55 protein-coding genes (1 of these 55 only partly in view) are annotated in these 55707 nt (G+C 74.5%); 29 read left to right on the forward strand and 26 right to left on the reverse strand.

What is annotated here, in order from left to right; all coding sequences use genetic code 11:
• Positions 1-139: 139 nt before the first annotated feature.
• The 4 genes from MJ876_RS13645 to MJ876_RS13660 are packed head-to-tail and all read right to left on the reverse strand — an operon-like array spanning position 140 to position 1468.
• A complete protein-coding gene (locus MJ876_RS13645) occupies positions 140-436 on the reverse strand; it encodes a hypothetical protein (protein ID WP_240236939.1) in 297 nt (98 codons plus the stop codon).
• A gap of 11 nt (positions 437-447) precedes the next feature.
• Positions 448-735 (reverse strand): hypothetical protein, encoded by a 288-nt coding sequence (locus MJ876_RS13650; RefSeq protein WP_240236941.1) that lies wholly within the window; start codon positions 733-735, stop codon positions 448-450.
• Positions 732-1229 carry an NUDIX domain-containing protein gene (locus MJ876_RS13655; protein WP_240236943.1) on the reverse strand — a complete coding sequence of 166 codons (498 nt, stop codon included), beginning with the start codon at positions 1227-1229 and terminating at the stop codon, positions 732-734. The genes MJ876_RS13650 and MJ876_RS13655 overlap by 4 nt, the downstream gene beginning before the upstream one ends.
• Positions 1226-1468 (reverse strand): antitoxin, encoded by a 243-nt coding sequence (locus tag MJ876_RS13660; RefSeq protein WP_240236945.1) that lies wholly within the window; start codon positions 1466-1468, stop codon positions 1226-1228. Before MJ876_RS13660 ends, MJ876_RS13655 begins: the two co-directional genes overlap by 4 nt.
• Positions 1469-1487: 19 nt before the next feature.
• Between MJ876_RS13660 and miaA the strand changes: the two genes are divergently transcribed.
• The 7 genes from miaA to MJ876_RS13695 all read left to right on the forward strand — a co-directional run bounded on the left by miaA (position 1488) and on the right by MJ876_RS13695 (position 7822).
• Complete coding sequence (gene miaA, locus MJ876_RS13665; RefSeq protein WP_240236947.1) at positions 1488-2447, forward strand: tRNA (adenosine(37)-N6)-dimethylallyltransferase MiaA; 960 nt, start codon at positions 1488-1490, stop codon at positions 2445-2447.
• Between the two features lie 90 nt (positions 2448-2537).
• Positions 2538-3104 carry a dihydrofolate reductase family protein gene (locus MJ876_RS13670; RefSeq protein ID WP_240236949.1) on the forward strand — a complete coding sequence of 189 codons (567 nt, stop codon included), beginning with the start codon at positions 2538-2540 and terminating at the stop codon, positions 3102-3104.
• Complete coding sequence (locus MJ876_RS13675; RefSeq protein WP_240236951.1) at positions 3101-4057, forward strand: helix-turn-helix domain-containing protein; 957 nt, start codon at positions 3101-3103, stop codon at positions 4055-4057. The genes MJ876_RS13670 and MJ876_RS13675 overlap by 4 nt, the downstream gene beginning before the upstream one ends.
• A gap of 22 nt (positions 4058-4079) precedes the next feature.
• Entirely contained in the window at positions 4080-4736 is a 657-nt protein-coding gene (locus tag MJ876_RS13680; protein WP_240236953.1) for an MSMEG_1061 family FMN-dependent PPOX-type flavoprotein, read from the forward strand.
• Complete coding sequence (gene dapF / locus MJ876_RS13685) at positions 4733-5614, forward strand: diaminopimelate epimerase (RefSeq protein WP_240236955.1); 882 nt, start codon at positions 4733-4735, stop codon at positions 5612-5614. Before MJ876_RS13680 ends, dapF begins: the two co-directional genes overlap by 4 nt.
• Before the next feature lie 102 nt (positions 5615-5716).
• Entirely contained in the window at positions 5717-6979 is a 1263-nt protein-coding gene (locus tag MJ876_RS13690) for a hypothetical protein (protein ID WP_240236957.1), read from the forward strand.
• A 66-nt stretch (positions 6980-7045) separates the two neighbouring features.
• On the forward strand, positions 7046-7822 hold the full coding sequence (locus tag MJ876_RS13695; protein ID WP_240236959.1) for an SDR family NAD(P)-dependent oxidoreductase: 777 nt from the start codon (positions 7046-7048) through the stop codon (positions 7820-7822).
• A gap of 9 nt (positions 7823-7831) precedes the next feature.
• On the opposite strand, the gene MJ876_RS13700 is transcribed toward MJ876_RS13695, so the two are convergent.
• Positions 7832-8230: a hypothetical protein gene (locus MJ876_RS13700; protein WP_240236961.1), complete on the reverse strand. Its 399-nt coding sequence runs from the start codon at positions 8228-8230 to the stop codon at positions 7832-7834.
• A gap of 77 nt (positions 8231-8307) precedes the next feature.
• Between MJ876_RS13700 and hflX the strand changes: the two genes are divergently transcribed.
• On the forward strand, positions 8308-9831 hold the full coding sequence (gene hflX, locus MJ876_RS13705) for a GTPase HflX (protein ID WP_240236963.1): 1524 nt from the start codon (positions 8308-8310) through the stop codon (positions 9829-9831).
• Positions 9832-9834: 3 nt separating this feature from the next.
• Here the strand turns inward: hflX and MJ876_RS13710 are convergent, their stop codons facing one another.
• The gene (locus MJ876_RS13710) at positions 9835-11013 is read right to left on the reverse strand and encodes a benzoate/H(+) symporter BenE family transporter (RefSeq protein ID WP_240236966.1); all 1179 of its coding nucleotides are present in this window, start codon (positions 11011-11013) and stop codon (positions 9835-9837) included.
• Between the two features lie 71 nt (positions 11014-11084).
• Between MJ876_RS13710 and MJ876_RS13715 the strand changes: the two genes are divergently transcribed.
• The 3 genes from MJ876_RS13715 to MJ876_RS13725 all read left to right on the forward strand — a co-directional run bounded on the left by MJ876_RS13715 (position 11085) and on the right by MJ876_RS13725 (position 16083).
• Positions 11085-11615, forward strand: a complete 531-nt coding sequence (locus tag MJ876_RS13715; RefSeq protein WP_240236968.1) for a helix-turn-helix domain-containing protein — start codon at positions 11085-11087, stop codon at positions 11613-11615.
• 94 nt (positions 11616-11709) lie between these two features.
• Positions 11710-14010 (forward strand): protein translocase subunit SecD, encoded by a 2301-nt coding sequence (gene secD, locus MJ876_RS13720; protein ID WP_240236970.1) that lies wholly within the window; start codon positions 11710-11712, stop codon positions 14008-14010.
• Positions 14011-14175: 165 nt separating this feature from the next.
• Entirely contained in the window at positions 14176-16083 is a 1908-nt protein-coding gene (locus MJ876_RS13725; protein WP_240237122.1) for an ATP-dependent DNA helicase, read from the forward strand.
• Here MJ876_RS13725 and MJ876_RS13730 read toward each other — a convergent pair.
• From MJ876_RS13730 to lexA, 6 genes are all read right to left on the reverse strand, one after another.
• Positions 16080-17864 (reverse strand): hypothetical protein, encoded by a 1785-nt coding sequence (locus MJ876_RS13730; RefSeq protein ID WP_240236972.1) that lies wholly within the window; start codon positions 17862-17864, stop codon positions 16080-16082. The genes MJ876_RS13725 and MJ876_RS13730 overlap by 4 nt on opposite strands.
• A 135-nt stretch (positions 17865-17999) precedes the next feature.
• Complete coding sequence (locus MJ876_RS13735; protein WP_240236974.1) at positions 18000-18398, reverse strand: hypothetical protein; 399 nt, start codon at positions 18396-18398, stop codon at positions 18000-18002.
• A 19-nt stretch (positions 18399-18417) separates the two neighbouring features.
• The gene (locus MJ876_RS13740; RefSeq protein WP_240236976.1) at positions 18418-19014 is read right to left on the reverse strand and encodes a hypothetical protein; all 597 of its coding nucleotides are present in this window, start codon (positions 19012-19014) and stop codon (positions 18418-18420) included.
• A gap of 28 nt (positions 19015-19042) precedes the next feature.
• Complete coding sequence (locus MJ876_RS13745) at positions 19043-20323, reverse strand: alkaline phosphatase family protein (protein ID WP_240236978.1); 1281 nt, start codon at positions 20321-20323, stop codon at positions 19043-19045.
• Positions 20320-22008 (reverse strand): alkaline phosphatase, encoded by a 1689-nt coding sequence (locus MJ876_RS13750; protein ID WP_240236980.1) that lies wholly within the window; start codon positions 22006-22008, stop codon positions 20320-20322. The genes MJ876_RS13745 and MJ876_RS13750 overlap by 4 nt, the downstream gene beginning before the upstream one ends.
• A gap of 78 nt (positions 22009-22086) precedes the next feature.
• Positions 22087-22830 carry a transcriptional repressor LexA gene (gene lexA, locus MJ876_RS13755; RefSeq protein ID WP_240236982.1) on the reverse strand — a complete coding sequence of 248 codons (744 nt, stop codon included), beginning with the start codon at positions 22828-22830 and terminating at the stop codon, positions 22087-22089.
• 295 nt (positions 22831-23125) lie between these two features.
• Here lexA and MJ876_RS13760 point away from each other — a divergent pair, with 295 nt between their 5' ends.
• Complete coding sequence (locus MJ876_RS13760) at positions 23126-23473, forward strand: LysM peptidoglycan-binding domain-containing protein (RefSeq protein ID WP_240236984.1); 348 nt, start codon at positions 23126-23128, stop codon at positions 23471-23473.
• Here MJ876_RS13760 and MJ876_RS13765 read toward each other — a convergent pair.
• The 3 genes from MJ876_RS13765 to MJ876_RS13775 all read right to left on the reverse strand — a co-directional run bounded on the left by MJ876_RS13765 (position 23443) and on the right by MJ876_RS13775 (position 25986).
• The gene (locus tag MJ876_RS13765) at positions 23443-23745 is read right to left on the reverse strand and encodes a hypothetical protein (RefSeq protein WP_240236986.1); all 303 of its coding nucleotides are present in this window, start codon (positions 23743-23745) and stop codon (positions 23443-23445) included. The two genes, MJ876_RS13760 and MJ876_RS13765, sit on opposite strands and share 31 nt — an antisense overlap.
• Positions 23746-23871: 126 nt before the next feature.
• On the reverse strand, positions 23872-25146 hold the full coding sequence (locus MJ876_RS13770) for a nucleoside transporter C-terminal domain-containing protein (protein ID WP_240236988.1): 1275 nt from the start codon (positions 25144-25146) through the stop codon (positions 23872-23874).
• Between the two features lie 12 nt (positions 25147-25158).
• Positions 25159-25986, reverse strand: coding sequence for an N-formylglutamate amidohydrolase (locus MJ876_RS13775; protein WP_240236990.1), 828 nt, complete (start codon positions 25984-25986; stop codon positions 25159-25161).
• 25 nt (positions 25987-26011) lie between these two features.
• Here MJ876_RS13775 and MJ876_RS13780 point away from each other — a divergent pair, with 25 nt between their 5' ends.
• From MJ876_RS13780 to MJ876_RS13790, 3 genes are all read left to right on the forward strand, one after another.
• Positions 26012-26539, forward strand: a complete 528-nt coding sequence (locus tag MJ876_RS13780; protein ID WP_240236992.1) for a mismatch-specific DNA-glycosylase — start codon at positions 26012-26014, stop codon at positions 26537-26539.
• A gap of 222 nt (positions 26540-26761) precedes the next feature.
• Positions 26762-27226, forward strand: coding sequence for a transcriptional regulator NrdR (gene nrdR, locus MJ876_RS13785; protein ID WP_240236994.1), 465 nt, complete (start codon positions 26762-26764; stop codon positions 27224-27226).
• Positions 27227-27357: 131 nt separating this feature from the next.
• The gene (locus MJ876_RS13790) at positions 27358-30318 is read left to right on the forward strand and encodes a vitamin B12-dependent ribonucleotide reductase (RefSeq protein ID WP_240236996.1); all 2961 of its coding nucleotides are present in this window, start codon (positions 27358-27360) and stop codon (positions 30316-30318) included.
• 109 nt (positions 30319-30427) lie between these two features.
• Here the strand turns inward: MJ876_RS13790 and MJ876_RS13795 are convergent, their stop codons facing one another.
• The 4 genes from MJ876_RS13795 to MJ876_RS13810 form a co-directional block, all read right to left on the reverse strand.
• Positions 30428-31036 carry a hypothetical protein gene (locus tag MJ876_RS13795; protein ID WP_240236998.1) on the reverse strand — a complete coding sequence of 203 codons (609 nt, stop codon included), beginning with the start codon at positions 31034-31036 and terminating at the stop codon, positions 30428-30430.
• Positions 31037-31085: 49 nt separating this feature from the next.
• A complete protein-coding gene (locus tag MJ876_RS13800) occupies positions 31086-31427 on the reverse strand; it encodes a hypothetical protein (RefSeq protein ID WP_240237000.1) in 342 nt (113 codons plus the stop codon).
• Complete coding sequence (locus MJ876_RS13805) at positions 31427-32503, reverse strand: glycosyltransferase family 2 protein (protein WP_240237001.1); 1077 nt, start codon at positions 32501-32503, stop codon at positions 31427-31429. The genes MJ876_RS13800 and MJ876_RS13805 overlap by 1 nt, the downstream gene beginning before the upstream one ends.
• A 106-nt stretch (positions 32504-32609) precedes the next feature.
• On the reverse strand, positions 32610-33560 hold the full coding sequence (locus MJ876_RS13810) for a hypothetical protein (protein ID WP_240237003.1): 951 nt from the start codon (positions 33558-33560) through the stop codon (positions 32610-32612).
• A 136-nt stretch (positions 33561-33696) separates the two neighbouring features.
• Between MJ876_RS13810 and MJ876_RS22275 the strand changes: the two genes are divergently transcribed.
• The 4 genes from MJ876_RS22275 to MJ876_RS13830 all read left to right on the forward strand — a co-directional run bounded on the left by MJ876_RS22275 (position 33697) and on the right by MJ876_RS13830 (position 38132).
• The gene (locus MJ876_RS22275; RefSeq protein WP_240237005.1) at positions 33697-34539 is read left to right on the forward strand and encodes an HNH endonuclease family protein; all 843 of its coding nucleotides are present in this window, start codon (positions 33697-33699) and stop codon (positions 34537-34539) included.
• A gap of 91 nt (positions 34540-34630) precedes the next feature.
• Entirely contained in the window at positions 34631-35302 is a 672-nt protein-coding gene (locus MJ876_RS13820) for a SprT family zinc-dependent metalloprotease (RefSeq protein WP_240237007.1), read from the forward strand.
• 96 nt (positions 35303-35398) lie between these two features.
• Positions 35399-36658, forward strand: coding sequence for a DUF2786 domain-containing protein (locus MJ876_RS13825; protein ID WP_240237010.1), 1260 nt, complete (start codon positions 35399-35401; stop codon positions 36656-36658).
• Between the two features lie 127 nt (positions 36659-36785).
• Positions 36786-38132, forward strand: a complete 1347-nt coding sequence (locus tag MJ876_RS13830) for a hypothetical protein (protein WP_240237012.1) — start codon at positions 36786-36788, stop codon at positions 38130-38132.
• Here the strand turns inward: MJ876_RS13830 and MJ876_RS13835 are convergent.
• Positions 38056-38823, reverse strand: a complete 768-nt coding sequence (locus MJ876_RS13835) for a TIGR02206 family membrane protein (protein ID WP_240237014.1) — start codon at positions 38821-38823, stop codon at positions 38056-38058. The two genes, MJ876_RS13830 and MJ876_RS13835, sit on opposite strands and share 77 nt — an antisense overlap.
• A 188-nt stretch (positions 38824-39011) precedes the next feature.
• Between MJ876_RS13835 and MJ876_RS13840 the strand changes: the two genes are divergently transcribed.
• Positions 39012-40268, forward strand: a complete 1257-nt coding sequence (locus tag MJ876_RS13840) for a metallophosphoesterase (protein ID WP_240237016.1) — start codon at positions 39012-39014, stop codon at positions 40266-40268.
• A gap of 111 nt (positions 40269-40379) precedes the next feature.
• Positions 40380-41057: a nuclease-related domain-containing protein gene (locus tag MJ876_RS13845; protein ID WP_240237018.1), complete on the forward strand. Its 678-nt coding sequence runs from the start codon at positions 40380-40382 to the stop codon at positions 41055-41057.
• Here MJ876_RS13845 and MJ876_RS13850 read toward each other — a convergent pair.
• The 4 genes from MJ876_RS13850 to MJ876_RS13865 form a co-directional block, all read right to left on the reverse strand.
• On the reverse strand, positions 41042-42019 hold the full coding sequence (locus tag MJ876_RS13850) for a glycoside hydrolase family 16 protein (RefSeq protein ID WP_240237020.1): 978 nt from the start codon (positions 42017-42019) through the stop codon (positions 41042-41044). The genes MJ876_RS13845 and MJ876_RS13850 overlap by 16 nt on opposite strands.
• Before the next feature lie 7 nt (positions 42020-42026).
• Complete coding sequence (locus MJ876_RS13855; protein ID WP_240237021.1) at positions 42027-43181, reverse strand: acyl-CoA dehydrogenase family protein; 1155 nt, start codon at positions 43179-43181, stop codon at positions 42027-42029.
• Between the two features lie 10 nt (positions 43182-43191).
• Positions 43192-44346 (reverse strand): acyl-CoA dehydrogenase family protein, encoded by a 1155-nt coding sequence (locus tag MJ876_RS13860; RefSeq protein ID WP_240237023.1) that lies wholly within the window; start codon positions 44344-44346, stop codon positions 43192-43194.
• Positions 44347-44477: 131 nt separating this feature from the next.
• Positions 44478-45269, reverse strand: a complete 792-nt coding sequence (locus MJ876_RS13865; RefSeq protein ID WP_275694986.1) for a DUF429 domain-containing protein — start codon at positions 45267-45269, stop codon at positions 44478-44480.
• 50 nt (positions 45270-45319) lie between these two features.
• On the opposite strand from MJ876_RS13865, the gene MJ876_RS13870 reads away from it, so the two are divergent.
• The 7 genes from MJ876_RS13870 (at position 45320) to MJ876_RS13900 (ending at position 52260) form a co-directional block, all read left to right on the forward strand.
• Positions 45320-45958, forward strand: a complete 639-nt coding sequence (locus MJ876_RS13870; RefSeq protein WP_240237025.1) for an alpha/beta hydrolase — start codon at positions 45320-45322, stop codon at positions 45956-45958.
• 143 nt (positions 45959-46101) lie between these two features.
• Positions 46102-47547 carry a hypothetical protein gene (locus tag MJ876_RS13875; RefSeq protein WP_240237027.1) on the forward strand — a complete coding sequence of 482 codons (1446 nt, stop codon included), beginning with the start codon at positions 46102-46104 and terminating at the stop codon, positions 47545-47547.
• Positions 47548-47608: 61 nt separating this feature from the next.
• Positions 47609-48520 carry a PT domain-containing protein gene (locus tag MJ876_RS13880; RefSeq protein WP_240237028.1) on the forward strand — a complete coding sequence of 304 codons (912 nt, stop codon included), beginning with the start codon at positions 47609-47611 and terminating at the stop codon, positions 48518-48520.
• Positions 48521-48621: 101 nt separating this feature from the next.
• Positions 48622-49596 carry an ABC transporter ATP-binding protein gene (locus tag MJ876_RS13885; RefSeq protein WP_240237030.1) on the forward strand — a complete coding sequence of 325 codons (975 nt, stop codon included), beginning with the start codon at positions 48622-48624 and terminating at the stop codon, positions 49594-49596.
• Positions 49593-50396, forward strand: coding sequence for an ABC transporter permease (locus tag MJ876_RS13890; protein WP_240237032.1), 804 nt, complete (start codon positions 49593-49595; stop codon positions 50394-50396). The genes MJ876_RS13885 and MJ876_RS13890 overlap by 4 nt, the downstream gene beginning before the upstream one ends.
• 53 nt (positions 50397-50449) lie before the next feature.
• Positions 50450-51658: a sensor histidine kinase gene (locus MJ876_RS22280; protein WP_240237034.1), complete on the forward strand. Its 1209-nt coding sequence runs from the start codon at positions 50450-50452 to the stop codon at positions 51656-51658.
• Positions 51655-52260 (forward strand): DNA-binding response regulator, encoded by a 606-nt coding sequence (locus tag MJ876_RS13900; RefSeq protein WP_240237036.1) that lies wholly within the window; start codon positions 51655-51657, stop codon positions 52258-52260. The genes MJ876_RS22280 and MJ876_RS13900 overlap by 4 nt, the downstream gene beginning before the upstream one ends.
• Positions 52261-52267: 7 nt before the next feature.
• Here the strand turns inward: MJ876_RS13900 and MJ876_RS13905 are convergent, their stop codons facing one another.
• Positions 52268-53863 carry a S9 family peptidase gene (locus tag MJ876_RS13905; RefSeq protein ID WP_240237038.1) on the reverse strand — a complete coding sequence of 532 codons (1596 nt, stop codon included), beginning with the start codon at positions 53861-53863 and terminating at the stop codon, positions 52268-52270.
• A 78-nt stretch (positions 53864-53941) separates the two neighbouring features.
• Between MJ876_RS13905 and MJ876_RS13910 the strand changes: the two genes are divergently transcribed.
• Positions 53942-54382, forward strand: a complete 441-nt coding sequence (locus MJ876_RS13910; RefSeq protein WP_240237039.1) for a hypothetical protein — start codon at positions 53942-53944, stop codon at positions 54380-54382.
• Positions 54383-54460: 78 nt separating this feature from the next.
• Here MJ876_RS13910 and MJ876_RS13915 read toward each other — a convergent pair whose 3' ends face one another.
• Positions 54461-55707, reverse strand: the 3' portion of a protein-coding gene (locus MJ876_RS13915) for a cryptochrome/photolyase family protein (protein ID WP_240237041.1). Its footprint extends 217 nt past the window's final position; the window shows 1247 of its 1464 coding nt (coding positions 218-1464); its start codon lies off the right edge, out of view; it ends in the stop codon at positions 54461-54463.

A 55707-nucleotide genomic window follows, 5' to 3' on the forward strand; every position in this document is an offset into this window, starting at 1 on the left:
CCGGGGGGGCCGCCGGTTCGCCGACGGCGGTCTCGACGCGGTCGCTCGCCAGGGCTCGCTCCCTGCTCGACCACCGTGACGGCCGCTGGTGGAGGTGCGAACGCAGTGGGCCCCGGGGCCCGGCGACGCTCCGCCGGGGTCAGTCCGAGCGGGGGTCCCTCTCCGGGTAGCCCGCCTTGGGGGTGAGGCCCTCGGGATGGGGCTCCTCGCCGCCGGGGCGCTGCTCGTCGGGCTCGGAGTCCGGGGTCCGTGACGGGTCGAGGTCGTCGCGGTCGGCGGGGGCGCGGACACCGTCCGTGCCGACCTGGCCGGGGCCGGTCTCGCCGACGCGCTCGCTGCTGACGCCCATGTCGCCGGCCAGCCGCTGCGGCCCGCCGCCGTTGGGGTTGGTGTCCTGGCCCTCGACGTCCTCGGGCAGGTCCTTCGGCTCGCTCATCGGGGGCCTCCTCAGGCCGGGGGCTCGTCGGGGCTGTCGGCGTCCTCGCCCCGCTCGTCGTCGTCCGGCTCCTGCTGCTTGTCGTCGGACTCCTTGACCTCGTCGGGCACGGCGTCCTCGACGGCCGGGTTGTCGTCCGGGTCCATGTCGCGGGCGGCCGGGTCCGCGCCCCGGTCGGCGTAGTCGGTGGCGTCGCGGACGGCGTCCGTGCCGCCGGGGAAGAGCTCCGGGGACTCGGTGGTCGGCGTCGGCTGCGGGCCGAGATCGCCCTCGCCGTCGCTGCCTTCGGTGTCGCTCATGCGCTCGCTCCTCGCTGCTGGGGGTCGTCGAACCCGTGCGTCAGGTAGGCCGTGCCCGTCCCCAGCGAGGCCAATGCGTACCGCTCGTGCGGCACCACCGGCTCGGGCAGGGAGTCGAGCGCGTCCAGGCGGCACCATCGCAGACCCGCGCTGCGGTTCGCCTCCATGACGCGCGGCTCGCCCGTCCAGGACCGCGAGGTGAAGAAGAAGTCGACGCGCTCGTCGATCGGCTCGCCGCTCCGGGTCCGCTGCATCGTCAGCTCGAAGCGCAGCTCGACGTCGGTGAGCCCGAGCTCCTCGAGGGCCTCGCGGCGCGCGGCGTCGTACGCCGTCTCGCCGCGCTCGACGTGCCCTGCGGCGCCGGCGGCCCAGTGCTCGTCCATGAAGCCGGTGCCGCGGCGCAGCTGCAGCAGCACCTCCTCGCCGCCCCCCTCGGCGGGGCGCAGCAGGAAGACGTACGCGGCCGGGACGACGACGAACCGGCCGTGCGTCACGGGCGGGGCGCGCCGCCCGGGCCGCCGTACGGACCCTGCGGACCGCCGGGGCCGCTCTTCCGCTTCGCCAGCTCCTCCTGGGCCTTCAGGCGTCCCTTGGCGATCTTGTCCGAGTACTTGCCCTTGGTCCGCTTGTCGGCCTGCGCGGCTGCCTGGTCCAGCCCCTTGGCGATCTTGTCGCCGTGCTGGTCGACGGCCTTCTGGGCCTGGCCACGAAGCTTGGAGAAGAAGCTGCTCATGGGTGTGAGGATATCGGGCGTGCCCCACCCAGCCCGTCCCCCGGAACCGCACCAGGAACCACCGCCGGTGCTGGCCGTGGTGGGCGCCACGGCGGCCGGGAAGAGCGAGGTCGCGCTCGGTCTCGCGGAGCGGCTCGGCGGGGAGGTCGTCAACACCGACGCGATGCAGCTCTACCGCGGCATGGACATCGGCACCGCCAAGCTCGCGCCCGCCGAGCGGCGAGGGGTCCGCCACCACCTCCTCGACGTCCTCGACGTCACCGAGACCGCCAGCGTCGCCACCTTCCAGCGCGAGGCCCGCGCCGTGGTGGCCGACCTGCGGGCGCGGGGCGTCGTGCCGGTGCTGGTCGGCGGGTCGGCGCTCTACACCCGCGCCGTCGTCGACACCCTCGAGTTCCCCGGCACGGACCCGGTCGTCCGCGCCCGCCTGGAGGCCGAGCTGGACGACGTCGGACCCGCGGTGCTGCACGCCCGCCTCGCCGGGCTCGACCCGGTCGCGGCCGCCGGGATCGAGCCCGGGAACGGCCGTCGCACCGTCCGCGCGCTCGAGGTCGTCGAGATCACCGGCCGCCCGTTCTCCGCGTCGATGCCCGAGCCGACGTACGTCGAGCCCGCCACCCTCCAGCTCGGCGTCGAGGCCGACCGCGCCGTCCTCGACGCGCGCATCGCGGCCCGCGTCGACGCCATGTACGACGCGGGCCTGCTCGCCGAGGTCGAGCGCCTGCTCGCCGCGGGGCTGGCCGAGGGCCGGACGGCGTCGCGCGCCATCGGCTACCGCGAGGCCGCCGCGCACCTGGCCGGCGAGCTCACCGAGGCGGAGGCCCGGGAGCGCACCGTCGTGGCCACCCGACGCTTCGTCCGCCGCCAGGACGCCTGGTTCCGCAAGGACCCCCGCGTGGTCTGGGTGCGCGACCTCGACGAGGCGCTGGTCGAGGTGGTGTCCCGACACGCCGTCCTCCGCTCGCGCGCTCGCCGGTGACGCCCGCCCGACCCGCCTCGCCCCCCGTTGCTGCGGCGGAGCGCAACTTCGGTCGGGTCGTCGCGGGCGGGTAGGCCCGAGGCTGGGTCCGTGAGGACGACGTACTACACCGCCACCAGCCTCGACGGCTTCATCGCCGACGCGACCGACAGCCTGGAGTGGCTGTTCGTCCAGACCCACGAGGAGCCCGAGCGCCCCGCCCTGCGCTACGACGACCTCGTCGGCCGCGTCGGCGCGCTCGTGATGGGCGCGACGACGTACACCTGGATCCGCGACCGGGTCGTCGCCGGCACGGAGGCGTGGAGCTACGACGTCCCGACCTGGGTGCTGACCCACCGCGACCTGCCGGGCGTCGAGGGCGCCGACGTCCGGTTCGTCTCCGGCGACGTGGCGGCGCTCCACTCCGACGTCGAGGCCTCCGCCGCGGGTCGCGACCTGTGGGTGGTCGGCGGGGGCGACCTCGCCGGGCAGTACGCCGACGCGGGCCTGCTCGACGACCTCGTGGTCTCGACGGCGCCGGTGACCCTGGGGGAGGGGCGCCCGCTGCTGCCGCGCCGCCTGCAGCTGCGGCTCGACGACGTCGTCCGCGCGGGTGACTTCGTCTGCGCCCGCTACCTGGTCGACGGCCCTCGACCCTCGGCAGACTGGCTCGGGTGACGGAGCGGGACCGGCGGCGCGACCGGGTCAGGGAGCTGCTGGACGCCGTCCTCGACGACGCCCACGACGACCTCGGCGCGATGGCGGCCGGCGCCCACGCCTCGGCGTACCACTTCGCCCGCACGGTGAGCGCCACGACCGGGGAGCCCCCGGTGGCGATGCGACGGCGGGTCGCCCTCGAGCGGGCGGCGTGGCGGCTGCGCGGCGGGGCGAGCGTCACCGAGACCGCCTGGGAGGCCGGCTACGACTCCGTCGAGGGCTTCGCGCGGGCGTACGCGAGGGCCTGGGGCCACCCGCCGTCGGCGACGCCGGCGGGTCACCCGTCGTCCACGGCGCACTGGCTCGACGCCCCCAACGGCGTCCACTTCCACTCGCCGACCGCGCTGTGGGTCGCGGCGGGGGAGCCACCCGTCGCCGCGGACGGCGCCGGCGCCGTGACGATGCTGATGGCCCACCACGACCTGGCCGACACCGCGGTCCTGCTCGAGCGGTGCGCCGCCCTGCCGGACGACGAGTGGACTCGCCCGCGGGTGCCGGGTGCCGTGCTCGTCGGCTGGGCAGGCCCGGAGGAGTCGCTCGCCCTCGTGCTGGGCCGCGTCGTCGGCGGGCTGGAGGCGTGGCTCGCCGCGATCGAGGGTCTCGACGCGCCGGGTGGCCCCGAGCCGGACACCGTCGCCGGGCTCCGTGACCGCCTCGACGCCGTCGGCCCGCGCTGGCTCGCCGCGCTCGCGGACGTCGACGCCCGCGGGGCGTGGGGCGACCGACTCGTCGACGCCCTGTGCGACCCGCCCGAGAGCTTCGTCCTGGGCAGCGTCCTCGCCCACGTGCTCACCTTCGACGCCCAGCGGCGCGGCCTGGCCCGGGTGATGCTGGCCGCGGCCGGCCTCGACGGCGGGCCCGAGGCGGTCGGTGAGCACGACGGCGACCCGGTGACGTGGCTCCGCGGCACCTGACGAGGGGCGTAGATTCGGCGGCGTGGAGAAGGCGGCGGACGAGCGGACGGGCGAGGTCGCGGTGACCGACGCGGCGACGCTGTCGGCGCTGCTCGGGGGCGAGCCCTCCGCCGCCGCGCGCGGCAAGGACCGCGACCGCCTGCACGACCTCGACCGGGCCTGGCTGGCCGCCTCACCGTTCTGCGTGATCGCCACCGCGGACGCCGACGGACGTGGCGACGCCTCCCCCAAGGGCGACCCCGCCGGGCGGCTCGTGCACGTGCTCGACGACCGGACCCTCGCGATCGCGGAGCGACCCGGCAACCGTCGCGCCGACGGCTACCGCAACGTGCTGGTCAACCCCGGTATCGGGCTGCTGTTCCTCATCCCCGGCCGGCCCGACACGCTCCGCGTCAACGGCCGTGCGCGACTGGTCGCCGACGCGCCGTGGTTCGACGACATGGTCGTCCGCGGCCACCGTCCGGTCGTCGCGATGGTCATGCACGTCGAGCAGGTCTTCCACCACTGCGGCAAGGCGTTCCTCCGCTCGGGCCTCTGGCGGCACGAGGAGTGGGACCCCGAGGCGCTCGTGCCCCGTCGTGCCGTCGTGGCCCGGACCCTCGAGCGACCGGACGACGACCTGGACCGGCTCGACGCGTACTACGGGCCGTCGTACGAGGAGGGCCTGTACCGCTCATGACCTACCCCTTCCTCAAGGGCCACGGCACCGAGAACGACTTCGTGCTGCTGCCCGACCACGACGGGGTCGTCCACGGCGACCTCGACCCGACCCGCGTGGCGCGGCTCTGCGACCGCCGGGCCGGGATCGGGGGCGACGGCGTCATCCGCGTCGTCCGCAGCGCCGTCCTGCTCGGGCGGGGCGCCGTGACGCCGGAGCAGGCGGGCTCCTCGGTCTGGTTCATGGACTACCGCAACGCCGACGGCTCCGTCTCGGAGATGTGCGGCAACGGCGTCCGGGTCCTGGCGCACCACCTCGTGACCGAGGGCCTCGCGACCACTCCCTCGCCCGACGAGCCGCTGGTGCTCGGCACCCGCGCCGGCGTGCGCACCGTGGTCGCCGACCCCGAGGGCGGGTACGCCGTCGACATGGGCCCGGCCCGCCTGCTCGCGCCGAGCCGGGTGGGCGTGAGCGGCGACCACCACTGGGACGCCGTCGGCGTCGACATGGGCAACCCCCACGCGGTCGCGTTCGTCGACGACCTCGACGAGGCGGGGGACCTGCTCGCCCAGCCGTCGTACGACGTCGGCGTCTACCCCGCCGGCGTCAACGTGGAGTTCGTCGTCCGCCGTGGGGCGGGCCACGTGGCCATGCGGGTCCACGAGCGGGGCTCCGGGGAGACGAGGTCGTGCGGGACGGGTGCGTGCGCCGTCCTCGTGGCCACCGCCCTCGCGGACGGCGCCGCGGACGCCGCCGACGTCGCCGACGGCCCGGCCGCACAGGTGAGGTACAGGATCGACGTGCCCGGAGGTGTCCTGAAGGGCACGTGGGAGCCGGGTGGCGGCACTACACTCAGCGGGCCAGCGACGATCGTGGCGTCAGGCACGACCGACCTCTGAGCCACGGCTCGCCGGCGGTGCGAGGTTTGGCGGCGCGTGGGACGGGTGAGGCTGGCGGTGACCGCCGGACCCCGAGACCGGCCCGAGACACGAGGTGCGCAGATGTCCCAGGACCGACCTGACGAGCCCGAGCCGACCCGCATCGCGGGCAGCGAACCGCCGAAGCCCGCCGGGGAGTCGGGCCCGTCGCTCGACAAGCCGCGCGAGTCCGGCCAGGGCTCCGGTCAGGGCTGGTCGCCCGCCGGCGCGCAGGAGCCCGCCCAGCAGCAGGGCTGGGCCCGCCCGGAGCAGTCGGCGCAGCCCGGGCAGGCCCCGGGGCAGGGCGGGTGGGGCCAGCAGGCCCAGCAGCCGGGTCAGCAGCCGGGTCAGCAGCCGGGCTGGGGCCAGCCCGGGCAGCCCGGGCAGCCCGGGTGGAACCAGCCGGGGCAGCCCGGGGGCTACCCCCAGCAGCCCGGCTACCCCCAGCAGGGCGGCGGCTACGGCCAGCAGGGCGGGTACGGCGGCCCGGGCGGCGGCTACGGCGGGCCCGGTGGCCCGGGTGGCTACGGCGCGCCCCCCGGCTACGGCCCCGGTGGCCCCGGTGGCCCCGGTGGCCCCGGTGGCCCCGGTGGCCCCGGTGGCCCGGGTGGCCCGCGCAAGCCGAAGGACAAGAAGCCCCTCATCATCGCCGGTGCGGTGCTCGCCGTGCTGCTGATCGTCGGCGGCATCGGGCTGGCGTTCGTGCTCGGCGGCGACGAGGACGACACCGAGGCCGAGCCGGCCGGCGGCACCTCGGAGTCCGCCGAGTCCCCGTCCGAGGGCGGGTCGACGCCGAGCGAGGAGACGGAGGAGAGCGCCCCCGAGACGCCCTCCGACGTCCCCAGCTTCACGGCGAGCGAGTACTTCGACATGAACGCGCTGTGCGACCCCCGCGCGATGAGCAACGCCTCCGAGTACGACGCCGCCGACCCGCGGATCGCGACCTACTCGGCGCTCCCCGAGGCCGGCGAGTACACCGACCTCATCGGGCCCGGCATCGGTGAGACGTGGGGCGTGGACATCGACCGCTTCGAGGACGTCAGCGTCGCGATGTGCCTGACCGGCACCGACATGGGCGAGTCGCAGACCTGCGAGGGCCAGGACCTCGACGAGAACGAGGCCAGCTACGAGTTCCGGTCGGTGTCGTACGACGTCGTCTACTACGAGGCGCTGACCGGCGCCGAGCTGGGCACGGGCCAGCCCATCGAGGCGGGCGGCGCCTGCCCCGACGCCGAGTACGCCTACGTGATCGAGGACGGCGAGACCCAGTACGCCATCCCGGACACCGAGGACGTCAACGCGGAGGTCGAGGACTTCATCACCTCCGGCGGCGGCGAGACGAGCTGAACCACCACCCGAGCCGGCCCTGACCGCCGGTCCTGCGGCGACGGTGTCGCCCTAGGATCGGCGGTCATGGACCTCCACGGAACGAGCGCCCTGGTCACCGGTGGCGCGTCGGGCATCGGGGCGGCCGTCGTCCGCCGCCTCGCGGGCCTCGGCGCGCACGTCGTCGTCGCGGACCTCAAGGAGGACGACGGCGGCGCCCTCGCCGCCGAGGTGGGCGGCACGTTCGCCCGCACGGACGTCACCGACTCCGCCACCATCCAGGCGGCCGTCGAGACGGCCCTCGAGCAGGGCCCGATGAGGACGGCCGTCAACTCCGCCGGCATCGGCTGGGCGCAGCGCACCGTCGGGCGCGACGGCACCTTCGAGTCCGCCGCCGACCTCGACGCGTTCCTGCGGGTCATCCGCATCAACCTCGTCGGCGTCTTCGACGCCACCCGCCTGGCCGCCACCGCGATCAGCCGCAGCGAGCCCGGCGAGGACGGCGCCCGCGGCGCCATCGTCAACGTCGCCAGCGTCGCCGCGTTCGACGGCCAGATCGGCCAGGCGGCGTACAGCGCCTCGAAGGGCGGCATCGTCGGCATGACCCTGCCGCTGGCCCGCGACCTCGCCGCGTCCGGCATCCGCCTCAACACCGTCGCGCCCGGGCTGATCGACACCCCGCTCTACGGCTCCGGGCCGGACGCCGAGGCCTTCAAGGCCAAGCTCGGCGAGAGCGTGCTGTTCCCCAAGCGCCTGGGCTACCCCGACGAGCTCGCCCGCATGGTCGTCGAGTGCCTGCTCAACCCCTACGCGAACGGGGAGACGATCCGCCTGGACGGCGGCATCCGCATGCCTCCGCGGTAGCCGCCGCGACTACAGCTGCTCGCGGTCCGTCTCGCAGCGCTCGGTCCCGTCGTCTCCACCCAGGCAGCCCTGGGGGAGCACGGACGTCAGCACCAGCACGAGGACCAGGGGTCCGGCGGCGAGCAGGCCGAGGGCGATCCACGGCGCCTGCCGCACCCGGCGGGCGCCGACGAGGACGACGGCGGCGAGCACGAGCGAGGCGAGCCCGACCACGAGGAGGGCCCAGGCGGGGCTGCCGCCGGATCCGCAGAGCGCGGCGCTGTAGAGCGAGCCCGGGGCGGCGGTGGGGCCCTCGTCGTCGTACCAGGGGCAGTTCTCGGGCACGGTCGCCGTCACGGCCAGGAACGCGAGCGCGAGGCCGGCCGCGAGGGCGACGAGGGCGCCCGCCAGCAGTCCGAGCCTGGTCACACGACGCACCCTGCCCGGTTGCGCCCACGGCAAACGCGGGTGCGTGCACCGGCGCGCCGCCGTACGCTGGAACGCACATGAGTCATGCACACGACACCAGCCCCGACGTGGGACCCGCGACCTCGCTCGACGAGGACTTCAGCCTGAGCGACGAGCTCGCCGAGACCGACGGCTGGGCCGACGAGGAGCCCGGCGGGCGTCCGGCGGCCCGACGCGGCGGCGCGGACGACCGCGACCCGACGACCGGTGAGGCCGACCTCGCCGACCGGCAGTCGCTGCGCCGCATCGCCGGGCTGCGCACCGAGCTCGAGGACATCACCGAGGTCGAGTACCGCCAGCTCCGCCTGGAGCGGGTCGTCCTGGTGGGGGTGTGGACGGAAGGCACCCAGGCCGACGCCGACAACTCGATGACCGAGCTCGCAGCGCTGGCGGAGACCGCCGGCTCCGAGGTCCTCGAGGCCATGACCCAGCGGCGCGGCAAGCCCGACCCCTCGACGTACATCGGGTCCGGCAAGGTGGCCGAGCTGACCCAGGTGGTCCGCGCGACGGGCGCCGACACCGTGATCTGCGACGGCGAGCTCGCGCCGTCCCAGCTGAGGAACCTCGAGGACAAGACCGGCGTCAAGGTCGTCGACCGGACCGCGCTGATCCTCGACATCTTCGCGCAGCACGCGAAGTCGAAGGAGGGCAAGGCGCAGGTCGAGCTCGCGCAGCTGCAGTACATGACCCAGCGCCTGCGCGGGTGGGGTGGCAACCTGTCCCGCCAGGCCGGTGGTCGGGCCGCCGGCGGTGAGGGCATCGGTGGTCGTGGTCCCGGTGAGACGAAGATCGAGACCGACCGTCGCCGGATCAGCGCCCGGATGTCGAAGCTGCGCCGCGAGCTGAAGGAGCTCGAGAGCACCCGCGAGGTGAAGCGGTCCGACCGCAAGCGCCACCAGGTCCCCAGCGTGGTCATCGCGGGCTACACGAACGCCGGCAAGTCCAGCCTGCTGAACCGTCTGACGAAGGCGGGGGTGCTGGTCGAGGACGCGCTGTTCGCGACCCTGGACGCCACGACCCGCCGCACGACGACCTCGGACGGCCGCGAGTACACGGTCTCCGACACCGTCGGCTTCGTCCGGCACCTGCCGCACCAGCTGGTCGAGGCGTTCCGCTCGACGCTGGAGGAGGTCGCCGACGCCGACCTCGTCCTGCACGTCGTGGACGGCTCGCACCCCGACCCGGAGGGACAGATCGCGGCGGTCCGCGCGGTGTTCGCCGACGTCGACGCCGCCGGGGTGCCCGAGCTCGTGGTCATCAACAAGGCGGACGCCGCCGACCCGATGGTGCTGGCGCGGCTGCGTCAGCGCGAGCCCGGGAGCCTGGTCGTCTCGGCCCGCACGGGGGAGGGGATCGAGGAGGCGCTCCGGGTCGTCGAGGGCGAGCTGCCCCGGCCTGCCGTGGCGTTCACCGCACTGGTGCCCTACGACCGGGGGGACCTGGTCGACCGGCTGCACCGCTTCGGTGAGATCGACTCGATGGAGCACACCGCCGAGGGCACGCGCCTCGTGGGCCGCGCCGAGCCCGCCCTGGCCGACGAGCTGGCGGCGTACGCCGTCTGAGGCTCAGGCCGCGTGGGCCCCGCGGGAGCGGGTGCCCGCGCGCAGCACCGTCCTGACCACGAGGCCGGTCACCAGCGCCCAGAACGCGGAGCCGACGCCGAGGACGGCCACCCCGGACGCCGCGACCACGAGGCACGCGACCGCCGGGACCTGCTCGCCCGGCTGCGCCAGGGCCTCGCGCAGCGAGGCGGCGAGGGTGCCGAGCAGCGCCAGGCCGGCCGCGGACTGCACGACGCCGTCGGGTGCCGCCGCGACCAGGGAGGTGAGCGCGCCGCACCCGACCGCGATCAGCAGGTACGTCGTCGCCGCGCCCACCCCGGCGGGCCAGCGCCGCGCCGGGTCGGGGCCCGCCTCGGGCCCGGCGGTCAGCGCCGCGGTGATGGCGGCGAGGTTGACGGCGTGGCCGCCGAACGGGGCGGCCAGCAGCGTGCCGACCCCGGTGACGGTCATCGACTCCCGCCACGGCACCCGGTAGCCCAGGCCGGCCATCACCGCGACGCCGGGGACGTTCTGCGACGCCATCGTCACGACGTACAGCGGCAGGGCGACGCCGAGCAGCGCCCCCGCGCTCCAGGCCGGTGCGGTCAGGGTCAGGCTCGGGACGAGGTCGGCGGCCCGCAGCCCGTCGGCGGCCGTGAGGACGACGACGCCCAGCGCCACGGCCAACGCTCCCGGCACGGCCCACCGGGGGGCGAGCCGCAGGAGGACGAGCCAGCCGATCACCACGGGGGCGACCACGGCGGGGGACGCCGTCAGCGCCAGCACCGGCTCCACGCACAGGGGGAGCAGGACGCCGGCGAGCATGGCCCGGGCCAGCGGGACCGGGATCGCGGCGACCAGGTCGCCCAGCCGCGGGACGAGACCGGTCAGCACGACCAGGCCCCCGACGACGAGGAAGGCGCCCACCGCCGCGGGCCAGCCGCCGTCCACGGCGCCGGTGGTGACGAGCAGGGCCGCCCCGGGTGTCGACCACGCCAGGGACAGGGGCGTCCGGTGGCGCACGCAGAGCCACAGCATGCCGAGGGCCTGGGCGACGCAGAGCGCGACCAGCCCGGACGCCGCCTGGCGGGGCGTCGCGCCGACGGCCGTCAGACCGGCGAGGACCACGACGAACGAGCTGCTGAACCCGACGACCGCGGCCACCACGCCGGCGGTCAGGGGAGCGGCCGCTGACCTGAGCATCGCTATCGTCCTCCCGTGCGTTCGGTGCACCGAACGTTCCGTATGCGGAACAGGTTAGGGGCGGAGGGGCGATGACGACCACCGGAGGGCCCACCGGCGCGCGCATCCGCGCCGCCCGCGCCGAGCGCGGCCTGTCCCTCAGCGCCCTCGCCGCCGCGGCCGGTGTCGGCAAGGCGACGCTCTCGGAGCTCGAGGCCGGACGGCGCAACCCGACCCTCGACACGCTCTACGCGCTCGCCGGCCCCCTCGGCGTCCCCCTGGCCGCGCTCGTCGACGAGACCGTGCGGGAGGTGGGGGACGACGCCCTGACCTCCGTGCGGCTGCACGTGCTCGCCGAGCCGGAGCGCACCACGGAGGTGTACCTGGTCCGGGTGCGGCCCGGCGCCGTCCGCCGCTCACCCGCCCACGCCGCGGGGGCGACCGAGCAGCTCGTCGTCCTCGCCGGGACCGGTGAGCTCGAGGCGGAGGGCCGGACGGTGGCCCTGGCCCCCGGCGTCCACCACGCCTGGGCGGCCGACTCCGCGCACGCCTACCGGTGCACCTCGGACACCGAGCTGGTGGCGGTCGACGTCATCGTCACGCCGATCGTGCCCGGACCGTGACCTCGGGCGGCGGGACGGCCGGGAACCCCAGGTAGCCTTTGCCCGTTTGTTGCTACGGCAGTCCCGGTGTGTCCGTCGAAGATCGGTTGGTCCATTGTCGCGCGGAGTCCTCGTCCGTCTGGTGCTCGTGCTCGGCCTCCTGGCCGGTTGCGCGGCCATCGCCCTGAACGTCTCGCCGCGACTGGGGCTGGACCTGCGGGGCGGCACCCAGATCGCCATCCAGGTCCTGCCGGACGAGAACGGTGACGAGCCGTCCACGGCCGACGTCGATCAGGTCCTCGAGGTGCTGCGCGGCCGCGTCGACAGCCTGGGCGTCGCCGAGCCGACCCTGTTGCGCCAGGGCTCCGACCAGATCCTCGTCGAGCTCCCCGACGTCCAGGACCCGCAGGAGGCGCAGGCCGTCCTCGGGCAGCAGGCGCAGCTGTCGATCCACGAGGTCGTCGGCGCCGCGCAGAGCCCCGACGCCGAGCCGAGCGAGGAGGGCAACGAGGTCCTGCCGTCGGACTCCGGCGACGTCCTCGAGATCGGCCCCACCGTCATCCGCGGCACCGAGATCAGCGGCTCCGAGGCCGTGAACGACCCGACCCAGGGCGGCGGCTGGGTCGTCAGCGTCGACTTCAACGGCGAGGGCGGCGCCACCTGGCAGGACATCACCGCCCGCGCGGCCTGCCAGGACGGCGTCCAGCGTCCCGCGACCGACCCGAAGCGCCGCGTGGCCATCGTCCTCGACGACCGCATCATCTCCTCGCCCCCGATGGCGGACGCCGTCACCTGCGCGGGCATCGGCGGCAACGCCACCCAGATCACCGGTGACTTCTCCTTCGAGGAGGCCGACAACCTCGCCGTCCTCATCGAGGGCGGCTCGCTGCCGTTCCCCGTCGAGGTCGCCTCCACACAGGTCACCGGGCCGACGCTCGGCGCCGACGCCATCCAGCAGTCCGCGCTGGCCGCGATCATCGGTCTCGCCGCGACCGCGATCTTCATCGGCCTCGTCTACCGCCTCGTCGGCTTCCTGGCCACGCTCGCGCTGACGTCGTACGCGCTGATCTCCTACGCGATCCTCGTCGCGCTCGGCTCGACCCTCACCCTGCCCGGCCTCGCCGGCTTCGTGCTCGCCATCGGCATGGCGATCGACGCCAACGTGCTGGTGTTCGAGAGAGCGAGGGAGGAGTACCGCGACAACCCGCGGGCGGGCATGCGGCGCGCCCTGTCGATCGGCTTCAACAAGGCCTGGTCGGCGATCATCGACTCCAACCTGACCACCCTGATCGCGGCCGGCCTGCTGTTCTTCCTGGCCGCCGGCCCGGTGCGGGGCTTCGGCGTCACGCTGTCGATCGGCGTCGTCGCCTCGATGGTGTCGGCGCTGGTCATCGCCCGCGTGCTGACCGAGGTGGGCGTCTCGCTGCCCTTCGTGCGCAAGCGCCCGAGGATCACGGGCCTCAGCGACGTCGGTCGGGTCCGCACCTGGCTGATGGAGAAGAACTTCCAGATCATGGCCAAGGCCAAGATTTGGCTGTCGATCGCCGCGGCGCTGGTCGTCATCGCCCTCGCCGGCATCGGCATCCAGGGCCTCAACCTGGGCGTGGAGTTCACCGGTGGCCGCACCATCGAGTACGACACCGCCCAGGCCATCGACGCGGACACCGCACGGGAGGTGGTGGCCGACGCCGGCTACCCCGAGGCCACGGTGCAGTCCGTCGCGCAGGGCAACATCTCGGTCCGCGCCGGCGACCTGAGCCAGGACGACGTGACCACCATCAACGACGCCCTCGGCGACGCGGCGGGCGGCTCGCAGGTCCTCAACGACTCCGAGGTCGGGGCCTCGCTCGGTGAGCAGCTGCGCAACCAGGCGCTGATCGCCTTCGGCCTGGCCTTCCTGGGCCAGCTGATCTACATGGCCTTCCGGTTCAAGTGGACCTTCGGCCTGGCCGCGATCATCGCGATGATGCACGACGTCCTGCTGGTCGTCGGGCTCTTCGCCTGGCTCGGCAAGCCCATCGACGGCGTCTTCCTGGCCGCGGCCATGACCATCGTCGGTGTCTCGATCAACGACACCGTCGTGGTGTTCGACCGCATCCGCGAACGATGGCGCCTGTCGCGGCCCGACGCGGTCTTCGCCGACGAGGCCAACACCGCCTGCCTGGAGACGACGCCGCGCACGATCAACACCGGCATCGGCATCATGTTCATCCTGGCCGCGCTGACCGTCCTCGGCGGCAGCTCGCTGGGCGACTTCTCGCTGGCGCTGCTGGTGGGTCTCGTGGTCGGGACGTTCTCCTCGGTCTTCGTGGCCACGCCGCTGACCGTCTTCTTCAACTCGAAGGCCCCGATGGCGCGGACCCAGAAGATCCGCCGCGCCGAGCGCGACCCGCAGGACACCGGCGCCGTCGTCTGACACACCGCGACCGCGGGTCGAGACCCGGTCCCCTGTGGAGGGGGACCGGGCTCGGCTCGTGGCGGTGGCTAGGGTTCTGCGGTGCCCGACGACAGCCGCGTGAACGAGGTCCTCGAGGCCGCCGTGGCGGCCATCGGGGGCTCCACCCGGCCCGGGCAGGTGCAGATGGCGGAAGCCGTGGCGGCCTCCTTCGAGACCGGCGAGCACCTGCTGGTGCAGGCGGGGACCGGCACCGGGAAGTCGCTGGCCTACCTCGTCCCGTCGCTGCTGCGCGGCAAGCGGGTCGTGGTCGCCACCGCGACGCTCGCGCTGCAGCACCAGCTCGTCGAGCGTGACCTGCCCCGCCTCATGGACGCGGTCGGTGACCACCCGGCGCTCGACGACCTCGACGCCGACCGGGCGTACGCCGTCCTCAAGGGCCGCTCGAACTACGCGTGCCTGCACCGCGTCCGCGAGGGCGTCCCCGACGACCAGGGGGCGTTGATCGACCTGCCGGAGGGCTCGCAGGGCGAGCAGGTCGTCGCGCTGCGCCAGTGGGTCGAGGAGCAGGCCGCCGACGGCGGGACGGGCGAGAAGGACAACGCCCCGCGACACACGGACCGTGTCTGGCGCCAGGTCAGCGTGTCGGCCCGGGAGTGCCTCGGCGCGACCCGCTGCCCGTTCGGCGAGGAGTGCTTCGCCGAGCGGGCCAAGGAACGGGCCGCGAAGGCGCGCGTGGTCGTCACGAACCACTCGATGCTCGCCATCGACGCCATCGAGGGCGTCCCGATGATCCCCGAGTACGACGCTGTCGTGGTCGACGAGGCCCACGAGCTCGCCGCCCGCGTCACCCAGGCCGCGACCGACGAGCTGACCGTCCCCGAGGTCGAGCGCGTCGCCCGCCGGGTCCAGCGCCACGTGGCCGACAAGGACGGCGACGACCCGGCGGAGGATCTCCTCGACGCCGCCGCGGCGCTGCGGGCCGCGATCGACGAGTGCCCCGAGGGCCGCCTCGACCCGCCGCCGCAGGACGTCGCCGACGCGCTCGTCCTCGTCCGCGACGCCGTCCGCGCCTGCCTGTCGGCGATGCCGAAGGAGGCCGGTGGCGGCGACTCCGACCCCGGCCGGCAGCAGGCCAAGGCCTGGCTGTCGGACCTCTTCGACCACGCCGAGCGGATGGCGAAGGGCTCGGAGCACGACGTCCTGTGGCATGCCCGCGGCCGCGATCGCATCCCCGCCCGCCTGTGCGTGGCGCCGCTGCACGTCGCCGGCACGGTGCGCAGCGGGCTGCTCGAGGAGAAGACCGTCGTCCTGACCAGCGCCACCCTGCGGCTCGGGGGCGACTTCCGCGCGGTCGCCTCCGGTCTGGGGCTCCGTCCGGACGACGAGCTGGGCTGGCAGGGCATCGACGTCGGCTCTCCCTTCGACTACGCCCGCCAGGGGATCCTGTACGTCGCCCGCCACCTGCCCCCGCCCGGCCGCGACGGCCTCGGCGCGGCGCAGCTCGACGAGCTGGCCGAGCTCGTCGACGCCGCGGACGGCCGCACCCTCGGGTTGTTCTCCTCACGCCGCGCCGCCGAGGCGGCCGCCGAGGGGCTGCGGGACCGCCTTCCGCACCTGACGACCCTCGCGCAGGGCGAGGCCCAGCTCGGTGAGCTCGCCGCCCAGTTCGTGTCGGACCCGCACACCTGCCTGTTCGGCACCCTCAGCCTGTGGCAGGGCCTCGACGTCCCCGGCGACACCTGCCAGCTCGTCGTCATCGACCGCATCCCGTTCCCCCGCCCGGACGACCCGCTGACGTCGGCCCGGCAGAAGGCCGCCGACGCGGCGGGCGGCAACGGCTTCATGCAGGTCGCGGCCACCCACGCCGCCCTGCTCCTCGCGCAGGGAGCCGGCCGGCTGATCCGCAGCACGGACGACCGCGGCGTCGTCGCCGTCCTCGACCCCCGGCTCGCCACGGCCCGGTACGGCGGGTTCCTCCGCGCCGGCCTGCCGCCGATGTGGCCGACGTCCGACCCGGCGGTCGTTCGCTCCGCGCTGTCCCGACTCGCCGCAGCCGCGGGCTCGCCGGTCGCGCCGACCTCGAAGGTCTAGTCCCCGCCGTCCCGGCACTCCTCGACGAGGCGGCGCAGGGCGCGTTCGAGGAGAGCGTCGGTGTCGGTCTGTCCGGTGGTGAGCAGGGCGGCTTCCCCCTCGGTGAGGGTGTGGGTGCGGCCGTGGGTGTCGAGGAGGCGGGTGAGGCCGTGGGGTGATCGCCAGACGGTGCCGGCGGGGGTGGGCGCGATGGTGTAGCCGAGGTGGGTCCGGGCCCGGTGGGCGGTCCTCGACAGGGGCTGGGACTCGGTGGTGGTCTGGCCGGGTGGTCCGCCGTGGGCTGGGTCGACCCAGGGCACGGGGTGGTCGAGGTCCATGGATCGTCCGCGGCGGGTGGCGTGGGGGAAGGCCTCGGCGGGGGCTCTGAGGTGGATGCGTTCGCGCATCCAGGTGGGGTGTTCGTAGGCGTCGACGGCGTGGGTCTCGCGGTTGTCGATGACGGGCTGGATGGTGAGGTCGTGGCGGCGCAGGAGGGTGGCGAGGTCGGCGACGTCGACGGGGCCGTGACCCTCGATGCGCGCCACGCCCGAGCCGGTACGGGTGCCGTCGAGCGCGGACTCGTGCAGGTGGACGTACAGCACCGCCTTCGGGCGGAGCCTCGACAGGGCCCTGGCGTCGAGCCGGTCCAGGACGTCCTCGGACAGTGCCAGCGGTGACGCCGTCACCGGCGCCTCGGGTCCTGCCTCGTGGTCGGTCTCGTCGGGCTCGGTCTCGATGTGCGTCGCCGGCGCCGGGCCGGGCACGTCGGTGGGGACAGTGGTGTCGTCCTCGGGGCCGGGCCCGGGCTCGGTGTCGTCGGACTCGGGGGTGGGTCCGCCGCGGCGAGAGCGTTCGGCGCGCTGCTCCCGGGTGATCCACTCCTCGTCCGGAGGGAACGGGTTGTCCTCCGCACACCCGTCGCCGGTGGGGTCGGCGGGGTCGGCGCCGTGTGCGACGAGCAGGCCCATGAGCTCGGCGGGGCGGGCGAGCCAGCCCATGGCCTCGGCGCGCAGGGTGTCGCGCGGCAGGTCGGGTAGACCGGTCGCGGCGCGTTGGACGGCGAGGATGTCGGCGACCCGGGAGACCATCGCGTCGACGAACACCGCATCCCCGGTCCCCAACCGTGCGATCAGGGTCCGCATCCCGGTGGAGTCGGCACGACCCAGCCCGACGTACCGCTTGGCCCGCGACGCCGCGGCGCGGGCGCGGTGACCCTCGGGGTCGGCAGCGATGACCGAGGCCTCGGCGACCTCGAGGACCCGCGAGGGTGAGACCCCGATGATGGCCTCGGCGACCGCGGCGTCCACCACGCTCATCCGCGCGGCCGGGACCGTGCGGGACAGCGAGGCCACTCTGCGCGCGACCCAGGCCTCGGCCCGGCCGTCCATGACGTGACGCCACGTCCGGGGCAGGCGGTGGCGCAGGTCGAGCGCGTCGGCGCACATCGCGCGCACCGACACCGGGTGCCGGGCCAGGGCGATGCCGAGCTCGAGCAGCGACAGGTCACGCACCAGCGGTGCCCCCTCGCCGGCGATCGCGACCAGCTTCTCCCCACCCAGCACCTCGCCGCGGGTCGGGGTGTGGCCGGGCTCGTCGCGAGGGTCGGAGGCGAACCGGTCGCACCACGTCAGGCACGCCACCAGCTCGTCCAGCTCCGCCTCCCGACGACGCCTGACGGCCTCCTCGGCGCGGAACAGCACCTCCGCCGTCGGCGACATCTCCCACTCACCCAGCCGCGAGGCCCGAGCGGCGCGCAGCTCGGCGTCCACGTCAGGCGCGTCAGCGGCTGCGGGCGAGATCATGGCCACAGTCTAGTCGAACACCTGTTCGACTGCCAGACCATCTTCACACGCCCGACGCGCGCAGGTCCGACGCGGGAAACCCGATCGGCCACCGAGTCCGACCGGCAGCGGTGCTGCGTCGCTGCCTGCGGCGGGCTAGACGAAGTACGAGGCCACGAAGAACGCGGCCACCGCCACCACGAGCACGAGGGCCGTGAGCCGCACCCAGGGGGAGAAGCTGCTGCTCGCCGCCGACGGGTACGGCGAGTCGCGCGGCACGCCGCGCAGCTCGGGCGGGTCGTCCTCGACGCCCTCCGACCACCGCTCGTCGGCGCGGATCGCCAGCTCGCGGCGGACGGCGTGGCGCCAGGCGTCGACCTGGCGGGCGTCGTACCCCTCGCCGTCGACGAGCCGGAACCCCCCGCGGGACGACCCCGGTGACGGGGCGTGGCCGGCGAGCAGCCGGCGGGTCTCGGCGACCGCCTCGTCGACCTCGGCGACGTCGTAGGCGGGACGGCCGCGCACGAGCGTGAAGTCGGGGCCCAGCAGGTCCATGAGCCCCGACGCTACCGAATCAGGCGCGGGGCTCCGGCGGCGGAGCGGGCGCCGACGGCGGCTGCGCCTCGGCCCGGTCCACGCGGCGGTGGAAGCGCATCCCCGCGAGACCGCCGAGGACGGCACCGAGGAGCGTGACGACGGCGACCACCCCGAGACCGATCGCGCCGACGCCGAGCTCGTCCCCGCTCGGCACCAGCGGTGACAGCTGCTCGGAGTCAGCCTGTCGGCCGCCGAGGGCGGCGGCCACGACGGTGAGAGCCACGGCGACGAGCACCGCCCACAGCCACACCGCGAGGCCCTGCCGAGCGCCGTGGAAGCGCGCCATCCGCCCGGCGACGTACCCACCGGACAGGTAGGCCAGGAAGAGCACGACGAGGATCACGACGACACCGGTCACCCCGAGGTACCAGTCGGTCCGGCTGCCCGTGCCGTCGACGACGTCCCCGGCCCCCGACTCGGTCATCGAGCCCACGCCACCCAGCCCGAGGCCCAGGGCGGCGAGGAGCGCCGTCAGCAGCACGATCATCCCGATCGAGGTGACGAAGCCCAGGAACGCGCTGCCCACCTTGACCCCGCCGTGGGAGTCCTTCGCCTGCTGCTGCCCGACCGACACGGTGCCCTCCTCGGGGACGGGTGAGGTCCTAGAGTCGCGGAACCCCGTCCCAGCCGCCCCGCGGCGCGCCGCGCAACCCCAGGAACCGCGCCACCGTGGGCGCGACGTCGACCGTCGTGGCCAGCGCCGAGGACGACCCGCGGCCGACGTCGGGGTGACCGCCCGAGAGGAAGAACGGGATCGGCGACGTGGTCGGGTGCCCGTGGTTGCCCGGCAGTGGGTTCGACCCGGGCGAGGGGTCGCTGAAGCGCCACCCCGCCTTGCTGTAGACCACGACGTCGCCCGCCTCGGGGCCCAGCCGGAGCCAGGACGCCGCACGCCTGCGGTCGTGCGCCGCGAGGACGCCGTCCGTGGCGAGGGCGAGCCGGCGGATGCGCCGGACGGCCTGCTCGCGGTCGCGGGCCGGGCCGGTCCAGTAGACGAGGTCGGCGCCGCCGTTCTGGCCCACCACCACCCTGTCGGCGAGGAACGGGTCCTCGGCGAGCACGGGCGAGAGGGAGACGGACCGGTCGGGCCGCGACCAGTCCATCGAGTGGTCCGCCAGGACGACGAGCAGCGAGTCGCGCCAGCGTCCGCTGTCCTCCAGGGCGGTGACGAGGCGGGAGACCTGGGTGTCGGCGGAGGCCAGGGCCGCGCGACGCGCGACCTGCAGCGACGTGCCGGTCAGGTCGCTGTGGCCGACACGGTCGATGTCACCGAGGTTGACGAAGACCAGGTCCGGGTCGTGGGCGTCGATCATCGCCAGGGTGGCGTCCATCGTGAAGACGTCCGGGGCGTGCTCGGACACCGGCACGAGCGGCTCCGGCTCCCAGCGGTGGGTGGCCCGGGTGCCGAAGATGCCGAAGAGGTACTCCTTCGACAGCACGGTGCCGCTCGTCAGCCCCTGCCGCCGGCACCGCTGCAGGACCGTGTCGGCGCGCATGTCGCCCGGTCGGTCCAGGGTACGAGTCTCGCCCAGCTCCCGGTCGTAGACCGCGTTGGCCGGCACGCCGCTGCGGTCCGGGCGGACGCCGGTCATCATCATCGTGTGGTTCGGGATGGTCTCCATCACCGGCAGCGACCGCGCCCGCGGGAAGGTGCGGCCCGCGCTCCGCAGGCGGCGCACGGTCGGCATGAGGTCACCGCCGAGCTCCCCGTCGATCTCGGCGGGGCGGCAGCCGTCCAGCACGACCACGTAGGCGCGTCGGCGGCGGGAGCCGCGCCGGGCGGCCACCTGCGCGGCGGCCGGGGCCGACATCGCGGCGGTCGAGAGGACGACGCCGGCGCCGGCCTGCAGGACGGTGCGGCGGCTGGCGCCCGGGGCGCTCATCGTCCACCCACCGGGGCGTCGGCCTGCTCGAGGGTCGCCGTGCCCGCCCGCGTCCGCCAGGACGTCGACCACTCGACGCCCGCGCGACGGTCGGTCCGCGACGAGATCACCCACCAGTCCATCTGCACCCTCCGGCTCGTGATGTCCAGCACGCTGAAGCCGTGGCTGTCGAAGTCCAGGTACTTCACGTGCAGGTTGTCCGCCTTGATGGCCGTCTCGACGCCACGGCTCGTCGTCCCCGGCGGCGTGCCGGTGATGTCCTTGAGGTTGTTCGAGGTAACCGAGGTGCACACGAGCTCGACGCCGGCGCTCGTCTCGCCGTCGACCGGGACCGGGTAGGTGCCGGCGTCGTACGGCAGCTCGCAGGCCCACCCGGAGTGGATGTCGCCGGTCAGGAAGACCACGTCCCGCACACCCCGGTCGCGGATGTGGGCGAACAGCTCGCGGCGGTCGTCGGTGTAGCCGTCCCACTGGTCGACGTTGTACGGCGACCCGTCGCGCGGCAGCAGTCCCGCGACGTCGTTGACGTTGTCGACCAGCTCGGCGGGCAGCGAGGCGAAGGTGACGGGGGCGATCATCACCGGGTTGCCGACGAGCTTCCACTGCGGACGTGAGGGTCGCAGGGAGTCCTTCAGCCAGTCCAGCTGCTGCCGGCCGGTGATCGTGCGGTCGGGGTCGCTGACCTCCCCGTCGACCAGCGGGGTGGCGACCTGCTGGTCGCGGTAGGTCCGCAGGTCGAGCATGCTGAGCTCGGCGAGGCGGCCGAACCGGAGGCGGCGGAAGAGGCGGGTGCCGTCACCGAGGTCGGCGGTGGCCGACATCCGGGCGGGCATCCACTCGTCGTACGCCCGGTGGGCGCGGGCCCGCCGGCGCCGCCAGTCGCCCTCGTCGGGCTGGTGGTTCTCCGCACCGCCCCGCCAGGCGTCGTTGGTCGACTCGTGGTCGTCCCAGGTGACGACGAAGGGGAGCCGGGCGTGGAGGTCGGCCAGGTCGGGGTCGGTCTTGTACTGCGCGTGCCGCTGGCGGTAGTCCGCGAGGCTCACGATCTCGCGGGCGGGGACGTGGGGGCGGACGTCGGTGTTCTCCTGGCCCTCGCCGTACTCGCCGGGGGCGTACTCGTAGAGGTAGTCGCCCAGGTGCACCACGAGGTCGAGGTCGTCGCGCGCCGCGAGGTGCCGGTACGCCGAGAACCAGCCGGCCTGGAGGTTGGCGCACGACACGACGCCCCACCGCAGGCGCCCCGGCTCGGCGTCGGCCGCCGGCGCGGTGCGGGTCCGCCCGACCCGGCTCGTGCGTCCCTGCCAGGTGAACCGGTACCAGTACCAGCGGGCCGGGCGCAGCCCGCCGACGTCCACCTTGACGGTGTGGTCGCGCCAGGGCCCGGTGACCGCGCGGCCGCGGCGGACGACGCGGCGGAAGGCGGCGTCCTCCGCGACCTCCCAGCGCACCTCGACGCGGGGCCCGCGGCCCGAACCGGGTGTGGCCGCGGACGACGGGGTCACCCGCGTCCACAGGACGACGCCCGTGGGGAGCGGGTCACCCGAGGCGACACCGTGCGCGAAGGCGCGACGGTCGGCGGTCGCAGCGGGGGAGGCGTGTGCCCCCGGGGTGAGGAGAGCGGTGCTCGCGGCACCGGCGGCACCGGCGGCCAGCACGGCACGGCGGGTGGGGGAGTAGACGGTCACGCTCCAGTGAACGCCTGTCCGGGCCGTACGTGACGGCCCGGACGGCAGTGGTCACCAGATGTTCACCCGGGGGTCCGGTCAGAGGCGCCGCAGCACCGTCGTGACCTTGCCCAGCACGGTCGCGTGGGTGCCGTCGATCGGCTCGAAGGCATCGTTGTGGGGCAGCAGCCAGACCTGGCCGGCGTCCGTGCGCCGGAACGTCTTCACGGTCGCCTCCCCGTCGATCATCGCGGCCACGACGTCGCCGTTGACCGCCGTCGGCTGCTGGCGGACCACGACGTAGTCGCCGTTGCAGATCGCGGCGTCGACCATCGAGTCGCCCTGGACCTCGAGCAGGAACAGGGTGCCCTCGCCGACCAGCTGGCGCGGGAGCGGGAAGACCTCCTCCACGCGCTCCTCGGCGAGGATCGGTCCGCCGGCGGCGATCCGACCGACGACCGGCACGTAGGTGGCGGCGGGCATCGCGTCACCGGCTCCGGTGTCGTCCACGGCCGAGGGTGCGGCCGACGACAGGGACCGGCGGGCGGCCAGCGCGTCCGGCATCAGCACCTCGAGGGCCCGCGGCCGGTTCGGGTCGCGCCGGAGGAACCCCTTCTTCTCCAGCACCCGCAGCTGGTGGGCGACCGACGAGGACGACGTGAGGCCGACCTCTGTGCCGATCTCCCGCATGCTCGGGGGGTAGCCGCGCTGCTCGAGGGAGTCGCGGATCACCTGCAGGACGCGCTGCTGCCGGGGCGTGAGGCCGGAGACGTCCGGTGGTCCGTCGGGCAGCTCGGTCACCGTGCCCCCGTCGTCGCTCCCGTCGTGGGTCCCTGTCGCCATCGTCGGTCCTCCCGCTCCTGCCGGCCCGTGCCGGCGTTCGTGACGACGAACCTACGACGGATCGACCCCTGTCTTCAAACACCTGTTCGACGGCGTGTCGCCCCGGGATCCGCCGGGCGGCGGTCGAACGCGTGTTCGTCGTGACCTTGTGCCGTTCGAACAGATGCTCTACCGTCGCATACGTGTTCGATCGAACGTAGGTGCGAGTCAGGCGTCGACCCGCCGTTGTCGGTGGTCGTCCGTAGAACTCGTCCCACTCGCCCGACGCACCCTCTTCCTTCCCCAGGAGGTCCTCATGGACACCACGTACGCCGCCCGCCCCGTCGCCCCCGTCCGGCTGACCCGCCGCGGGCGCTTGGTCGTGTTCGTCGGCTCGCTGCTGCTGGTCCTGGCGACGGTCCTGGGTCTCGGCCTCTCGCTCGATACCTCGAGCGCCAGCGGTGACGCGGGCACGCCGCCGCCCACCGAGGTGGTGACGGTCGGCACCGGCCAGACGCTGTGGGACATCGCGGGCGACCTGGCCGCGGACGGTGCCGGCGACGGCGACGTCCGCGCGGTGGTGCAGGACCTCGAGGAGCTGAACGGCCTCGACTCGGCGATGCTGCTCGCCGGTCAGGACCTGCGGGTCCCGGTCGTCGACTGAGACGACCCCGGCCTGTCCGAGGACGACTGCGCGTGCCGGCTCGTGTACGCCGGGGCGTCGCGCCGGCCGAGGAGCCGGACGAGTCGCGCGAGCAGGATCAGTGCCGTGAAGAGGCAGGCGACGGCGCCCAGCGAGGCGGCGCCGAGGAACCACCAGGCTGTCCCCTCACCGGACCGCGCGGCGGCGCCGAAGTCGATGGCGGCGACCACCAGGTAGCCCCAGGCCACCGCGGTCAGGGTGACGCCGAGCGCCAGCAGGAGGAGGCGTCCCACGCGGAGCGGCGCGCGCCTCTCACGGGGCCTGCGTGGCCCCGCGCGCTTGCCCCCGCGGTTCCCCCTCGCCACGGGCCCATCATCGCACCCGCGACGCCGTCGGGGTCCCGACCGCGCCGCGCTCGCTCAGACGGAGAAGACGAGACCGGCGATCGCGGCGTTCGACAGGTTGGCGAGGCTGGCGGCCAGCAGTGCGCGCAGGCCGAGGGCGGCCAGCAGGGAGCGGCGTTCGGGGGCGAGGGAGCCGACCACGCCGAGGATGATCGCGATCGAGGCGAAGTTCGCGAAGCCCGCCAGGGCGAAGGTCACGACGACCACGGTGAGCGGGTCCAGCCCGGCGACCGCGGGGCCGAAGTCGGCGAACGCGACGAACTCGTTGAGGACGGTCTTCTGCCCGATCCACGACCCCGCCTGCGCGGCCTCCGACCACGGCACGCCGAGCAGCCAGGAGAGAGGGGCCAGGGCCCAGCCGAGGATGCGCTCGAAGGTGAGGCCGTCCACGCCGAACCAGCCGCCGACGGCGCCCAGGAGCCCGTTGGCCAGGGCGATGAGGGCGACGAAGGCGATGAGCAGAGCGCCGACCGTGATGGCGATGCGCCCGCCCGCCAGCGCGCCGCGCCCCACCGCGTCGATCAGGTTGCGCGACTCCGTGTCGCGGACCTCCCGGACGTCGAGGGAGTCGAGGTCGACGTGCTCCTCGCCCTCGGCGAGCACGATGCTGGCCGGCTCCCTGTCGACGGGGGTCGAGTCCGGCCACATCAGCTTCGCGAACAGCAGGGCGGCCGGCGCGTTCATGACCGTGGCCGCCAGCAGGTACTCCAGGGGCGCCCCGAGCAGGGAGTAGCCGACGAGGGTCGAGCCGGCCGCGGCGGTCAGGCCGCCGACCATGACGGTGAAGACCTGCCCGGCCCGCAGGGAGCGCAGGTAGGGGGCGATCATCAGCGGCGCCTCGCTCTGGCCGAGGAAGATGACCGTGCTGGCGTAGAGCGACTCGACCTTCGACACGCCGAGCACCCGCGACAGGGCGCCGCCGATCCAGTGCGTGGCGAGCTGGATGACGCGCAGGTAGAACAACAGGCCGATCAGGGCGCCGAGGAAGATGATCACCGGCAGCACCGAGAGGGCGAAGACCGTGCCGTCGTCACCGCCGGCCTCGTAGAGCGGCCCGAAGAGGAACGACGTCCCCTCGTCGGTGAAGCCGATGAGGTCGGCCACGCGGTCCGCCGCCCAGGCCAGCGCGCGCTCGCCGGGGCCCCAGCGCAGGACGAGTGCGGCGAAGGCGACCTGCAGGCCGAGCGCGGCGAGCAGCGTCCGCCAGGAGATGCCCCTGCGGTCGCTGCTCAGCGCCCACGCCACCGCGAGCAGCAGCGCCAGGCCCAGGATCCCGCGGAAGTCCGCCACCCGGCGATCCTGTCAGTCCCCGGCGTCGCCGAGGCGTACGAGGAGGTCGCCGAGCGCGGCGACGACGCGCTCGGTGCCGCCGCGGCCGGCGTAGGTGTCCCGCCGCAGCTCCACCATGATCGAGGAGACCCGGGGGTCGCGGCGCCAGTGCCGCAGCGGGACGTAGGTGCCGTGGAACGGCTCGTCGCGCACGACGTCGCCGACGGTCGCGAAGGACTCCGTCGCGGCCTCGAGCAGCGCCGCCGGGGTGTGCGCGTCGTCGGTCCCGAGGCAGACGGCCGGACGCCGCTCGTCGGCGTGACGCTCGTACGGCAGGGCCGTCGTCGGGTAGGAGTGCAGGTCGACCACCACGCAGGTCCCGGTCGCCGCGAGCCGGGCGTCGACCAGGTCGGCCAGCGCGTCGGCGTACGGCGTGAACCAGCGGGCCGTCCAGGCCGCGTCGCGCCCGGGGTCGGGCTCGCGCAGCGTCGTCAGGGTGCTCGTCGCGGTGTAGACCGCGCCCATGCCGATCGCGGCCATCTCCTCCATCGCCGGGTCGGGGAACCTCTCGGGGTCGACGACGAGGCGGGACAGACGGTTCACGAAGCGCCAGGGCGTCGGCGAGCCAGCCCGGGCGACGAGGGCGACGGCCTGCTCGGCGAGGGCGTCGGTCGCGGCGTCCGTCATGGCGTCGAGCTCGGCCTCCAGCGCGTCGTCGTCCAGCACGATGCTCGCCCGGGCCTCGGGCGGGACGCGGCGCGACGCGTGCGGGACGTGGACGACGACCGGGCTCGACGGCGATCCCGGGAGGACCTCGACGGGAGGCTCGACCGGGGGTGGGGGCGGTGCCGTCGTGCTCACGGACCGAGCCTGGCAGGGTCGGAGGATGTCGTTGCTGCCCGACGTCGTCGGCGAGACGCCGCTGGTCGTGTTCTGCGGCATGGCCAACCTGTGCTCGCCGGTGCGTCACGACCACCACTACGGCGGGCCCGGCAACGCGTTCTGGAGACTGCTGCACGACTCGGGCCTGACCCCGGACCGGCTGGAGCCCGCGGACGACGTCCGCCTCCCGGCGTACGGGCTCGGCGTGACGGACCTGGTGGTCGAACGCGCCCCGGACGTGCCTCGCCTCACCCACGTCGACGCCCTCGCGGAGAAGGTCGGGCGGTGGTCGCCCGAGTGGCTGGCGATGACGTCCAAGACGGTCGCGGCCGAGCTCGCCCGCAGCCTCGGCCACCGGCCCCCGGGCCTGGGGATCGCCGGCTGGGACCTCGCCGGCGCCCCCGTGTTCGTGCTGCCCGGGCCGAGCGGGGCGAACCAGCGCCGGGAGTACGACGGACGGCCCGACCGCCTGTCCTGGTGGACCGACCTGGCCGCCCTGGTCGGTCGCGGTCCGCGCGCCGCAGGCCTCTGACCTGCGCTTTCCCGGACCCGTCCGGCGTGTCGCCGGGCGACTCGCCGAACCGCTTGCGGGCGTGGTGGCGCGGGGGCTACTGTCACCTACATCTAGTAATCACAAGCGTGTAGTTATCCACATCTAGTCCCCAGGGACGATGGAACACTCCACACGTGTTGCACCAGATGTCCCCAGGTCCATCCACAGGCCGGGGTCCTGACGACGAGAGGAGGAGGCTCGATGCACTGCCCGTTCTGCCGCCACACCGACACCCGTGTGCTCGACAGCCGCGTCACCGACGACGGCTCCTCCATCCGTCGTCGACGCTCCTGCGGCGAGTGCGGGCGCCGCTTCACCACCGCCGAGCAGATGCAGCTGACGATCGCCAAGCGCAACGGCACCGTCGAGCCCTTCGTCCGCGACAAGGCGGTCGCGGGAGTCCGCAAGGCCTGCAAGGGCCGGCCGGTGACCGAGGACCAGCTGGCCCGCCTGGGCCAGGAGGTCGAGGACTCGCTGCGCTGCGCCGGGTGGGCCGAGGTGCCCGCCCACGAGGTCGGCCTGGCCATCCTCACGCCGCTGCGCGAGCTCGACGAGGTCGCGTACCTGCGCTTCGCGAGCGTCTACCGCGCCTTCACGTCGGCCGAGGACTTCGAGGCGGAGATCGTGGCGATGCGCCTCGAGCACGCCGTCCCGGCGGACACCTGACGCGCCCGTCCGGGCGCACCGAGCTGCCCGGCACGTCGTGGGGAAGCGGCGTGCCGGGCGCACCATCCACAGCAGACCCAGCACAGACCGGCACACATCATCAGCAGGGCCGAACGAGGGGACCGACAGCAATGACCGAGACGGCGAACGGCGTGCGCGACGACGCCAAGCAGACCAGCGGGCGGGGAGTGCGCATCCGCCGCGTCTTCAGCACCCCCGGCGTGCACCCCTACGACGAGGTCTCGTGGGAGCGCCGCGACGTCGTCCAGAACAACTGGAAGACCGGCGAGGTCGTCTTCGAGCAGCGCGGCGCCGAGTTCCCCGACTTCTGGAGCGTCAACGCCTCCACGATCGTCACGACGAAGTACTTCCGCGGCGCCGTCGGCACCGACGCCCGCGAGTGGAGCCTGCGCCAGCTCGTCGACCGCGTCGTGAAGACCTACACGAAGGCCGGCGTCGAGCACGGCTACTTCGCGGACGCCGGCGACGCCGAGATCTTCGAGCACGAGCTCACCTGGCTGCTGGTCCACCAGTACTTCTCGTTCAACTCCCCGGTCTGGTTCAACGTCGGCACGAAGTCCCCCCAGCAGGTGTCGGCCTGCTTCATCCTCTCGGTCGACGACTCGATGGACTCGATCCTGAACTGGTACAAGGAGGAGGGCTTCATCTTCAAGGGCGGCTCCGGTGCTGGCCTGAACCTCTCCCGCATCCGCTCCTCCAAGGAGCTGCTGTCCTCCGGCGGCACCGCCTCCGGCCCGGTCTCCTTCATGCGCGGCGCCGACGCCTCCGCGGGCACCATCAAGTCCGGTGGCGCCACCCGCCGCGCCGCGAAGATGGTCGTCCTCGACGTCGACCACCCGGACATCGAGGAGTTCGTCGCGACCAAGGCGCGCGAGGAGGACAAGATCCGCGCCCTGCGCGACGCCGGGTTCGACATGGACCTCGGCGGCAACGACATCACCTCGGTGCAGTACCAGAACGCCAACAACTCGGTCCGGGTCTCCGACGAGTTCATGCGCGCGGTCGAGGAGGGCACGGAGTTCGGCCTGCGCGCCCGTGGCACCGGCGAGGTCATCGAGACCGTCGACGCCCGCGGCCTGTTCCGCAAGATCAGCGAGGCCGCGTGGGCCTGCGCCGACCCGGGCCTGCAGTACGACGACACGATCAACGACTGGCACACGAACCCGGAGACGGGCCGCATCACGGCGTCCAACCCGTGCTCGGAGTACATGTCGCTGGACAACTCCTCGTGCAACCTGGCGTCGCTGAACCTCATGAAGTTCCTGCGCAAGGACGACACCTTCGACGCGCAGTCGTTCGCCAGCGCCGTCGAGCTGATCATCACCGCGATGGACATCTCCATCTGCTTCGCGGACTTCCCGACCGAGCCCATCGGCCGCACCACCCGCGACTACCGCCAGCTCGGCATCGGCTACGCCAACCTCGGCGCGCTGCTCATGGCCATGGGCCTGGGCTACGACTCCGACGGCGGCCGCTCGATGGCCGCGACGATCACGTCGCTGATGACCGGCACGTCGTACGCCCGCTCGGCCGAGATCGCCAAGGTCGTCGGCCCGTACGCCGGCTACCGCCGCAACGCCGACGCCCACCAGCGCGTCATGCGTAAGCACCAGGCCGCGAACGACGAGATCCGCACCCTGCACACCGAGGACCGGGCCGTCCACGAGCTGGCGACCCGCACCTGGGACAAGGTGCTGCGCGACGGCGCCCAGCACGGCTACCGCAACGCCCAGGCCTCGGTGCTCGCGCCCACCGGCACGATCGGCTTCATGATGGACTGCGACACGACCGGCATCGAGCCGGACTTCTCGCTGGTCAAGTTCAAGAAGCTCGTCGGCGGCGGCTCCATGCAGATCGTGAACCAGACGATCCCGCGGGCCCTGAAGAAGCTGGGCTACCAGCCGGAGCAGGTCGAGGCGATCGTCGCGCACATCTCCGAGCACGGCCACGTCATCGACGCACCGGGCCTGCGGACCGAGCACTACGAGATCTTCGACACCGCGATGGGCGCCCGCGCGCTCAAGCCGATGGGGCACGTCCGGATGATGGCGGCGGCGCAGCCGTTCCTGTCCGGCGCGATCTCCAAGACGGTCAACCTGCCCGAGTCCGCCTCCGTCGAGGAGATCGAGGACGTTTACCTGCAGTCGTGGAAGCTGGGGCTGAAGGCCACCGCGATCTACCGCGACAACTGCAAGGTCGGCCAGCCGCTGTCCGACGGCGGCGGCAAGGCGAAGAAGGACAAGAAGGACGCCGAGGACGCGGCCGCCGCGGCCGGCAGCGAGCGCGAGGTCGTCGAGAAGGTCGTCGAGAAGATCGTCTACGCCCCGACCCGCAAGCGGCTGCCGAAGTCGCGCGTCTCGCGGACGACGTCCTTCACGGTCGGTGGCGCCGAGGGGTACATGACCTCCGGCGCGCACGACGACGGCGAGCTCGGCGAGATCTTCCTCAAGCTCGGCAAGCAGGGCTCGACCCTCGCCGGCGTGATGGACGCGTTCTCGATCGCGGTCTCGATCGGCCTGCAGTACGGCGTCCCGCTGGAGACCTACGTCTCGAAGTTCACCAACCTGCGCTTCGAGCCGGCGGGCCTGACCGACGACGCCGACGTGCGGATGAGCCAGTCGATCATGGACTACATCTTCCGTCGCCTGGCGCTGGACTACCTGCCCTTCGAGGACCGCGCCGCGCTCGGCATCTACTCCGCCGAGGAGCGTCAGCGTCACCTCGAGACCGGCTCGTACGAGCCCATCGAGGTCAGCGAGGTCCAGGCCCTGCGGGCCGACCCCGACCAGGTCACCGTCGTCCTGCCCGACCCGGACGCCGAGGCGCCGGAGGACTCCTCCGACGACGCGCCCCAGGGCTCGGCCCAGGTGACCGCCGCCGAGGCCGCCGAGCTGAAGGACGTCGCCGCCACCCCGGCGCCGCGCGAGGCCCACACCTCCGCGGAGCTGCTGGAGAAGGTCACCGGCACCGCCGTCGACTCGCCGCTGTGCTTCACCTGCGGCACGAAGATGCGCCCCGCCGGCTCCTGCCACGTCTGCGAGGGCTGCGGCTCGACCAGCGGCTGCAGCTGACAGCGTCCACGGGCGCGAGGTAGCAGGCGCCGGACGTCACGACGGAGGGGCGGTCCCGCACGGGGCCGCCCCTCCGTCGTCGGGCCGGGACCGACCGGACCCCCGGGGCCTAGAGCGCTGTGCACCCCGGGTTCTGCGGGCCCCTCCACCGGAACACCAGGTCGGTGGGGCCGGTCGCCCTCGCATCGCGACCCAGGGACGAGAACGTGACGACGGGCCACTCCTCCACGGTGGTCGAGCCCGCCGTGCAGCCGTCCGCCCGGAACTCGAGGACGATCCGGAAGCCGGTGGAGCGCCCCGCGGGGAGCGTCCTGTCGAGCGGCGACGAGGCGTCCCCGTCGTCGCGCCCATCGCTGTCCGGGGGCTGCCCGCCGACCTTCACCCGCGCCTGGAGGACGGCGCCGCCGGCGGGTCCCAGCAGCGGAGCCACGGCGCGGTCGAGGTGGACGGGGAACGTCCCGTCGTTCCTGACCCGGACGTCGACGCCGCACCGTGTCCGCGGCGTCACCACGAGCACCTCGACCGGTGCGCCCGGCCGGTCGTCGTCGAGGCCGCGCCGCCTCTCCAGCGGCGTGTCACGACACCAGGCCAGTCGGGTCTCGACCGCGACGTCCGCGGCAGTCGCCGCGGACGCGACGTACCACCCGCCGGCCGGGACGGCCACCAGGGCCGCCGCCGCGGCGGCGAGCGCGGTGCGACGCGTCAGGGTGCCGGGCATGCGTCATCATCCGCCAGGCCCGGCAGTGCGCGCCAGGCGGCGCGTCGCGTCAGGCGGGTCCGACCTCGAGCGGACGCCGTCTCGCGACCGCGCCCCACGTCCCGACGACGGCCGCCAGCAGGCTGAGGACGCCGAGCGCGACGAGCGGCGCCAGGAGAGCCAGGGTCAGGTCCCCGCCCGCGCCCGGCACGAGCAGACGGACCGCGACGACCACACCGACGGTGGCGCCGACGATGCCGAGCGCGATGCCCGCCTGGGTGAGGGCGAGTCGCCACCGCTCGGCGCTGTGGTCGCCGCGGAGCGTGCGGACCAGCTCGATCACGGGCATGGCGAGCGCCAGCAGCAGGTAGAACAGCCCGCCGAGGCCGGTCCCGGGGAGTCCGGCGGTCATCAGTGTCCCTTCTCGTAGACCTCGAGGGGCCGTCGCAGGACCACCTCGGTGACCAGCGCCTCGAGCATGTACAGCCCGTTGACGAGCCGGAGCACGAGGAAGCTGGGCAACGAGGCCAGCGCGCGACCCACCTCGCCCCGTCGTCGTGCCGCGACCAGGACCGGCACGAGGACGGCGGGCACGTCCACGACGTACGCGAGGAGCACCCAGGGGCTGAGGAGGACGGCGAGCAGCGGCAGGACGAACAGGTAGACCAGCGAGGCGACGACGGCGTCGAACAGGGCGACGCCCACGACTGTGCCCAGGAACGGCAGACGGACGATGCCCCGCCAGTGCAGCGCCACGTTCTGGACGAAGCCGTGCGACCACCGCCTGAGCTGCTTGCCGAGGAAGTCGAGGTCGTGGGGCTCGATGGGGTAGCAGACGGCCTCCGGCACGAACCGGACGCGGTGCCCCGCCTGGTAGAAGGTCCAGGTCAGGTCCATGTCCTCGGCGCGGGTGCGCTCCGACCAGCCGCCGGCGGCCTTCAGCGCAGCGGTCCGGTACGCCGAGAAGCAGCCGGACGAGATCAGCGGCGTGCCGAAGTGGTCCTGGGTGGGCTTGTAGAAGGTGAAGGACAGCAGGTACTCGGTGTAGCGGCCGCGCTCCCAGACCGTGCTGACGTGCCGGGGGACGACGAAGCCGCAGGCGGCGACGACGGTCTCGTCGGCGGCCAGGGGCTCCATCAGCAGCTCGAGGGCGTCGGGGGCGAGGGTGGTGTCGGCGTCGATCGCCATCGTGTACGTCGTCTCGACCATCGTGAGGGCGACGTTCTGCGCGCCCGCCTTGGAGCCCGTGTTGGCGTCGGGACGCAGCACCTCGGCACCCGCGGCGCGGGCGAGGTCGCCGGTGCCGTCGGTCGAGAAGTCGTCGACGACGACGACCCGCGCCGGGGGAGTGGACTGGCCGAGGATGCTGCGGACCGTGTCGGCGATGGACGCCGCCTCGTTGTAGGCCGGCACGATGACGGTCAGGTCGTCGGCGGGTCGCGCACGGTGGCGCGGCGCGGCGGGCACGACCTGCGGGGGGATCTCCACCGGGGCGGCTCCTCGGGTCGACGGGCGGGCGGCGCGGCCGCGGGGGCGGCCGATCGTGACCTGCCGCGACCGGCCCGTGCCGTTACGTCGTCCGCGCCGCCCCGGGTCAGCCGCCGGCCACGCCCGCCACCGGGGCACGCTCCGGGAGCCAGTGCGACCAGGGCTCCATGTCCTCGGCGAAGGGCGTGCGCCAGGCCAGGGTGCCGAGGAGCGCGACGACGAACTGCGCCTCGTCCATCCCGTAGCAGCGGGCGCGTCGTCGCAGCTCGACGGCGAGGGCGACGGGCATGCCGTCGAGCCAGAAGCCCTCCGTCTCGACCTGGCTGCCGACGGCGACCGCGCGCCAGTGGCCGACGTCCACGCCGCGCTGCAGCGGGTTGTGCAGCAGCTCCTCCAGCGGCGGCAGCGGCTGGTGGAACAGCTCGGGGTCGACCAGCAGCGCGACGCTGACGGCGCGCGCGAGCTGGGCGGGGTCCGCCGCGCCGCAGTACGTCGGGTCCGCGTGCCGCAGGTAGATCTCCGACAGCAGCCCGCGTACCTCCGCCTCCCGTTCGGGTCCGGGCAGCTCGGCCGGGTCGACGGCCTCGGCTCGCAGCGCACCCCCGACGACCCGCAGGCCGACGAGCTCGTGGCGGCCGACGTCGGGCAGCCACCCGGGCGGTCCGACGAGGACGTCGTGCTCCTCCGACCGCGTGACCTCCCCGCTCCCGTCGGCCAGCGGCAGCGGACCGAACGCGGTGAGGCTGAGCAGGGGCTGCAGCCCGCACCCCACCCACAGGTCGGTGCGCCCACCCAGGGGCGTGCGCGCCCGGTGGGTGAGGACGGCCCCCTCGAGCAGGGTCAGCGAGTGACCCACCCGCCCGTCGGGCAGCGGCACGAGGACGGTCGAGACGGCGACCACGTCGCGGACGGCGTCGGCGTCCACCGAGGCGTCACGGAGGTCCCGGCGCAGACGCCGGGCGATCCGGTCGGGGTCGGTCGGCCCCCAGGTGCGGACGAGGTCGAGGACGGCGCCGTGCAGGCGGTGCCGGCCGGCGAGGACGTAGGTGTCGGTCATGGGGACGAGGGTGCGCCGACCGGCGGCCTCCGTGCGGCGCTGTCTCCACAGGCTCGCGTCCTGCCGTGCGCTGTCGGTGGTCGGGTCTAGGTTCGAGCCGTCCGGCGTCCACAGCCGCCGGCGGGAGGGGGACCAGGTGCTCACGACGAGTGCGACGCGCCGAGCGGCGGCGGTGGTGTGCGCCTCGGTGCTCGCCGTGGCGATGGTGCTCGCGCTGTCGGCGTGCGAAGCGGTCCGCGGGTCCGGTGACCGCGCGGGCGACCGGGCGGGTGACCGGGCGGGTGACCGGGCCGGTGACGGGGCGGGTGACCGGACGGGGCGCGGTCGGAGCGGACGTCACGACCAGCCGGACGGCCCGCGCAGGGGAGCCGACGACGGCCGGCGCTCCGCAGCGGCCCCGGCCCCCGGGCGCCGGGTCGACGTGTCCTTCCCCCGCGCGGTCCGCATGCTGCGCCGGGCGCCCGAGCGGGGAGCGGGGTACGACCGCGAGCTGTTCGTGCACTGGACGGACGCCGACGACGACGGCTGCGACACCCGCGACGAGGTCCTCCTGGCGGAGGCCGTGCGCCGTCCCCGGGTCGGCGAGGACTGCACCCTGTCCGGCGGCCGGTGGCGCTCGGTGTACGACGGGGAGACCACCCGCGACCCGTCGTCGTTCGACGTCGACCACGTCGTCCCGCTCGCCGACGCCTGGGCCTCCGGAGCCCGCCGGTGGTCGGACGCGCGACGCGAGGCGTTCGCCAACGACCTGGGTGACGCCCGCAGCCTCGTCGCCGTCACCGCGTCCTCGAACCGGTCGAAGTCGGACCAGGACCCGGCCGAGTGGCTGCCCGACGAGCGGCGCTGCCGCTACGTCCGGGACTGGACGGCGGTCAAGCTGCGCTGGGACCTCGCCGCCGACCGTGCGGAGGCGAGCGGCCTCACCCGTCGCGCTCGGGCGTGCGGCGGCCGGGTCGTCGTGCGGGTCGCCCGCGGCTAGCCCCCGCCGCCGTCGGGCCGGCTGCCACCGGGCTCAGGGGCTCGGGCGAGGTGGTGGCGCCACTGTCGGCGGCCCGTGCTGGAGTAGGGCCGTGGAGACCTCGACGGCGCTGCGGATGGGCGAGCGCCTGCTGGCGGAGCACGGCCTCACGGGGTGGCGCGTGGAGCTCGACCGGGCCAAGCGGCGCGCCGGGCAGTGCCGGTACGCCGACCGCGTCATCTCGATCAGCGGCCCGCTCACGCGTCTGCACGACGAGGCCGAGGTGCGCGAGACCCTGCTCCACGAGGTGGCGCACGCCCTGGCCGGCCCGCGGGCCGGCCACGGGCCCCGCTGGCGCGCCATCGCGACCCGGATCGGGAGCACCGGCGAGCGCTGCCTGTCCGCCCAGGCGCCCCGGGTCGCCGGCGCGTGGGTCGGCACCTGCCCCGCCGGCCACACGACCGAGCGGCACCGCCGTCCGACCCGGGTCGCGACCTGCTCGCGCTGCAGCCGGGTGTTCTCCCTCGACCACGTCCTCACCTGGACGGTCGACGGACGCCCCGCGCCCATGCACCCGTCGTACGACGCGGAGCTGCGCTCCCTGCGCGAGGGGGGGCCGGTGCGACGGGTCGCGGTCGGCACCCGGGTCCGGGTGCTGGCGCCCGGTCGCTGGCACGACGCGAGGGGGCCGGTGGTCAAGGTCGGTCGCACCCGCTACCACGTCGCCGTCAGGCGGGGGGTCGTCCTCGCGGTGCCCATGTCGGCCGTGGCCGTCGAGGGCTGACGACAGCTCCGTCCACAGGCGCGCCGCCCGGACGTCGCACGGCGTCGGCGGGAGGCCCTACGGTCACCCCAGCGGGTGAGGACGAGGGGTGGGACCGTGGCTGGTGGGGCACGACGGGTGGCGCGGGCGCAGGCCGAGGCGCGCCGACGCAGGGAGGCGCAGGAGCGCCGCGACCGGCTCCGCGGCCGGGCAGCGGTCGGGGACGACACCCGCGGGCGCCCGACGGCCGCAGGGACGGCGCGGGGCTGGACGCCGCCGGACGACACCGCGGACCGCCTGGCGGAGGCGGCGCGGCTCCGGGGCCTGGTCGACGGCATGGTCAGGCTGACCGACGGCACCCGTCGCGACGACGCCCGGCTGGAGACCCACGCCGACATGCTGGTCGCCCGGGCCGCGCCCAGCGACCCGGACGCCCTGCTGGACGTCGCCACCGAGGCGCTGCGCGACGCCCTGGTCCGGGTCCGTGCCGGTGGGTGGCCGGAGCCGGACGTCCGCAGGCTGGTCGAGCGGACGCTGGGTCCGCCCCACCTCCGCAGCCTGGACGCCCTGGCGACGGGCCGAGGGGTGCGACTCGCGTCGGTGCTGGGCCTGGCGGCCCTGCTGGTGCGGGTGCCGCTGCTGGAGGCCACGGCCCTCCTCGACGCGCACGGCGCGGGCGCCACCGGCGGGACGACGGCCCACCCGAAGCTCGCCCGGGTGCGCGCGCTCCTGGCGAAGGCGGAGTCGACGCCGTACCCCGAGGAGGCGGAGCTGCTGTCCGCGAAGGCCCAGGAGCTGGTCGCGAGGTACGCCCTCGACGGGCTGCTGGAGGAGGCCGGACGCCAGGACGGCACGGGCCCACGACCCCAGGTGCGCCGCCTGTGGCTGGACGCGCCCTACGTCGAGGCGAAGGCGGCGCTGGTGTCCGCGGTCGCGTCGGCCAACCGGTGCCGGACGGCGGTCGCCGCGCCGCTCGGGTTCTGCCTCGTCGTCGGCGACGCGCGCGACCTCCTGGCGACGGAGCTGCTCGTGACGTCGCTGCTCGTGCAGGCCGGGGCCGCCATGCTGTCCCACGAGCGGGTGGCGCCGTCGCGCGACGGCCGCACCCGCTCCTTCCGGCGCGCGTTCCTCCTCGCCTACGCCCATCGGGTGGGGGAGCGACTCGCCGAGGCGACCGCGGAGGCCTACCGGGAGGCCGGGGGCGACGCCCTGCCGGTCGTCGCGGCCCAGGAGGAGCGCGTCACGGCGGCCTTCGAGGCCGCGGTGCCCCACACCGTCTCCCGGCGGTCCGTCGTCAGCAACGACGAGGGCTGGCTCGCCGGTCGGGCCGCGGCCGACCGGGCACACCTGGACGTCGCCGGACAGCTGGAGGACTGAGCCCCCGTCGGCGCGGGGCGGTGACCCCCCGGGGGGTCCGCTCGCCCGCCCGCCGTCCGCTGTCGGTGGTCGCCCCTAGCGTGCGGAGCGCAGGTCTCGGAGTGGTCGACGGACGGGGAGCGGGCGCATGGACGAGCAGAGCGAGCAGCGGTGGGACGACGAGGTCGAGGCGGCGTGGACGGCGTTCCGCCGGGGGCTCGGTGACCGTCTGGCGGCCCTGGAGCAGGAGGAGAGTCTCAGCGTCGCCCTCCGCATGGGGGAGGACGACGACGAGCGGGTGGCGCCCCACTGCGAGGTGACGGCCTGGGGAGGTCACGTGCTGACGGTCGAGGTGTCGCCGGACGCGCTGCTCGCCCCCGGTGACCGGATCGGCCCCGAGGGCGAGGCGCGACTGCGGGGGCTGGGCTTCACCGCCGTCGGGCCGGTGGCTCCGGGTCTGCTCCAGCTGACCGTCGACCAGCGTGAGGCCGACCGGGCGGCGTGGGTCGTCACGGCGGTCCTCCGCACGGTCCTCGGCGTGCTCCACCCGGCCCTGCTGCAGGACGACGAGTCGTCGCCCGGCGACGGGCACGAGACGTCGGGGGAGGAGCCGGTGCCCGGCACCGTCGGTGCGCGTGACGAGCACTGGCCGACCGACGACGACGGCCCGTGGTTCCCCGGGGACTCCGAGGACGTCCGCCGGGCGCTGCACCGGGTGGCGCGCGACCTGCTGGGCGACGAGCCGGTGTGGGACGCCGACGACGACCTCGCCATCGCGACCGACCACGCCCAGGTGTGGGTGGTCGTCGCCTCCGGAGCCCCGCGGGTCCTGCTGACCAGCACGCTGCTCACCGAGGTCGTGGACGAGTCGCGGGCGCTCGTCGAGGCCAACCTGCTGAACCGGCGCCACTTCGGTCTGACCTTCCTGCTCGACGACCGTCGCCTCGTCGTGCGGCGCGAGCTCGGGGTCTCGGCGTTCCAGCCGGCCGACGTGCGCGCGGAGCTCGCTCGCCTGGTGGAGCAGGCAGACCGGTGGGTCGTCGAGCTGCGCGAGCGGGTGGGTGGCCGAGGGGTCTGGGACGACGCGGGCTCGGCCCCGCTGGCCATCCGGGGTCCGGGGGACACCGCGGGTCCGGACGACGCCCAGCAGAGCCGGTTCGTCGCCGCCCAGGACGTCGCCCGTGAGCTGGAGCGGGAGCAGCGGGGCTCCGCGGACCCGGCGACCCTGGCGCGTGTCTACCACCACGACCGTGCGCTGGTGATGCTGGCGGTGGCGGCGACCCGGGCGCGGGAGGCCGAGCACCGGCGACGGGCCGAGAAGCACCAGGAGGCCGAGCGGCCGTCCGTCGCCAAGCGGTTCCGGGCGGCGGCGCGCTACGAGCGGGAGCTGCGCTCCCGGCTCCGGCGGGCGCTGCGCATCACCGTGCAGGCCGGTCAGCGGCCCGAGACGAGCGAGCAGCCGGGCCTGTTCGCCGAGGAGGACGTCCGGGGCTGAGGGGCGCCCGGCGGCGCGCGAAGGGCCACGTCATCAGCGCCCAGACGGCACTGATGACGACGATCTCGGCGACGACGTAGGTGGGCCAGGGGCCCAGGAGGTCGAGCACCGAGCCCCCGGCGGGCTTCGCGTTCAGGAACCCGTAGTTGGTGTCGAGCGCCAGGTTGAGGCAGAACACGGCGACGGCCCAGGTGGCCGTGACGGCGACCGCCATCCGGTAGTCGCGCCAGTCCGGGCCGAGCCCGCGGCCGAACGAGAGGTAGACCGCCGCCCAGACGATGCCGATGTGCATGACCCAGAACAGCAGGAAGACGGGGTGCGGGAAGGCGGTGACGAGGTCCGGGGTGAGGATTGCCTGGGTCGTCAGGGGGATGCCCCACAGGTAGGTGAGGGCGACCGCCCAGCGCTGGTGCGACCACAGCGCCCAGACGCTGACGAAGGACGCCAGGTCGCACAGCTGGATCGGCAGCGTCCGGTCGAGCTCGAAGAACGCCGGGGTGAAGTACAGCACCTGCAGGGGCAGGGTGCCCGCGAGCAGCACCACCGCGAGGACCCGCCCGAACCGGTCGTCCGGGTCCGTGCGACGCAGGCGCCGACCCAGCGGGACCAGCACCGCGCAGCCGACGAGGAGGACCGCCAGGGCCGTCAGGTGGGTGACGTCGAAGGCGGAGAACTCGCGGGCGCCGGACACGCCGTCATCATGCCCGTCGGGCCCGGGTGACCGCCTGGGTCGGCGTACTCAGCTCAGGTGTCTCGGCTATCGTCGACGCTTTGGTCGTCGCGGACCGACGAGGCCACCATGGAGACCTGGGGCCCGTCGCACGACGGCCCCTGGGGGGCATTACCGAGCTGCTGGACGAGCCCGAGGAGGGGACGCGGATGCGCGCACGCGCGAGGCGCGCCGTCGTGGTCGCTCTCGCGGCCCTGGTCGGTTTCGGCCTGGTCCAGGCCGCGGCACCGTCGACCAGCCTCAGTGGCTCCTCCACCGACGGCAGGGAGTCGGACGGCCCCGCGCCGGCCACCTACCGGTTCCTGTCGGCCCCGGACTTCATGAACGCCGACGTGGCCGACCTCAGCGGGTCCCCGCGCTGGCGGCCGGGCCTCGAGAACTCGTGGAACGACTCGTGGGCGGTGGCGGTGGACACCGTCATGGACGCCTTCGAGGCCGAGGCGCCGCAGGACGTGCTCGTCGCCGGCGACCTCGTCAACGGCCACTGGGGCGCCCAGCCCAGCGAGGTCTTCGGCCCGGTCGACACCGAGGAGCAACGACGCGACGCCGTCCGTCGCGCCGCGGAGGCCTACTTCCCCGCCTGGCGTCGTCTGTTCGACGAGCGGGGCCTCCCCGTGCACGTCGCGGTCGGCGACCACGAGGTCGGGGACAACGACTGGGCGGGGTCGGCGAAGAACGACTTCAAGCGTCGCAACCTCGGCCTGTTCAAGGAGCAGTTCGCCCAGCACGCCCTGCGCCCGGGCCGCTACGACTCCCGCCCGCCGGGACCCGCCAACAGGACCGCGTACGCCGTCCGCCTGGCGCCCGAGGTGCAGCTGGTCTCCGTGGACGTCTTCGAGCAGACCCCGGACGACGTCGTCCCGCGTCTCGACCCGCAGCAGCTGGCCTGGCTCGACGACGTCCTCGCCGAGGCGCAGGCCGACGGCGTGGACTGGATCATGGTCCAGGGCCACGTGCCGGTCGCGCGACCCGTCCGGCAGACCAGCAGCTCGGGGCTCTACTACGAGGGCGGCGCGTCGTCGCCCTTCTGGCGGACGCTCGCCCGCCACGACGTCGACCTCTACCTCTCCGGCGAGGTGCACGACGTGACCGCCGCCCGTCGCTCGGGCGTGATGCAGATCAGCCACGGCGGGATCTTCGGCCACGGCGGCCACCAGGGGCGAGGCGGCACGAGCTACGTGGTCGGGCAGGTCGAGGGCGACACCCTGGAGCTGGTCGCCAAGCGCTTCAGGGTCAGCGAGACCAGTGGCGAGGAGCGCCTGTGGCAGGCCACCAGCCAGGGTGAGCCGCCGCTGGAGAAGACCTTCGTCCCCACCCCGGAGGTCATCGGGACGATGCGGCTGACCTCGGACGGCGAGGTGCTGTCGCAGGACGGCCAGCTCGGGCCGTACACGCCGAACGACTGAGCACGACCCGGCGCCGAGCCGGTCGGCGCCGAGGTTCCCCGGACGACTTCTGTCGTTCGGCCACGCGAGGGCCCTCGGTTGGGAATAGTGACCCGCGGAGGGAAGTGGGTCATGGTCGACATCCTGGATCGTGCCGCCCCACTGCGCTGGGAGGCGCCGTGGGCGAGGTGGCGCACCCGTCGCGCCGCGGCGGCCGCGAGCGCGGCACCCGCGTCGCGCGCCGTCACGTCGGCGCTCGCCGGGCTGGACGGCAGCCGGTGGCACGTGCTGACCGACGTCGAGCTCCCCGAGCCACCCGACTCCCGTCGTCTGCTCGAGAGCGACCGCACCCGGGTCGAGCACGTCGTGGTCGGGCCTGCGGGGGTGCTCGTGATGGGCTCGCGCAACTGGAACAGCGCGATCCGGACGGCGCAGGGCGTGCTGCGGCAGGACGGCGCCCGCCGCGAACGGGACCTCGCGGAGGCCTCCCGCAGCGCCGCCGTCGTCCGCGACGCCTACGGGATCGACGAGGACGTCCCGGTCATCGGCGTCCTCTGCTTCGTGCCGCCGGCGATGGTCACGGGCTGGATCGGCGAGGTGCTGCTGTGCGCCACCGGTGACGTGGTCGCCGTGCTGGACCGCCTGGCCCGCCGGCTCGACCGGGACGAGGTCGACGCCCTCGCGGCCCGCCTCGGACCCGGCGCCGCCGCGACGACGACCGAGGACGCCGCCGGGGCGGCAGGGACTCGGGCGGCCGCGGTGGGGACCACTCCCGTGCTGCAGGTCGTGGAGGGTCAGGCCGGCGCGTAGACGCGCACCCAGTCGACCTGCGTGGCGCGCCCGCCCTCGAACGAGGGGTCCTCGCCGTTCACCTGCTTCGCAGCGGTCTGCACCGCCAGCCACATCGGGACGTCGGGGATCTGGCCGCGCCGACGGATGGTCTCGACGGCCTCGCCGTCCACGACGACCTGGATCTCGTCGGCGGTCCACCGCAGCGACACGACGTGCCACCGGTCGAAGTCGCCGCGCACCGGGCGACGGGTCGCGGGGTGGTCCCCGTTCGCGTCGAGCTCGCCGTAGTGGTTGGTGACCGTCATCTCCTCGCGGCCCGGGGTGGTCTCGAAGATCTCGTAGAAGTCGATCTCCGGCGGCCACCCGCCGTACGACGGCCACAGCAGGGCCGCCACGGTCACGCCCAGGGCGTCGTCGTCGGTGCGCACCCGCATGTCCCAGCGGCCGTAGAGCTGCTGGGTCGGGCTGTCCCAGCTCCCGACGCCGCCGGAGAGCCAGTCCCCGTCGACCTCGGCGGTGTCGAGGACGAGGGTGGAGTCCTCGATCCGGACCATCGACGGGTCCCACCGCGCGTCGGGGCAGCACCCGGGGACCCCGTCGTAGACGCGCCACACCGTCTCGTCGAGCGTGTCGAAGTCGTCGAAGAAGACCTCGGTCCACTCCCGTTCGGTCGGCTCCGGCCTCTCCGGCGCGGGGATGGGGTCGCGCAGCCGCCCATCGGGGCCGATCTCCGGCAGACCCTGACGCTGCCCGTTGTCGCCGCTCCCGCGCTCCGACGGTCCCGACGGCTCCGACGGCTCCGACGGCCCCGACCCCCCGGACGGCCCTGACGGCCCCGACGGCGCGTCGGGCCCGCCGGCGGCCTCGTCGACCGGGTCGACCCGCCCCTCGCCGTCGACGGCCCCGCAGCCCGCCAGCAACGCCGCCGCGAGGAGCGGCGGGAGCAGACGGACGGCGAGGCGACGCGGCGGGCGGGTCACGGCCGCCTCAGGGGAGCGGGTCGACCTCCGCGTGGTCACCGACGTCGGCGGCCAGGGCGCGGAGGTGCTGGTGCCCGTCGCCGAGCAGGTGGTCGAGGGCGGTGAGGTGGCTGACGTAGTTGCCGACGTGGTACTCGGCCGTCATCGCGATGCCGCCGTGCAGCTGGATGGCCTCCTGGCCGACGTGACGGGCGGCGCGGCTCGTGCCGAGGGCCGCGCGACGAGCGGCGTCGGCGGGCTCGGTGTCGCCGGTGCTGCCGGGCTCGGCCGCCTGGACCATCGACGCCCAGGTGGCCAGGCTGCGGGCCAGCTCGAGCGACACGTACATGTCGGCCGCCCGGAAGGTCAACGCCTGGAAGGTCGCCAGCGGCACCCCGAACTGCTTGCGGCTCTTCAGGTAGTCGGTGGTCGACTCCAGCGCGACGGCCATGGCGCCCAAGGCCTGGTGGCACGCGACCACGCGGGCCTGGTCGACCACCGCGGAGACCGCCTCGGTCGCGTCCCCGCCGTCGCCCAGCAGGGTCGCGGCGGCGCCGTCGAGGCGGACCTGCGCGGCGCGGCCGCCGTCGTGGGTCGAGTAGCCCGTCCGGGTCACGCCGTCGGCGTCGCCGTCGACGAGGAACACCCCGGTGCCGCCGTCGGGCAGCGCCGCGGTGACCACGAGGCGACCGGCGGTCGCGCCGTGCGGGACCGGCTCCTTGACCCCCTCGAGCGTCCAGCCCTCCCCGGCGGCCGTGGCACGGACGGCGCTCGCGGCCGCGGTCATCGGCCGGCCGGGCTCGGCCACGGCCGGGGCGAGCACGAGCTCGCCCGCGGAGACCGCGCCGAGGACCTCGGCGCGCTGGGAGTCGGTGCCGGTCGCGGCGACCAGGCCGCCGGCCAGCACCACGGAGGTGAGGAACGGCTCGGGGGCGATGACGCGGCCGAGCTCCTCGGCCACCAGCGCGCTCTCGATCGGCCCGGCGCCCATGCCGCCGTCCTCCTCGGCGAACGGCAGGCCCAGCACGCCCATCTCGGCGAGGCCGGTCCACAGCTTCTCGTCGTACCCGGGCTCGTCCCTGACGGTGCGGCGCCGGTCCTCGTAGCTGCCGTAGGTGCGGGTCACCAGACCCCGGACCGCCTCGGCCAGCGCCTTCTGCTCGTCGTCGTGCGTGAAGTCCATCGGTGTCCTCCTACAGGCCCAGGATCGTGCGCGCGATGATCTGGCGCTGGATCTCGTTCGAACCCCCGTAGATGGAGGCCTTCCTCAGGTTCAGGTACGCCGGGGTGGCGCGGCGGGCCCACTGCGGCACCGTCGAGTCGTCCCCGGCCCCGGAGGCCAGCGACGCGGGGCCGGCGAGGTCGACGACGAGCTCCGAGACGGCCTGCTGCAGCTCGGTGCCCTTCAGCTTCAGCACCGACGACGCCGGGTGGGGCTTGCCGTCGGTGGAGTGCGCGACGACGCGCAGCGCCGTGAGCTCGAGGGCGAGCAGCTCGTTCTCCAGCTCGGCGACGCGCGCGGCCAGCAGCGGGTCGTCGGCGAGCGCGTCGCCCGCCCACTCCTTCGCCTGCGCGAGGACCCGCTTGGTGGCGCCGACCGGCGCCACGCCCACGCGCTCGTTGCCGAGCAGGAACTTGGCGTAGTCCCAGCCGTGGTTCTCCTCGCCGACCAGGTTCTCGGCGGGCACGCGCACGTCGGAGAACCAGACCTCGTTGACCTCGTGGCCCCCGTCGATCAGCTCGATCGGGCGGACCTCCACGCCCGGGGAGGTCATGTCGATGAGGAGGAAGGAGATGCCGCGCTGCTTCTTCGCCTCGGGGTCGGTGCGGACCAGCGTGAAGATCCAGTCGCCGTGCTGACCCAGCGTGGTCCAGGTCTTCTGGCCGTTGACGATCCAGTCGTCGCCGTCACGGACGGCGGTGGTGCGCAGCGAGGCGAGGTCGGAGCCGGCGTCCGGCTCGGAGAAGCCCTGCGACCACCAGATGTCGAGGTTCGCGGTGGCGGGCAGGAAGCGCTCCTTCTGCTCCTGCGTGCCGAAGGCGGCGATCACGGGCCCGACCATCGAGGCGTTGAACGCCAGCGGGAGCGGCACGCAGGCGCGCTGCATCTCCTCGTGCCAGATGTGGCGGCGCAGCGGCGTCCAGTCCCGGCCACCCCACTCGGCGGGCCAGTGCGGGACGGCGAGGCCCTCCGCGTTGAGGATCCGCTGGCTCGTGACGATGTCGTCCTTGCTCAGCTCGCCGCGGGACGCGACGACGTCGCGGATCTCCTGGGGCACCTTGGTGGTGAAGAAATCGCGCATCTCGGCGCGGAACGCGGCGTCCTGCTCGGACAGCTCCAGCTGCATGGCTCCTCGTCTCCTTCTCGGCGACGTGCTCGACGACGTCCGGGTGAACGGACGTCCTCCATCATGACGGGCGTCACCGAGCGGGACGAGGCTGCATCCCCAGGCCGGGGCGGGAGTGGCGCGTGGTGCGGTCAGCGATGACCGTTGCGCCGGGCCGGGCGGTGGCCGCGCTCCGGCTCGAGGTCCTCCGGAAGGGTCGGGGTCACCACGCACCCCGTCGCCGGGTCGCCGTACGTCGTGAGCGTGTGCGGCGCGCGGACGACGAGCAGGGCGACGTAGGCGCAGAGCACGGCGTCGACCTGGTCCTCGGCGAGCCGCAGGTGGCTCTTGCGGGAGGCGGACGTGACCGCGCCGACGAGGCCCTCCCAGCAGTCCCGTCCGCGCAGCCGCAGCGGGACGGCCGCGTCCTCGAGACCCTCCAGCAGGGTGGTGAGGCGCAGCAGCTCGGAGCGCAGCAGGTCGAGGTCCCGCCCCTGCTTCTGCTTGTACTTCAACGTGCGCGGCAGCCGGAACAGCGCGACGCTCGCCGCGTGCGGGTAGACCTCCACCGCCCGTCGCCGCGGCGTCGCGCCGTCCCCCGTCGGCCACGGCACCAGCCCGAGCGCGTGGGCGAGCCGGCCCCCGCGCGGCCCGGCGGCGAAGACGGCCAGGCCCGTGTTCGACGGGTGGGCGCCGGCCTGGAAGGCGCGGAAGTCGCGGTTCAGGGCGGTCTCGGCCGGTCGGTTGCCGGTCGGGTTGGTGACTAGCAGGGGGGCGTCGATCCCGACGACGCACTCCTCGTCGGCGGCGATCGCGGCCGCCGAGGCGACCTCGGCGTCCGTGCGGACCGAGGCGACGTCGAGCAGACCGCCCTCGTCGTCCAGGCGGGCCACCCCGGTGGGGTTGCGCTCGCCCCAGGCGAGGTCGACGCCCACGACGCGCATGGGGGCAGCCTCCCAGAGGGGGCGTTGGCCGGTTCGGGGAACCTGGGGGCGTGGACCCGCGACGCGCACGGCTGGTGGAGGTCGCCTCACCGGCCCGTCCCGAGGGGCAGGTGCTGGTGCTGCACGGCGGCGCGGACCGCCCCGGACGCCCGCCGACCAGCCCCACCCAGCTCTCCGTGCTGCGGATGGTGCCGGTCGCGCGGCGGGTGGCCCGCGCCGGGCGCGGTCGGCTGCGGGTGCACCGCCTGCTCAACTCGAGCCGCGGGTGGGACCCCGACCGCACGCCCGTGGAGGACGTCGAGTGGGCGCTGTGGCGCCTCGCGCAGGACGGCCCGCGGCTGCCCACCTGCCTGGTCGGCCACTCGCTGGGCGGACGGGCGGCCCTGCTGGCGGGCGGCGGCGAGGACGTCGTCTCGGTCGTCGCCCTGAACCCGTGGGTGTACGCCGACGACGCGACCCGCACCGACCTGGCGGGCCGGCGGGTGCTCGTCGTCCACGGCACCGACGACCGGATCGCCGACCCCCGCCGTGCCCGCAGGGTCGTCGACGGGCTGCGGGCCCGGCACACCGACGCGACGTTCGTGGACGTCGAGGGAGGTCGTCACGCGATGCTGCGCCACGGGTCCGTCTTCGAGCGGCACGCCGCCGACTTCGCGGCCAGGACGCTGCTGGGGCGCCCCCGGGGTTGAAGACGTACCGTTACCCGGAGTTCGCCGACCTCTTCCTCAAGATCGGGTGATTCCATGGACGGGACCACCTTTACTCGTGTGGAATGTTTCCCGACGCCCCCGTCGGAGCACGGTCGAAGGGGCGTCATTCACTGAGGAGATCCATGTCGTTGAGCAGCACCGTCCGACGCATGCTGGCCGCGTTCTGCGCGACCGCCGCCGGGGGCGCCGTCCTGCTCGCACCGCAGGCGGCTGTGGCCGCGCCGACCCCGTCGATCGCCGCGCCGACGACGACGTCCGGCTCGGTGGTCAACGGCCTGGCCTTCCCCGGTGACGCCGGCTTCGCCTACGCCGGGTGCTACGGCTGGGACGGTGGCACCGCGCCCTCCGCGGTCGTCCGCGACATCCCCGGCAGCCCGAACGGCAACCGCAGCACCGGCTTCACGACCAGCGCCGGCACCGGTGCAGGCCCCCAGGCCGCCGTGGCGAGCCTGAAGAACCTCGGGGCGATGGACGTCGGGGTCTGGTCCGAGGGCGGGTCGTCCGGCTTCGCGTACGTGTGGCTGTTCCCGGCGAAGGGCCGTGCCTTCCTCGGCACCGCGCCGCTGTCGACCGGCGGCGGCTGGGCCACGAGCGACGCCACGTCCTCCCGCTTCACCTGGACCGAGCGCGACCGCCGCACCTTCGCGCCCGTCCTGGGCTCGCCGGACGGGGCGCAGCTGACGCTCGCGCAGGCGGCCACCCGCTACGGCAACGGTCCGGCCCGCGTCGGCTTCGCCTTCGGGTGCAACGGCGAGGACTTCTCGCTCGACCGCTTCCGGGTCGGCACGAAGTCCTACGACTTCGAGGGCATCTCGGTGCTCACCTCCATGACCGTCGCCGAGCGCACCCGCACCGGCACCACGCTGGTCGGCCGGAGCGCCGGCGCCGGCAAGAACACCGGTGAGCCCCTGGTCCTCCAGGCCGCTCGCCCGGGCAAGGCCTTCCGTGACGTCCCGGGTGCCGACCTCGAGGTCGACGACGCCGGCGTCCACACGGCCGTGGTGAAGCCGACCGTGACGACGCAGTACCGCTGGCGCCGGCTCGAGGTGCCCTACGCCGACGGCGGGACCTCCCGCGCCGTGGCCGTCAGGGGCACGAAGGGCCCGGAGGGGGAGAAGCGGACCGCGGAGCGGCCCGGCGCACGGCCGGGCACCCCGGAGGAGACCCAGCCGCCGGGCGACGAGCCGACGGCGCCGGAGACCGAGGAGCCGACGGAGCCGAGCGTCCCCGACCCGACCGAGCCGCCGACCGAGCAGCCGACCGAGCCGGGCACCGAGGAGCCGACGCAGCCGAGCGTCCCCGACCCGACCGAGCCGCCGAGCGAGGAGCCGACCCCGGAGCCCAGCCCGGAGCCGACCCCGGAGCCGACCCCGGAGCCGACCCCGGAGCCGGTCGCCTGCGAGGGCCTGACGTACGACGACACCGCCGTCTGGCTGCAGGCCCAGGGCCTCGAGGCCGCCGACATCACCTCGCCGCTCGACGAGGACTGCCCGACCGCCGAGGACCTCGACGCGATGGCCACCGAGCTCGGCATCGTCCTCGAGCTCGTCCCCGGCACCACCGGCTGACGAACCTCACACCGCGCCGGTTTGGCACGGGGTGGATCCCGGTCGCCATACTCGGTGGACGATGAGCGAGACCGAGAAACCACGCCTGGAGGTCGACTGGGTCAAGGTCGTCGCGGGTGCGCTGGCGGCCGTGTCCTCGGCCGTCCTGCTGTCCACCCTCGGAGCGGCCGGCACCCTCGTGGGCGCCGCGCTGGGAAGCATCATCGTGTCCCTCGCGACCAGCGTCTACGGCACGGGCCTGGCCCGCGGCACCGAGAAGGTCGCCGAGGCCCAGACCGTGGCGTTGCGCAAGGTGAGCGCCGCGACCCAGCAGATCGCCCAGATCCGCACCGACGCCGAGAGCGGCGGCGCCGCCGACGGCAGTGACGCCGTCGTGGGCGGCGCGCACGCCGCCCGTCCGAACGACGGCGGGCTCGACACGGAGGCCACCGAGGCCCTGGAGGAGGCCGAGCAGCAGCTGGAGGAGGCCCGCACCGAGCTGGAGCAGGCCGCCGACCCGGAGGCGGAGGACGCGACCCGGGACGGCCTCAGCCTCAAGGAGCGCCTGGCGATCCTGCCGTGGAAGCGCGTGCTGCTCGCCTCGGCCGGCCTGTTCGTGGTCGCGATGGTGCTGCTCACCTCCTTCGAGGTGATCGGCGGTCGCACGATCTCGTCATACACCGGCGGCAGCGACCGGGACGGCGGCACCTCGTTCGGTCGCACCTTCGACCGCGGCGCGGACGAGGAGCAGCAGCCGTCGCCGACCCCGACCCCCACGCAGGAGCCCTCCCGGCAGCCCACGACCGAGCCGTCGGACGACCCGACCACGGACCCGACGACGGAGCCGTCGGACGAGCCGTCCACCACGGACGACGCCGAGACCGACGACCCGTCCGAGGACCCCTCCGACGACGCCACCACCGAGCCGACGTCGCCCACCCGGACGCCGACGACCCGCCTCCCCAGCCCCACCACCACGAGCCCCACCCGCTGATCGCCGCATGACACGTGTCATGCCCGACCGGTGAGGGATCCAGCCGGACCGCTGACGTCACGCACTGACCGCGGCCGCCGATCGGCGGGAGGCTGGTGGGCATGACGAACACACGAGACGACCTGGCCGTGGAGGTCAGCGGCCTGCGGCGCTCCTACGGCAGCGGCAAGGACGCGTTCGAGGCCGTCCGCGGGCTCGACCTCGCCGTCGAGCGCGGCACCATCACCGCCCTGCTCGGCACCAACGGCGCCGGCAAGACCTCGACCCTCGAGGTCATCGAGGGCCTGGCGCCCGCCACCGGCGGCGAGGTGCGGGTCCTCGGCCTGGACCCGGTCGCCGACCGCCGCCGGGTGCGCCGCCGTACCGGCGTGCTGCTGCAGAGGAGCGGCTTCGCGGCCGACCTCACGGTGGCGGAGACGCTGCGGATGTGGGGGAGCACCGTCACCTCCCCGCGGTCCGTGGCCGAGTCGCTGGCGCTGCTCGACCTGGAGCACCGCGCCGACGTCCGCGTCTCGGGGCTCTCCGGCGGCGAGCAGCGCCGGCTCGACCTGGCCTGCACCCTCATGGGCCACCCCGAGCTGGTGTTCCTCGACGAGCCCAGCACCGGTCTGGACCCCGAGAGCCGCCGCCGAGTGTGGCGCCTGGTGGAGGACCTCCGGGACGGCGGCGCGACGGTCCTGCTCACCACCCACTACCTGGAGGAGGCCGAGCGCCTCTCCGACCGCATCTCGATCATGGACGCCGGTCGCGTCGTCCGGGAGGGCACGCCCGCCGAGATCGTCGAGGGCCACCCCTCGCACATCGAGTTCGAGAACGTCGGCGCCACCCTGCCGCCGCTGCCCGGGGCGAGCGTCGAGGTGGGCCACGCGCGGACCGTGATCTCCGCCTCCGAGCTGCAGCCCGCCCTCACCGCCCTGCTGACCTGGGCCGACGCGCAGCAGGTGACGCTGCCGGGCCTGGTGGCCCGCACCGCGACCCTCGAGTCGGTCTTCCTGTCCATCGCCGACCAGGGGCACGCCGACCCCGGCGCCCCGGCCGACGCCACCACCGACCACGACCTGGAGGTCGCCCGATGAGCACCACCACCACCGGACCCGCCACGACCGGGCCCGCCCCCTCGACCCCCAGCGCGACGGCGCGCGTGCTCGGGCTGGCGCGCGCCAACCTGACGCTCCTGCTGCGCAACAAGCTCACCGCGGGCTACGCCCTCGTCCTGCCGCTGCTGCCCCTCGCCCTGCTGCTCGTGGACCGCGGCAACGAGAGCCTCGTCCTGACCAGCGTGAGCTCGGCGCTGCTCATGGCCTTCCTCTTCCCGGTCTTCTACAACCTGCTGTCCGCGACGGTGACCCGCCGCGACGAGCTCGTGCTCAAGCGCATGCGCACGGGCGAGGTCAGCGACGTCGAGCTGCTGGTCTCGCTCGCCCTGCCGGGTGCCGGCGTCGCGGCCGTCATGACCGCGCTGGCCGTGCCGGTGTCGATCGCGCTCGGCGCCCCGGTGCCGACGAACCCGCTGCTGTACGTCGTCCTGGTCGTCGTCGGCATCGTGATGTTCACGGCCTTCGCCTTCTGGACGGCCGCCTGGACCCGCAACGCGGAGGCCGCCCAGATGACGAGCTTCCCGGTCATCTTCCTCGCGATCCTCGGCTCCATCGGCGCCGTGCTGCCCGAGCGGGCGGCCCGGGTCGTCGAGCTCACGCCCGGCGCCGCGATGGAGTCCCTGATCGGCATCGGGTGGCTCGGCCTGGACGACGACCGCACGCTGTCGTTCGCCGAGACCTGGGCGGCCGCGGCCGAGCCCACCCTGGTGATGGTCGCCTGGGCCGTCCTCGCCCTGGTGCTGGCGCAGCGCTCCATGCGCTGGGAGCCCCGGCACTGAGCCCTACCCTGGCCCCCGGACGCACGCACGACCGCTACGCAGGAGGTGGACCGGTGAGCACGTCGACCACCTCCTCGTCGTCCGCCGATGTGACGCGGGCTCGTCGTGGGCGGCGGATCCCCCGGTGGGGTGAGCTCAGCCAGGTGCGTCGCGCGGACCTCTACCTGCGGTCCTCGCTCTACGCCCTGCTGTGGCTGGTGCCCGCGTTCCTCGTCGTCGTCGGGATCCTGTCCGCCGACGACGACCTCGCGTCGGCCGCGGAGGCGGTCGTGGTGCTCGTCGCGGCGGTGCTGGCCCTGCTGGCCGGGACGGTGGTGCTCCGTGACGTCATCGCGCTCCACCCGGCGGACGGCCCGCTGCCGTGGCGCAGCCTGGGCCCCCTGGCGGTCGCGTTCGTCGCCGCCGCCGTCGTCGGGCTGCTGGTGGAGCCGCTCGCCGCGCCGCTGATGATCACGGTGACCATCGCGGTCGGCCTGACGGCCGGTGGCCTGCGTGACCGGCGGGCCGCCTGGGTGGTCGCGGCGTCCCTGTTCGTCCTGCCGCTGGCGGCGACCGGCTCGACGAGGGTCGCGGCGGCGTGCCTCGCCTACGGGCTGTTCATGATGTTCACCATCCGCTCCTCCCTCTGGCTGTACGGCGTCATCGCCGAGCTCGACCGCGCCCGGCGCGCCCAGTCGGCGCTCGCGGTCGCCGAGGAGCGGCTGCGCTTCTCCCGCGACGTCCACGACGTCATGGGGCGCCGCCTGTCGACGATCGCCGTGCAGGCCGAGCTGGCGTCGTCCCTGGCCCGGCGGGGCGACCCGCGGGCGGCCGAGCAGATGCTGGAGGTCCGCGGCGTCGCCCACGACGCCCTGCGCGAGGCGCGGGAGCTCGCCCGCGGCTACCGCGAGACCGACCTGGCCACCGAGCTCGAGGGGGCCCGGTCGCTGCTGGCGTCCGCGGGGATCGCCTGCGAGGTGGCCGTGGACGACGTCGGTGACGCGTGGCGGGAGCCCGCCGCCTGGGTGGTCCGGGAGGCGGTGACCAACGTCCTGCGGCACTCGACCGCGACCCGCGTCGCCCTGACCTGGCAGCCCACCGGGCCGGGAGCCGGCCTCACGGTCGCGGACGACGGCGAGGCCGGCCGGACGACGGGCGAGCAGGCCCCCGGGTCCGGCCTGCGGGGCCTGGAGGAGCGTCTGCGGCCGCTGGGGGCGCGGCTGGAGGCCGGGCGTGGACCGGACGGGTTCGTCGTCCGGATGATCGTGGAGGGGGACGCATGATCAGGGTGCTGCTGGCCGACGACGAGAACCTGATCCGGGTCGCGCTCGCGCAGATGCTGGACCTGGAGGACGACATCGAGGTCGTCGCCCAGGCCTCCACCGGTGACGAGGCGCTCGCCCAGGCCGCGCACGCGCGGCCGGACGTCGCCGTCCTCGACCTGCAGATGCCCGGCGTCGACGGCATCGGCGTCGCCGAGCGGCTGGCCTCGACCCTGCCGGACTGCCGGTGCGTCATCGTCACCAGCCACGGCCGGCCCGGCTACCTGAAGCGCGCGCTGGCGGTCGGGGTCCGCGGCTTCCTGCCGAAGACGACGTCCGCGGAGACGCTCGCCTCGGTCGTCCGCAGCGTCCACGGCGGTGGCCGTCACGTCGACCCGGAGCTGGCCGCCGAGGCGATCAGCGCCGGCGACAGCCCGTTGACGCCGCGGGAGGCCGACGTCCTCGAGCTGGCCGCGGACGGCTCCCCGGTCGACCAGATCGCCGCCCGCGCGTCCCTGTCGCCGGGGACCGTCCGCAACTACCTGTCGAGCGCGGTGATGAAGCTCGGTGCCGCCAACCGCCACGACGCCGCCGCCACCGCGCGGCGGATGGGCTGGATCTAGGACGCGGTCAGGCCCCGCCCTGCCGCCCGTCGACGACGGGCAGGTGCACGCGGATGTCGTCCAGCGACACGACGCCCGGCGTCCGGCTCGCCATCCCGGTGAACATGTCGGACGTGGGCGTGGCGAGCAGGTAGAGGTTCTGACCGCGGGGGACGTCGACCGCGACGGCGGGCAGCCGGATGCGACGCGGCTCACCGGTCACCGGGGTCGGCTCGGAGATCGGGAGCACGTTGTTCTGGACGATCCTGGCGTCGGCCGGGGAGGTGCCGACGGCCAGGGCGTAGAAGGCGCGGTTGCCGACGCCCAGGGCGGTGACGTCGGCGGTGACGAACGGCATGCCGGCGACCCGGATCGGACCCTGCGCGACCTCGGCGGTCACCGGGGCCCCGGCCGCGGTGGTGGTCGCGAGGGGCCCCTCGACGTCCACGGTGCGGTCCGCCCGGACGCCGGACACGGTGGTGCAGCGGGCGCCGTCGGGGGCGGCGGTGGCGAGGTGGTACTTGCCGTAGCCGCGCAGGCCGGTGTCACGTCCCCGCAGCTGCTCGTCGAAGAACCGCACGGTCAGGTCGACGAACTCGCCGCCGGCCAGGCGGCGGCTGCACGGGTCGCCCGCGACGCCGACCCCGGCGGGGAACGCCGACGGCAGGGTGTGGCCACCGTTGTAGCCGACGAAGATGCTGCTGCGTCGTGCCTCGGGGGTGAGCGCACGGCCGAAGGTGGTCAGCCCCTCCTCGAGCGGGAAGAGGTTGTCGGTGGCGCCCTGCCCGACCAGGACGGGGATGTCGAGGCGGCGGCCCTGGGCGACGTGGTGGCTCGGCCCGTTCTTCGCGAAGAACGCCCGCAGGTCGGGCGTCCCCTCGGGGTCGCCGTCCGGCAGCTCGCCCTCGGCGGCGCCGACGGCCAGACCGGTCAGCACCTCGCGGGGGACGTCGTTCGCGCCCGCCGCCGACAGGGCGAGCGCCCACAGCGTGCGGACGGCGCCGGCGGGGGCGAGGGAGCGGCGCAGGTCCCACCAGGTGATCTCCGGGGCCAGCGCGTCGAAGACGGGCTCGCCCCGCGTCCGCAGCTCCTCGAAGGCGCCGAGGTACTGGTAGCCGCCGCCGTAGGAGCCGCCGATGGCGGCCATCCGCGGGTCGCCGGGGCCGTCCTGACGGATCCACGGCTTCGACGCCAGCATCGCGACGAGGCGCCGGACGTCCTGGCCCTCGTAGCGCGGGTTCTCGACGTGGGCCTTGCCGCCGGACTCGCCGAACCCGCGCTGGTCGAAGCTCAGGACGGCGTACCCGCGGGACAGGAAGGGCTCGAACGCCGCGGGGTCCGTCGTCCGGGAGCCGCCCCAGCCGTGGCTGTGCACGACCACCGGCTTCGGCGTGCGCGCGGTGGCGCCCTCGGGGCGGAAGAGGGTGAAGCAGATCGGCACCGGGGCGGGGGTCTCGGTGTCGCCCACGGAGTCGAGGCAGCCGTCGACGACCCGGGTCCCGGCGCGCTCCGCGGACGCCACGGGGGCACTGACGGCCGGCGGGGGAGCGGCGGCCATCAGACCGGCGGCGAGGACGCCGCCGAGCAGGGCACGGGTGGAGCGGACGATCGGGCGTGGTGCCACGGGGACCTCCGGGAGATGTGGGCCTGGAGGTGCAACGCGTCACACCGACGTCGGGTTACGCGGCAGTAACCTTCGGGGATGGACGCCGCCAGGGCCGCCCGCCTCGCCAAGCGCGGCGCGACGCTCGCCGTGAAGTACGGGCCGCAGGCCAAGCTCGCCTGGGACAACGGCGGCAGGAAGGCCGCCGACGCCGCCGCGGCCCGCGTCACCCTCGCCCGCCACCGCCGCCACGCCTTCGCCGAGGCGGACACGCTGAAGGACGGGTCCGTGCTCCGCGTCGCCCCCGGCGGGGTCGCGGCGTACGTCGTGTTCGCCGGCGACGAGCCGGTGTCCGTGCACCCGCCCGCCGCCCCGGACGGGCCGGCGCTCGCCGACCTCGTCGCCCACGCCGACCTCGACAAGCGGGTCACCCCCGACGAGCAGCGCGCCGCCCGCGCCGCCCGCCGCGAACGCCTCCGCCCCCGCCGTCCCGGCTCGGGCGCCCGCACCGACCCGAAGGCCCTGCCGCCCCCGGAGTGAGACCGCCGGGCACGACGAGGGTCGGCTGTCTCGCCGGGGCTCGTCGCCCCTCGACCTCCGGTGCGGGTGGGCGCCCGCTCAGCGCTTCAACCAGCGCTTGGCCTCCTCGGCGTGCGCCTCGCGCTTCTCGGTCTTCATCTTGTCGAGGGTGCGCACGGTCATCGCCGTGCGCGGGTTGGAGGCGAAGCCGTCGCGGTGGTCGTCGACGAACTGCCAGTACAACGCGTCCCAGGCGTCGGCCCAGTCGCCCTTCGCGAAGTCGCTCATCTTGCGCACGTAGTTCGAGCCCGACACGTACGGCTTCGTCGTGATCAGCTCGCCGGCGGCGAACTGGCTCATGGCGTAGACGTTCGGCACCATCACCCAGTCGTAGGCGTCGACGAACATCTCCATGAACCACTCGTAGACCTCGTCGGGGTCGATGCGCAGCAGCAGCATCGCGTTGCCGAGGATCATCAGTCGCTCGATGTGGTGGGCGTAGCCGGTCTCGAGGATCCGCTCGATCACCCGGTCGACGGGGTCGAGCCCGGTCTCGCCGGTCCACCAGCCCTCGTCGAGGCTGCGGGACAGCTGGAGGATGTTGCGGGTCCGCATCCCGCGGCCGCGGGCGACGTACGCGCCGCGCATGTACTCCCGCCACCCGATGACCTGCCGCACGAAGCCCTCCAGGCTCGGCAGCGGGACGTCGTTCGCCTGGGCGTGCCTGACCACCGCGTCGACGACCCGGCGCGGGTCGAGCAGGCCGGTGTTGATGAGCGGCGACAGCGCGGAGTGGAAGATCCACGTCTCGTCGGCGGCGATGGCGTCCTCGTAGGGACCGAACAGCTCGAGACGGTCGGTGCAGAACTTCTTCAGCCACCGCTCGGCGACCTCGTGGGTGACCGGCCAGGAGAACCGCTCGGGGTCGCCGGGGTTGTCGGGGAACTCCTCGGCGACCCACGCGATGGCGTCGGTGACCTCCTGGCGCCGCTGGGTGCGCGGCATGTCGGGGATCTCGAGGTCCTTGGGCAGCGGCTTGCGGTTGTCGGCGTCGTACGACCACTTGCCGCCGACCGGGTCGTCGCCGTCCATGAGGATGTCGAGGCGGCGACGCTGCCACTCGTAGAACTTGAACATCCGCGGCTGCTTCTCGCCGAACTGCGCCATCACCTGCTCGTGGGTGGTGAGGAAGCCGGGCGTCTCGAGGAAGTCGAGGTCGGCGCCCGCCTTGCCGGCCACCCGCCGCAGGTCGCGCTCGAGCCAGTCGTCGACGACGTCGAAGCACGTGACCTCGTCGACCTTCCGATCCTTCAGCAGCGCGGTCAGCTGGGCGTCGGTGCCGCGGT

Source organism: Nocardioides sp. CFH 31398, assembly GCF_022436705.1.
Lineage (GTDB): Bacteria > Actinomycetota > Actinomycetes > Propionibacteriales > Nocardioidaceae > Nocardioides.

Excerpts from the sequence above, each read along its gene's own strand:
- MJ876_RS13860 (WP_240237023.1), bottom strand. The coding sequence starts at position 44,346 with ATGCAGCTGGAGCTGTCCGAGCAGGACGCCGCGTTCCGCGCCGAGATG.
- MJ876_RS13710 (WP_240236966.1), bottom strand. The coding sequence starts at position 11,013 with ATGCTCAGGTCAGCGGCCGCTCCCCTGACCGCCGGCGTGGTGGCCGCG.
- MJ876_RS13845 (WP_240237018.1), top strand. The coding sequence starts at position 40,380 with ATGGTCGACATCCTGGATCGTGCCGCCCCACTGCGCTGGGAGGCGCCG.
- nrdR (WP_240236994.1), top strand. The coding sequence starts at position 26,762 with ATGCACTGCCCGTTCTGCCGCCACACCGACACCCGTGTGCTCGACAGC.
- MJ876_RS13885 (WP_240237030.1), top strand. The coding sequence starts at position 48,622 with ATGACGAACACACGAGACGACCTGGCCGTGGAGGTCAGCGGCCTGCGG.
- MJ876_RS13725 (WP_240237122.1), top strand. The coding sequence starts at position 14,176 with ATGGCGGAAGCCGTGGCGGCCTCCTTCGAGACCGGCGAGCACCTGCTG.
- MJ876_RS13910 (WP_240237039.1), top strand. The coding sequence starts at position 53,942 with ATGGACGCCGCCAGGGCCGCCCGCCTCGCCAAGCGCGGCGCGACGCTC.
- MJ876_RS13880 (WP_240237028.1), top strand. The coding sequence starts at position 47,609 with ATGAGCGAGACCGAGAAACCACGCCTGGAGGTCGACTGGGTCAAGGTC.
- MJ876_RS13660 (WP_240236945.1), bottom strand. The coding sequence starts at position 1,468 with ATGAGCAGCTTCTTCTCCAAGCTTCGTGGCCAGGCCCAGAAGGCCGTC.
- MJ876_RS13715 (WP_240236968.1), top strand. The coding sequence starts at position 11,085 with ATGACGACCACCGGAGGGCCCACCGGCGCGCGCATCCGCGCCGCCCGC.
- MJ876_RS13780 (WP_240236992.1), top strand. The coding sequence starts at position 26,012 with ATGTCGTTGCTGCCCGACGTCGTCGGCGAGACGCCGCTGGTCGTGTTC.
- MJ876_RS13645 (WP_240236939.1), bottom strand. The coding sequence starts at position 436 with ATGAGCGAGCCGAAGGACCTGCCCGAGGACGTCGAGGGCCAGGACACC.
- MJ876_RS13810 (WP_240237003.1), bottom strand. The coding sequence starts at position 33,560 with ATGACCGACACCTACGTCCTCGCCGGCCGGCACCGCCTGCACGGCGCC.
- lexA (WP_240236982.1), bottom strand. The coding sequence starts at position 22,830 with ATGGCGACAGGGACCCACGACGGGAGCGACGACGGGGGCACGGTGACC.
- MJ876_RS13760 (WP_240236984.1), top strand. The coding sequence starts at position 23,126 with ATGGACACCACGTACGCCGCCCGCCCCGTCGCCCCCGTCCGGCTGACC.
- MJ876_RS13800 (WP_240237000.1), bottom strand. The coding sequence starts at position 31,427 with ATGACCGCCGGACTCCCCGGGACCGGCCTCGGCGGGCTGTTCTACCTG.
- MJ876_RS13795 (WP_240236998.1), bottom strand. The coding sequence starts at position 31,036 with ATGCCCGGCACCCTGACGCGTCGCACCGCGCTCGCCGCCGCGGCGGCG.
- MJ876_RS13650 (WP_240236941.1), bottom strand. The coding sequence starts at position 735 with ATGAGCGACACCGAAGGCAGCGACGGCGAGGGCGATCTCGGCCCGCAG.
- dapF (WP_240236955.1), top strand. The coding sequence starts at position 4,733 with ATGACCTACCCCTTCCTCAAGGGCCACGGCACCGAGAACGACTTCGTG.
- MJ876_RS13865 (WP_275694986.1), bottom strand. The coding sequence starts at position 45,269 with ATGCGCGTCGTGGGCGTCGACCTCGCCTGGGGCGAGCGCAACCCCACC.
- hflX (WP_240236963.1), top strand. The coding sequence starts at position 8,308 with ATGAGTCATGCACACGACACCAGCCCCGACGTGGGACCCGCGACCTCG.
- MJ876_RS13695 (WP_240236959.1), top strand. The coding sequence starts at position 7,046 with ATGGACCTCCACGGAACGAGCGCCCTGGTCACCGGTGGCGCGTCGGGC.
- MJ876_RS13890 (WP_240237032.1), top strand. The coding sequence starts at position 49,593 with ATGAGCACCACCACCACCGGACCCGCCACGACCGGGCCCGCCCCCTCG.
- MJ876_RS13730 (WP_240236972.1), bottom strand. The coding sequence starts at position 17,864 with ATGATCTCGCCCGCAGCCGCTGACGCGCCTGACGTGGACGCCGAGCTG.
- MJ876_RS13855 (WP_240237021.1), bottom strand. The coding sequence starts at position 43,181 with ATGGACTTCACGCACGACGACGAGCAGAAGGCGCTGGCCGAGGCGGTC.
- MJ876_RS13735 (WP_240236974.1), bottom strand. The coding sequence starts at position 18,398 with ATGGACCTGCTGGGCCCCGACTTCACGCTCGTGCGCGGCCGTCCCGCC.
- MJ876_RS13875 (WP_240237027.1), top strand. The coding sequence starts at position 46,102 with ATGTCGTTGAGCAGCACCGTCCGACGCATGCTGGCCGCGTTCTGCGCG.
- MJ876_RS13790 (WP_240236996.1), top strand. The coding sequence starts at position 27,358 with ATGACCGAGACGGCGAACGGCGTGCGCGACGACGCCAAGCAGACCAGC.
- MJ876_RS13690 (WP_240236957.1), top strand. The coding sequence starts at position 5,717 with ATGTCCCAGGACCGACCTGACGAGCCCGAGCCGACCCGCATCGCGGGC.
- MJ876_RS13830 (WP_240237012.1), top strand. The coding sequence starts at position 36,786 with ATGGACGAGCAGAGCGAGCAGCGGTGGGACGACGAGGTCGAGGCGGCG.
- MJ876_RS13745 (WP_240236978.1), bottom strand. The coding sequence starts at position 20,323 with ATGAGCGCCCCGGGCGCCAGCCGCCGCACCGTCCTGCAGGCCGGCGCC.
- MJ876_RS13840 (WP_240237016.1), top strand. The coding sequence starts at position 39,012 with ATGCGCGCACGCGCGAGGCGCGCCGTCGTGGTCGCTCTCGCGGCCCTG.
- MJ876_RS13900 (WP_240237036.1), top strand. The coding sequence starts at position 51,655 with ATGATCAGGGTGCTGCTGGCCGACGACGAGAACCTGATCCGGGTCGCG.